The sequence below is a fragment of the Streptomyces sp. LBL genome (genome assembly GCF_029893585.1).
GTDB lineage: Bacteria > Actinomycetota > Actinomycetes > Streptomycetales > Streptomycetaceae > Streptomyces.
Genome location: NZ_JARXYX010000018.1, coordinates 114733 through 168692 on the forward strand (window position 1 = coordinate 114733; position 53960 = coordinate 168692).

Annotated in this window: 61 protein-coding genes, 1 tRNA gene and 2 pseudogenes (1 of these 64 running past the window's edge); 23 read left to right on the forward strand and 41 right to left on the reverse strand. The window is 68.0% G+C overall.

What is annotated here, in order from left to right; translation table 11 throughout:
- On the forward strand, window positions 1–1749 hold the 3' portion of the coding sequence (locus M2271_RS22300; RefSeq protein ID WP_280889050.1) for a DUF1998 domain-containing protein. 153 nt of this gene lie to the left of the window's left edge; 1749 of the gene's 1902 nt are visible here — the last part of the coding sequence; its start codon lies beyond the left edge, outside the window; the stop codon is at window positions 1747–1749.
- The gene (locus tag M2271_RS22305) at window positions 1746–2846 is read left to right on the forward strand and encodes a DNA helicase (RefSeq protein ID WP_280889051.1); all 1101 of its coding nucleotides are present in this window, start codon (window positions 1746–1748) and stop codon (window positions 2844–2846) included. Before M2271_RS22300 ends, M2271_RS22305 begins: the two co-directional genes overlap by 4 nt.
- 65 nt (window positions 2847–2911) lie before the next feature.
- Here the strand turns inward: M2271_RS22305 and M2271_RS22310 are convergent, their stop codons facing one another.
- Window positions 2912–3574, reverse strand: coding sequence for an ATP-binding protein (locus M2271_RS22310; protein ID WP_280889052.1), 663 nt, complete (start codon window positions 3572–3574; stop codon window positions 2912–2914).
- Between the two features lie 219 nt (window positions 3575–3793).
- Here M2271_RS22310 and M2271_RS22315 point away from each other — a divergent pair, with 219 nt between their 5' ends.
- Both M2271_RS22315 and M2271_RS22320 read left to right on the forward strand, forming a co-directional pair.
- Window positions 3794–4642: a helix-turn-helix transcriptional regulator gene (locus M2271_RS22315; protein WP_280889053.1), complete on the forward strand. Its 849-nt coding sequence runs from the start codon at window positions 3794–3796 to the stop codon at window positions 4640–4642.
- A 2-nt stretch (window positions 4643–4644) separates the two neighbouring features.
- Window positions 4645–4851 carry a DUF397 domain-containing protein gene (locus M2271_RS22320; RefSeq protein WP_280889131.1) on the forward strand — a complete coding sequence of 69 codons (207 nt, stop codon included), beginning with the start codon at window positions 4645–4647 and terminating at the stop codon, window positions 4849–4851.
- A gap of 163 nt (window positions 4852–5014) precedes the next feature.
- Here the strand turns inward: M2271_RS22320 and M2271_RS22325 are convergent, their stop codons facing one another.
- Complete coding sequence (locus M2271_RS22325; protein WP_280889054.1) at window positions 5015–5347, reverse strand: hypothetical protein; 333 nt, start codon at window positions 5345–5347, stop codon at window positions 5015–5017.
- Between the two features lie 168 nt (window positions 5348–5515).
- On the opposite strand from M2271_RS22325, the gene M2271_RS22330 reads away from it, so the two are divergent.
- Together M2271_RS22330 and M2271_RS22335 are read left to right on the forward strand one after the other, a co-directional pair.
- On the forward strand, window positions 5516–6793 hold the full coding sequence (locus M2271_RS22330) for a helix-turn-helix transcriptional regulator (protein WP_280889055.1): 1278 nt from the start codon (window positions 5516–5518) through the stop codon (window positions 6791–6793).
- Window positions 6790–7344: a GNAT family N-acetyltransferase gene (locus M2271_RS22335; protein ID WP_348539183.1), complete on the forward strand. Its 555-nt coding sequence runs from the start codon at window positions 6790–6792 to the stop codon at window positions 7342–7344. The genes M2271_RS22330 and M2271_RS22335 overlap by 4 nt, the downstream gene beginning before the upstream one ends.
- A 415-nt stretch (window positions 7345–7759) precedes the next feature.
- Here M2271_RS22335 and M2271_RS22340 read toward each other — a convergent pair whose 3' ends face one another.
- The 6 genes from M2271_RS22340 to M2271_RS22365 all read right to left on the reverse strand — a co-directional run bounded on the left by M2271_RS22340 (window position 7760) and on the right by M2271_RS22365 (window position 12071).
- Window positions 7760–8275, reverse strand: coding sequence for a cupin domain-containing protein (locus M2271_RS22340; protein ID WP_280889057.1), 516 nt, complete (start codon window positions 8273–8275; stop codon window positions 7760–7762).
- A 25-nt stretch (window positions 8276–8300) separates the two neighbouring features.
- A complete protein-coding gene (locus tag M2271_RS22345) occupies window positions 8301–8702 on the reverse strand; it encodes a PPOX class F420-dependent oxidoreductase (RefSeq protein ID WP_280889058.1) in 402 nt (133 codons plus the stop codon).
- 59 nt (window positions 8703–8761) lie between these two features.
- Window positions 8762–9919 carry an epoxide hydrolase gene (locus M2271_RS22350; RefSeq protein ID WP_280889059.1) on the reverse strand — a complete coding sequence of 386 codons (1158 nt, stop codon included), beginning with the start codon at window positions 9917–9919 and terminating at the stop codon, window positions 8762–8764.
- Window positions 9920–9994: 75 nt separating this feature from the next.
- Complete coding sequence (locus M2271_RS22355) at window positions 9995–10570, reverse strand: PadR family transcriptional regulator (RefSeq protein WP_280889060.1); 576 nt, start codon at window positions 10568–10570, stop codon at window positions 9995–9997.
- 298 nt (window positions 10571–10868) lie between these two features.
- Window positions 10869–11354, reverse strand: a complete 486-nt coding sequence (locus M2271_RS22360) for an SMI1/KNR4 family protein (protein WP_280889061.1) — start codon at window positions 11352–11354, stop codon at window positions 10869–10871.
- 60 nt (window positions 11355–11414) lie between these two features.
- Entirely contained in the window at window positions 11415–12071 is a 657-nt protein-coding gene (locus M2271_RS22365; protein ID WP_280889062.1) for a TetR/AcrR family transcriptional regulator, read from the reverse strand.
- Window positions 12072–12147: 76 nt separating this feature from the next.
- On the opposite strand from M2271_RS22365, the gene M2271_RS22370 reads away from it, so the two are divergent.
- Window positions 12148–12840: an NAD(P)H-binding protein gene (locus tag M2271_RS22370; RefSeq protein WP_280889063.1), complete on the forward strand. Its 693-nt coding sequence runs from the start codon at window positions 12148–12150 to the stop codon at window positions 12838–12840.
- A pseudogene (locus M2271_RS22375) lies at window positions 12837–13088 on the forward strand (pyridoxamine 5'-phosphate oxidase family protein); the annotation flags it as partial. The gene M2271_RS22370 and the pseudogene M2271_RS22375, both read left to right, overlap by 4 nt.
- A gap of 138 nt (window positions 13089–13226) precedes the next feature.
- Here the strand turns inward: M2271_RS22375 and M2271_RS22380 are convergent.
- The 4 genes from M2271_RS22380 to M2271_RS22395 all read right to left on the reverse strand — a co-directional run bounded on the left by M2271_RS22380 (window position 13227) and on the right by M2271_RS22395 (window position 16199).
- Window positions 13227–13907 carry an NAD(P)H-dependent oxidoreductase gene (locus M2271_RS22380; RefSeq protein WP_280889064.1) on the reverse strand — a complete coding sequence of 227 codons (681 nt, stop codon included), beginning with the start codon at window positions 13905–13907 and terminating at the stop codon, window positions 13227–13229.
- 34 nt (window positions 13908–13941) lie between these two features.
- Complete coding sequence (locus M2271_RS22385; protein WP_280889065.1) at window positions 13942–14274, reverse strand: metalloregulator ArsR/SmtB family transcription factor; 333 nt, start codon at window positions 14272–14274, stop codon at window positions 13942–13944.
- A 104-nt stretch (window positions 14275–14378) separates the two neighbouring features.
- Window positions 14379–14879: a hypothetical protein gene (locus M2271_RS22390; protein ID WP_280889066.1), complete on the reverse strand. Its 501-nt coding sequence runs from the start codon at window positions 14877–14879 to the stop codon at window positions 14379–14381.
- The gene (locus M2271_RS22395; protein ID WP_280889067.1) at window positions 14880–16199 is read right to left on the reverse strand and encodes a tyrosinase family protein; all 1320 of its coding nucleotides are present in this window, start codon (window positions 16197–16199) and stop codon (window positions 14880–14882) included.
- 283 nt (window positions 16200–16482) lie between these two features.
- Here M2271_RS22395 and M2271_RS22400 point away from each other — a divergent pair, with 283 nt between their 5' ends.
- Complete coding sequence (locus M2271_RS22400) at window positions 16483–16920, forward strand: hypothetical protein (protein WP_280889068.1); 438 nt, start codon at window positions 16483–16485, stop codon at window positions 16918–16920.
- 186 nt (window positions 16921–17106) lie between these two features.
- Window positions 17107–17724 carry a toll/interleukin-1 receptor domain-containing protein gene (locus M2271_RS22405; protein WP_280889069.1) on the forward strand — a complete coding sequence of 206 codons (618 nt, stop codon included), beginning with the start codon at window positions 17107–17109 and terminating at the stop codon, window positions 17722–17724.
- 467 nt (window positions 17725–18191) lie between these two features.
- Here the strand turns inward: M2271_RS22405 and M2271_RS22410 are convergent, their stop codons facing one another.
- The 4 genes from M2271_RS22410 to M2271_RS22425 form a co-directional block, all read right to left on the reverse strand.
- On the reverse strand, window positions 18192–18722 hold the full coding sequence (locus M2271_RS22410) for a hypothetical protein (RefSeq protein WP_280889070.1): 531 nt from the start codon (window positions 18720–18722) through the stop codon (window positions 18192–18194).
- An 82-nt stretch (window positions 18723–18804) separates the two neighbouring features.
- Complete coding sequence (locus M2271_RS22415; RefSeq protein WP_280889071.1) at window positions 18805–19362, reverse strand: hypothetical protein; 558 nt, start codon at window positions 19360–19362, stop codon at window positions 18805–18807.
- 53 nt (window positions 19363–19415) lie between these two features.
- A complete protein-coding gene (locus tag M2271_RS22420; RefSeq protein ID WP_280889072.1) occupies window positions 19416–19778 on the reverse strand; it encodes a DoxX family protein in 363 nt (120 codons plus the stop codon).
- A 104-nt stretch (window positions 19779–19882) separates the two neighbouring features.
- Window positions 19883–20377 (reverse strand): cupin domain-containing protein, encoded by a 495-nt coding sequence (locus M2271_RS22425; RefSeq protein WP_280889073.1) that lies wholly within the window; start codon window positions 20375–20377, stop codon window positions 19883–19885.
- A gap of 95 nt (window positions 20378–20472) precedes the next feature.
- Here M2271_RS22425 and M2271_RS22430 point away from each other — a divergent pair, with 95 nt between their 5' ends.
- The gene (locus tag M2271_RS22430; protein WP_280889132.1) at window positions 20473–21309 is read left to right on the forward strand and encodes a LysR substrate-binding domain-containing protein; all 837 of its coding nucleotides are present in this window, start codon (window positions 20473–20475) and stop codon (window positions 21307–21309) included.
- A gap of 297 nt (window positions 21310–21606) precedes the next feature.
- Here the strand turns inward: M2271_RS22430 and M2271_RS22435 are convergent, their stop codons facing one another.
- On the reverse strand, window positions 21607–22176 hold the full coding sequence (locus M2271_RS22435) for an NAD(P)H-dependent oxidoreductase (protein ID WP_280889074.1): 570 nt from the start codon (window positions 22174–22176) through the stop codon (window positions 21607–21609).
- A gap of 296 nt (window positions 22177–22472) precedes the next feature.
- Here M2271_RS22435 and M2271_RS22440 point away from each other — a divergent pair, with 296 nt between their 5' ends.
- On the forward strand, window positions 22473–23060 hold the full coding sequence (locus tag M2271_RS22440) for a TetR family transcriptional regulator (RefSeq protein ID WP_280889075.1): 588 nt from the start codon (window positions 22473–22475) through the stop codon (window positions 23058–23060).
- Window positions 23061–23114: 54 nt separating this feature from the next.
- On the opposite strand, the gene M2271_RS22445 is transcribed toward M2271_RS22440, so the two are convergent.
- Window positions 23115–24791 carry a glycosyltransferase gene (locus M2271_RS22445; RefSeq protein ID WP_280889076.1) on the reverse strand — a complete coding sequence of 559 codons (1677 nt, stop codon included), beginning with the start codon at window positions 24789–24791 and terminating at the stop codon, window positions 23115–23117.
- A gap of 255 nt (window positions 24792–25046) precedes the next feature.
- Between M2271_RS22445 and M2271_RS22450 the strand changes: the two genes are divergently transcribed.
- Window positions 25047–25349: a hypothetical protein gene (locus tag M2271_RS22450; RefSeq protein ID WP_280889077.1), complete on the forward strand. Its 303-nt coding sequence runs from the start codon at window positions 25047–25049 to the stop codon at window positions 25347–25349.
- Between the two features lie 304 nt (window positions 25350–25653).
- On the opposite strand, the gene M2271_RS22455 is transcribed toward M2271_RS22450, so the two are convergent.
- The gene (locus M2271_RS22455; RefSeq protein ID WP_280889078.1) at window positions 25654–26916 is read right to left on the reverse strand and encodes a DUF445 domain-containing protein; all 1263 of its coding nucleotides are present in this window, start codon (window positions 26914–26916) and stop codon (window positions 25654–25656) included.
- Between the two features lie 458 nt (window positions 26917–27374).
- Here M2271_RS22455 and M2271_RS22460 point away from each other — a divergent pair, with 458 nt between their 5' ends.
- Window positions 27375–28715: an SGNH/GDSL hydrolase family protein gene (locus tag M2271_RS22460; RefSeq protein ID WP_280889079.1), complete on the forward strand. Its 1341-nt coding sequence runs from the start codon at window positions 27375–27377 to the stop codon at window positions 28713–28715.
- A 277-nt stretch (window positions 28716–28992) separates the two neighbouring features.
- On the opposite strand, the gene M2271_RS22465 is transcribed toward M2271_RS22460, so the two are convergent.
- From M2271_RS22465 to M2271_RS22480, 4 genes are all read right to left on the reverse strand, one after another.
- Complete coding sequence (locus M2271_RS22465) at window positions 28993–29871, reverse strand: DUF1707 domain-containing protein (protein ID WP_280889080.1); 879 nt, start codon at window positions 29869–29871, stop codon at window positions 28993–28995.
- A gap of 165 nt (window positions 29872–30036) precedes the next feature.
- The gene (locus M2271_RS22470; RefSeq protein ID WP_280889081.1) at window positions 30037–31038 is read right to left on the reverse strand and encodes an ATP-binding cassette domain-containing protein; all 1002 of its coding nucleotides are present in this window, start codon (window positions 31036–31038) and stop codon (window positions 30037–30039) included.
- A 6-nt stretch (window positions 31039–31044) separates the two neighbouring features.
- Window positions 31045–31866: an ABC transporter permease gene (locus M2271_RS22475; RefSeq protein WP_280889082.1), complete on the reverse strand. Its 822-nt coding sequence runs from the start codon at window positions 31864–31866 to the stop codon at window positions 31045–31047.
- Entirely contained in the window at window positions 31859–32659 is an 801-nt protein-coding gene (locus tag M2271_RS22480) for an ABC-2 family transporter protein (RefSeq protein WP_280889083.1), read from the reverse strand. Before M2271_RS22480 ends, M2271_RS22475 begins: the two co-directional genes overlap by 8 nt.
- 154 nt (window positions 32660–32813) lie before the next feature.
- Between M2271_RS22480 and M2271_RS22485 the strand changes: the two genes are divergently transcribed.
- Window positions 32814–35585, forward strand: coding sequence for a transglycosylase domain-containing protein (locus M2271_RS22485; protein ID WP_280889084.1), 2772 nt, complete (start codon window positions 32814–32816; stop codon window positions 35583–35585).
- Window positions 35586–35774: 189 nt separating this feature from the next.
- On the opposite strand, the gene M2271_RS22490 is transcribed toward M2271_RS22485, so the two are convergent.
- The gene (locus M2271_RS22490; RefSeq protein ID WP_280889085.1) at window positions 35775–36131 is read right to left on the reverse strand and encodes a co-chaperone GroES; all 357 of its coding nucleotides are present in this window, start codon (window positions 36129–36131) and stop codon (window positions 35775–35777) included.
- A 53-nt stretch (window positions 36132–36184) separates the two neighbouring features.
- Window positions 36185–36514, reverse strand: coding sequence for a DUF3618 domain-containing protein (locus tag M2271_RS22495; protein ID WP_280889086.1), 330 nt, complete (start codon window positions 36512–36514; stop codon window positions 36185–36187).
- Between the two features lie 108 nt (window positions 36515–36622).
- Here M2271_RS22495 and bcp point away from each other — a divergent pair, with 108 nt between their 5' ends.
- Window positions 36623–37090, forward strand: coding sequence for a thioredoxin-dependent thiol peroxidase (bcp, locus tag M2271_RS22500; protein WP_280889087.1), 468 nt, complete (start codon window positions 36623–36625; stop codon window positions 37088–37090).
- Here bcp and M2271_RS22505 read toward each other — a convergent pair.
- Window positions 37071–37580 carry a GNAT family N-acetyltransferase gene (locus tag M2271_RS22505; RefSeq protein ID WP_280889088.1) on the reverse strand — a complete coding sequence of 170 codons (510 nt, stop codon included), beginning with the start codon at window positions 37578–37580 and terminating at the stop codon, window positions 37071–37073. The genes bcp and M2271_RS22505 overlap by 20 nt on opposite strands.
- Window positions 37581–37735: 155 nt before the next feature.
- Between M2271_RS22505 and M2271_RS22510 the strand changes: the two genes are divergently transcribed.
- Together M2271_RS22510 and M2271_RS22515 are read left to right on the forward strand one after the other, a co-directional pair.
- Entirely contained in the window at window positions 37736–38080 is a 345-nt protein-coding gene (locus tag M2271_RS22510; RefSeq protein ID WP_280889089.1) for a hypothetical protein, read from the forward strand.
- A 53-nt stretch (window positions 38081–38133) separates the two neighbouring features.
- Window positions 38134–38218, forward strand: a tRNA-Leu gene (locus M2271_RS22515).
- Window positions 38219–38264: 46 nt separating this feature from the next.
- Here M2271_RS22515 and rdgB read toward each other — a convergent pair.
- From rdgB to M2271_RS22535, 4 genes are all read right to left on the reverse strand, one after another.
- The gene (rdgB, locus tag M2271_RS22520; protein WP_280889090.1) at window positions 38265–38867 is read right to left on the reverse strand and encodes an RdgB/HAM1 family non-canonical purine NTP pyrophosphatase; all 603 of its coding nucleotides are present in this window, start codon (window positions 38865–38867) and stop codon (window positions 38265–38267) included.
- A gap of 62 nt (window positions 38868–38929) precedes the next feature.
- Window positions 38930–39334, reverse strand: coding sequence for a hypothetical protein (locus M2271_RS22525; RefSeq protein ID WP_280889091.1), 405 nt, complete (start codon window positions 39332–39334; stop codon window positions 38930–38932).
- A gap of 143 nt (window positions 39335–39477) precedes the next feature.
- A complete protein-coding gene (rph, locus tag M2271_RS22530) occupies window positions 39478–40215 on the reverse strand; it encodes a ribonuclease PH (RefSeq protein ID WP_280889092.1) in 738 nt (245 codons plus the stop codon).
- 178 nt (window positions 40216–40393) lie between these two features.
- Entirely contained in the window at window positions 40394–41146 is a 753-nt protein-coding gene (locus M2271_RS22535) for an MBL fold metallo-hydrolase (RefSeq protein ID WP_280889093.1), read from the reverse strand.
- A 217-nt stretch (window positions 41147–41363) separates the two neighbouring features.
- Here M2271_RS22535 and M2271_RS22540 point away from each other — a divergent pair, with 217 nt between their 5' ends.
- On the forward strand, window positions 41364–41813 hold the full coding sequence (locus tag M2271_RS22540; RefSeq protein WP_280889094.1) for a type II toxin-antitoxin system PemK/MazF family toxin: 450 nt from the start codon (window positions 41364–41366) through the stop codon (window positions 41811–41813).
- A 195-nt stretch (window positions 41814–42008) separates the two neighbouring features.
- Here M2271_RS22540 and M2271_RS22545 read toward each other — a convergent pair whose 3' ends face one another.
- From M2271_RS22545 to clpS, 8 genes and pseudogenes are all read right to left on the reverse strand, one after another.
- The gene (locus M2271_RS22545; protein WP_280889095.1) at window positions 42009–42959 is read right to left on the reverse strand and encodes a cysteine synthase; all 951 of its coding nucleotides are present in this window, start codon (window positions 42957–42959) and stop codon (window positions 42009–42011) included.
- Window positions 42960–42973: 14 nt separating this feature from the next.
- Window positions 42974–43252: a MoaD/ThiS family protein gene (locus tag M2271_RS22550; RefSeq protein WP_280889096.1), complete on the reverse strand. Its 279-nt coding sequence runs from the start codon at window positions 43250–43252 to the stop codon at window positions 42974–42976.
- A gap of 112 nt (window positions 43253–43364) precedes the next feature.
- The gene (locus M2271_RS42560) at window positions 43365–43460 is read right to left on the reverse strand and encodes a putative leader peptide (protein WP_348539184.1); all 96 of its coding nucleotides are present in this window, start codon (window positions 43458–43460) and stop codon (window positions 43365–43367) included.
- A 60-nt stretch (window positions 43461–43520) separates the two neighbouring features.
- A pseudogene (locus tag M2271_RS22555) lies at window positions 43521–43735 on the reverse strand (substrate-binding domain-containing protein); the annotation flags it as partial.
- Between the two features lie 3 nt (window positions 43736–43738).
- The gene (locus tag M2271_RS22560; RefSeq protein ID WP_280889097.1) at window positions 43739–44161 is read right to left on the reverse strand and encodes a M67 family metallopeptidase; all 423 of its coding nucleotides are present in this window, start codon (window positions 44159–44161) and stop codon (window positions 43739–43741) included.
- 201 nt (window positions 44162–44362) lie between these two features.
- Window positions 44363–45793, reverse strand: a complete 1431-nt coding sequence (locus M2271_RS22565; protein WP_280889098.1) for an amino acid permease — start codon at window positions 45791–45793, stop codon at window positions 44363–44365.
- 502 nt (window positions 45794–46295) lie between these two features.
- Window positions 46296–46895, reverse strand: coding sequence for a DUF2017 domain-containing protein (locus tag M2271_RS22570; RefSeq protein WP_280889099.1), 600 nt, complete (start codon window positions 46893–46895; stop codon window positions 46296–46298).
- Window positions 46896–46907: 12 nt separating this feature from the next.
- Window positions 46908–47225, reverse strand: coding sequence for an ATP-dependent Clp protease adapter ClpS (gene clpS / locus M2271_RS22575; RefSeq protein ID WP_280889100.1), 318 nt, complete (start codon window positions 47223–47225; stop codon window positions 46908–46910).
- Between the two features lie 57 nt (window positions 47226–47282).
- Between clpS and M2271_RS22580 the strand changes: the two genes are divergently transcribed.
- The 3 genes from M2271_RS22580 (at window position 47283) to M2271_RS22590 (ending at window position 49947) form a co-directional block, all read left to right on the forward strand.
- On the forward strand, window positions 47283–48629 hold the full coding sequence (locus M2271_RS22580) for a nicotinate phosphoribosyltransferase (protein ID WP_280889101.1): 1347 nt from the start codon (window positions 47283–47285) through the stop codon (window positions 48627–48629).
- Between the two features lie 133 nt (window positions 48630–48762).
- Window positions 48763–49353 (forward strand): isochorismatase family protein, encoded by a 591-nt coding sequence (locus tag M2271_RS22585; protein WP_280889102.1) that lies wholly within the window; start codon window positions 48763–48765, stop codon window positions 49351–49353.
- 183 nt (window positions 49354–49536) lie between these two features.
- Window positions 49537–49947, forward strand: coding sequence for an MmpS family transport accessory protein (locus M2271_RS22590; protein ID WP_280889103.1), 411 nt, complete (start codon window positions 49537–49539; stop codon window positions 49945–49947).
- Between the two features lie 149 nt (window positions 49948–50096).
- Here the strand turns inward: M2271_RS22590 and M2271_RS22595 are convergent, their stop codons facing one another.
- From M2271_RS22595 to M2271_RS22605, 3 genes are all read right to left on the reverse strand, one after another.
- On the reverse strand, window positions 50097–50285 hold the full coding sequence (locus tag M2271_RS22595; protein ID WP_280889104.1) for a hypothetical protein: 189 nt from the start codon (window positions 50283–50285) through the stop codon (window positions 50097–50099).
- Between the two features lie 37 nt (window positions 50286–50322).
- The gene (locus tag M2271_RS22600) at window positions 50323–50664 is read right to left on the reverse strand and encodes a hypothetical protein (RefSeq protein WP_280889105.1); all 342 of its coding nucleotides are present in this window, start codon (window positions 50662–50664) and stop codon (window positions 50323–50325) included.
- A gap of 144 nt (window positions 50665–50808) precedes the next feature.
- Window positions 50809–53142 (reverse strand): immune inhibitor A domain-containing protein, encoded by a 2334-nt coding sequence (locus M2271_RS22605; protein ID WP_280889106.1) that lies wholly within the window; start codon window positions 53140–53142, stop codon window positions 50809–50811.
- Window positions 53143–53554: 412 nt separating this feature from the next.
- On the opposite strand from M2271_RS22605, the gene M2271_RS22610 reads away from it, so the two are divergent.
- Entirely contained in the window at window positions 53555–53896 is a 342-nt protein-coding gene (locus tag M2271_RS22610; RefSeq protein WP_280889107.1) for a hypothetical protein, read from the forward strand.
- Window positions 53897–53960: the final 64 nt, after the last annotated feature.

The window sequence follows — 53960 nt, forward strand, 5'->3', positions numbered from 1 at the left end:
CGGCTTGCGAGGAAACTAAGGGTTACGGGCTTCCGCTCAGCTCCCGTCATTCCCAGCGGAAAAGCCGCGTATACGACCCGCGTCGGACCACTGTATGTACGTTTCCCCAAGTGGCTCTTCTGCCCGCATTGCAGGGAGATGCAGCTCTGGCGCCCTGATCGCGAGCTACGGGACAAGCAACCGGCCTGCCGCCGTTGCGCAGCAAAGCCGCAGCTGGCCCCTATGCGTTTCATCCAAGTGTGCAGGGCAGGTCATATGGCCGACATCGACTGGCGCCGGTGGGCTCACTCCAGGAGTGAAGGGCATGCTCAGCGCCAATGCCAGATTCGTCGGCTTCGATTCGTCACCACGCCCGAATCCTTTGGGCTCGAGGCCCTGCGCGTCGTCTGTGCCGTCTGCCGGGCCGGACGCAATCTGGCAGGAATCAGCCAGAAGAACATTCTCAAGCAGACGGGGCTACCGTGCCCCGGAACCCACCCCTGGCAATCCGAGACCGACGAGGCGGACACCTGCGAGGAGACACCCCAGGCGGTACAGCGCGGTGCCTCCAACGTCTACTTCCCGATCACGCATTCGGCGATCGACATTCCCGCCCCTGCAGGGCTGTCAGAGGATGACGAACTGACCCAGAGAGTCGTCAATCACTTCCTATGGCCGAACTTCAACAGTGCGAATGGCAGCCCAATTTCCGATTCCCTGAAGGAGGTGATCGCCGACCAGTGCGACGTACCGAAGGAATTTGTCGAAAATGTACGTCGCCGCCATGCCGACGGGGCAGCATCGATGCCGTCTGCGGCTGATTCAGACAACGACCTCAGTATCGCCGAGTGGGCAGCCTTCTCCCTTCCTGAATCCGTCATGGATTCGGAGACGTTCTCCGTACGTCGAAGCCACCTCGGGATCGACCCCGACGACCTCGGGTCCATGCAGGAACTCGACGCAAGTATCTCCGCTGTCGTCATCGCGGACCGGGTGCGTGAGGTACGCGCGCTCGAAGGATTCTCGCGGTACGAGCCCAGCTCCGGCGACGACGAAGAGAGCGAGGGCGGACGCGTTGTGTCGGTCAACACGCAGAGCCGGGCCCAGTGGCTGCCCGCGGTGGAGACCTATGGCGAAGGAATCTTCATCGCCGTCGACGAGGAACGTCTGAGCACCTGGGAGAGGCTTCAGTCGGTACGTAACTGGACACGACGGATCGAGCGGGACCTGAACGCCTCTTACAAGGCTGACCGTCTCAGAGAAAAGTCGGGTCCACACCTCCTCCCGCGATTCGTGATGCTGCACACCCTGGCCCATCACTTCATCCGTCAACTCTCGTATGACAGCGGGTACAACGCGGCCTCACTACGTGAACGGGTCTACGCCCAAAGTCACGCCCCGGGCAGTGAGTTTCCGCCTCAGGCCGGCGTGTTCATCTACACAGCCGCCGGAGATGCGGAGGGGACACTGGGCGGGCTCGTCCGACAAGGGCAACCCCCGAATCTCGCCGAGACTTTGATTCGGTTGCTCGAATCGGCTCAGTGGTGTTCGCAGGACCCCCTGTGCGCCGACTCAACCGGCAGGTCCCTGGCCAACCTCAACCGTGCTGCTTGCCATGCGTGCACGCTCCTACCGGAGACATGCTGCGAAATCGACAACTCCCTCTTGGACAGAACACTGTTGATCGGCGACGGCGACGTTCCGGGATTCTTCCGGAGAGTGGTACAGGCCGCACTCCAGGAATCAGCCGGAGCCGTCGATCTGCCATGAAGCCCCCTTCACTCCTCGACCTCACTGTCGAGCAGCAGAACGTCATAGCACTTCCGTTCCACGGGAGCCACCTCATCACCGGGGTACCTGGCGCCGGAAAGACCGTAACGGCCATCTATCGCGCCTGGGCGCTGGCGACCGCCGGTCGCGATGTCGCCCTTGTCACGCACTCAAATCTGCTGCACCAGTACCTCGCACAAATGGCACCGGACCTTACTGAAGCCGTGAACGTCACCACATATCATCGGTGGATCAGAAATTTCTGGCGCCGACAATTCGGGGCCGATCCGCCACAGACCGATGAAGATGGTTGGAACTACGACTGGATCGAGATGCAGCGGGACTGCATTCTGCGGAGGGTAAGATCGAGCGCGCACCTGGTGATCGACGAGGGCCAGAATCTACCCGTCGCCTTCTACCAGTTGTGCCGAATCCTCGGCGTCGGCGTGACTGTTTGCGCCGACGAAAATCAGCGGATCGGTGACGATCAAAGCACCGTGTCCGAGATACGCCGGGCCCTAGTCGTGCGGACCGATCCACTCGTGTTGCGCGAGAATCGGCGGAACAGTCGGGAGATCGCAATGTTGGCGTCCGAGTTCCATGAGGAGACCGAAGGCGAGATTGCCTTACCGACACGCGCCGGCCGCACACCCACCGTACTGAAAGTCCCCTCACTGGAGGATCTCCTCGCTGGTGTTTACCGCTACTTCAACGCGCATCCGCAGCGAAGCATCGGAATCATCTGCAGGTCGACCATTTTACTGCGAGAAATCCAGTCCGAGCTGACACATATCGGGCTCGCAAAGCACACCCAAGCCTATGTGAACGATGATCGATATCGGAACACTGTTGATTTCTCCACTCGACCGATTCGGATCGTGAGCACGGCCAGCATGAAAGGCTTGGAATTCGACAGCGTTTTCGTGCCGGACCTGGACGGGTACACGGAGGATCCGACCAGCGTGGCGGCTCGCCTCGACTTCTTCGTGCTGTGTACTCGCGCCCGCGAGGATCTCTATTTCGCATACCGCGGCCTTCGAGAGCCTGACATCTTGTCGAGCATCCCGGAATCCTTGCTGCACCGCCACCCCGATTGATTCGCAAATATTTATTCGACCCAAAGGATAGGGTCGCGTCATCGACCTCCTGAGGCGGACCGCCATTATCTCTCGATTTGCGAGCCAAGGCCGCCCTCGATGCTACCCAGTTCAGCGTCGTAGCGGGCTTGGGCACGGTCCAACACCTCGTCGACATCACAACCATGGACGCGAAGCCAATGAAGGAAGTCCGTGATGGCCGTGACCACCGACTCCTCGGCCACGGCCCGGCCCAGCCTGCCCGAGTCGGGCCGAAAGGGCGACTTCACGGCAGCGTAGAAGTCCAGCAAGGCCTCAGCCCGCAGCACCTCGGGACGCCCCACGTGGCCGTTCGGCGATGTGAGGCCCGTTGCCAGCTCACACCACGTGACCTTCCGGTCGAAACAGAGCTGGACGCCCCAGCGGACGGCGACCGCGTCGACGAGGGCCATGCCCCGTCCCGACTCGGAGTGGACGTTCGCGTCCAGGAGCGTGGGCAGGGCGCGCTTGTCGGGGTCGTGGACCTCGATGCGAAGATGAACGCCGTTCATCGAGACCGCGAGTGTGGCCGGAGTGCCCACGCCGACATGCGTGATGATGTTGGACACCAGCTCGCTCACGCAGAGCTGGGCCGCGTCCGTAAGGTCGTGGAGCCCCCACACGTCCAGGTGCAACCGCACGGTCCGTCGCAGAGCGGCTACTTCTTCGGGTTCCGCGATGAAGTCAAGGTCCCACGCCTTCCGTGACATACACGCTTCCTGGATCACGAAGGCCTCCTCTCGTCGCATGCCATCTCCGCATGGGCAGCGGAGCGTTACGCGCCCCTCACGGTGAGTGGCGCCGTTCACCAGAATGACGTGCACATATCCCGCTATGCAATGTGCACGGCGGGATTCCCACTTCCGAGTGATTGGCAGCCGCCCTCCTTGGCGCAAGACTGAACGTCCGCTACTCCACGGAGGGTTGAGATGGCCGGTTCACCGACGGCACGCCGCCGCCGTCTCTCGATCGAGCTGAAGAAGCTCCGAGAGAACAGCTCACGGACCTGCGCACAGGTCGGCGAGGCTCTGGACTGGAGCGGTTCCAAGGTGAACCGGATGGAGACGGGGAGTGGCCGGGTCCAGCCGTCAGATATCGAAGCTCTGTGCCGGTTCTACGGCACCACCGAGGAGCTGCGCGAGTTCCTCAAATCCTTGGCCAGGGAGGCCAAGACGCGTGGTTGGTGGCAGGTGCACGGCTCCGGTATCCCCGAGTGGTTCAACATCTACATCGGTCTGGAGCAAGAAGCCTCCACGTTCCGTCAGTACCAGAGCGAGCTGATCCCGGGTCTCATGCAGACCGAGGCGTACAGCAGCGAGCTCCACAAGACGGGAGCCCACATGTCCGCCGCGGACATCGACAAAGCCGTGCGTGTACGCATGGAGCGCCAGGCTCTGCTCATGCGAACCGGCGCCCCCGATGCCTGGTTCGTCGTGAACGAGGGCGCGCTGCGGCACGTCATCGGTGATCAGGCGTTGATGCGCGAACAACTCGAACGCGTGCTGGAGTCCACCGAGTTGCCGACTGTGACCCTGCAGGTCCTCCCATTCGACTCAGGCACCTATCCGGCCACGGGTTCCTTCACCATGCTGGGTTTCCCCGACCAGGAAGACCCCGACCTGGTGTATCGGGACGGGATCACTGATGCCATCTACCTTGAAGGCGAGCATCATGTCCGTGAGTACACGAGGGCATTCGACGGCTTGCGAGCCGCGGCCCTCAGCCCTCAGCGCTCCGCCCAGTTGATCAACACCGTCCTGAAGGATTACACAAGTTGAGCATCGTAGAGTCCGCCGACCAACAGCCGCTGGTGTGGTTCACGTCTTCGTACAGCAACGGCGCCGGAGGCGAGTGCGTCGAGTGCGCGTTGACCGGGGAGGATGCACTGATCCGTGACTCCAAGAGTTCGGGAGGCCTCGTCGTCGCAGTGCGAGGCAGTGCTTGGGGTTCATTCGTGCAGGCTGTGGCTCACGGCAAGTGGGCTTGAGACATCCAAGGGCTGCTTCCGTCGGACGTGCGGCCTCCAGCACTGACGGCGAATGTCCTGGACCGGACCACGCTGGGGCGGAGCCAACACGTGGGCTCAGGCCGCCCGGAGATCCCACGTCATCACCGGCATCCCGCCGACCCGAAAGGTGTGGACTCGGATCTCATCGGCTACGGCTCTCGACGTCGACCAACGCTTCGACACAGCGCGCGAGGTTCACGAGGTGCTGCCACGCCGAGTAGGGGCTTGACTCGCCCTGCGGTGACTCGTCGAGCAGTCGTGTGCCAAGGCGGCGCATCACTCGTACTGCCTCCCTGTCGTCGCCTCGTGACTCTTCGAGGAGAGCGGAGAGCATTCCGGAGACGACCTGCGCGCGCTGCATGGTGTCGGCCAAGGGAGGAACATCCAGCCGCGGCTGAGTGATCACGCGGACCTCGGCAAGACAGTTGGCGCGGTCAAGCCGCTGGGCGTTTGCCTGTTGAGGGGCGATGTTCACGACGGGCTCCCGGGATCGTGTTCGTCCTGTCACAGACAGTGAACGACGAGATCAGTACTGACCGACAGGAAAAACCGTCGATGCTCAGCCCGCGCGCGACCGGAAAAACTGACCCGTTCTTTAGCCGCGCCGCGATGTGGAGGAGGAGCCGACCTTACGGTGGGTCAGGTGACCGCGGCGAACGAGCAGCTCAAAGCGCGCATGCGCGAACTCGGTCTTACGCAGGAAGAGTTAGCGGAGGCGCTGAATACTGCGATCGAGCAGATGACGGGCAGGCGAGGCACCGTGTCCGCCCGCACGATCCACAACCTCACCACCGGAAAGACCCGGTGGCCACAGGCCAAACAGCGTCTGGCGCTGGAGGCAGTATTCAGTTGTACCGCGATCGAGTTGGGGTTCACGCCCCACGCCCGATCTCCGGTCGACCACACGCCGCCCGCAAGCAAGCAAAATCTTGGGGAGGAGCCTGTGCTCCGCCGTACCTTCCTCACTACCGCCTCCGCCACCGCGCTGACGCCCCTCACCCCCGACCCGGAGCCCTGCACGGATGGGTCAGGCCGCGTAGGACAGTCCGACGTGAACCGGCTCGCCGCTCGATTCGCGCTCATCATCGCCAACGACAACACGACCGGTGGGACCTGCCAGGTCGAACAAGCCGCGCTCGGCCTGTCCCAGCAGGCAATACATCTTCAGAAAACTCGGCCCGCCTCTCAGCGCGTACGCGGCCGGCTCTACGGCCTCGCGGCAGCCTTCACCGGGTCCGCGCTGTGGGCCGCCATCGACGGTGGACGTCTTGACCAGGCACAACAGCACCTGAACGATGCCATCGCCCTCGCCGGCCTTTCCGGCGATCCCGCGATCCAGTTCCGCACGTGGGGGCATGCAGGGGCTCTGTACCGGAACCTGGGCCAGTACACCAGTGCCCTCGCGGCCGACGAGGCTGCGAAGCGCACCCGCTCCGCCCGTGATCCCCTCTACGCCTCCCTCGTACACGCGCGCGCAGCGGTCCACCACGCCGATCTTCGCGACCGTCAAACCGCCCTACGGTGCCTCGGTTTCGCCGAGACGGCACTGGAACGTGCAGACACCGATGCGCCGCGCCCGGTGTGGTTGCAGTTCTACGACTCCGCTGAATTCCATCTACTCGCTCTCACCACAACCACGACGCTCGGTCTGTGGGAGCAGGCGGAGGCACATGCCCACCAGACCCTTGCGAAACTCCGGCCGGACCTGAAGCGCAACCGGGCCCTCACCTGCGCGTACCTCGCCCACGCCCAGCTCGGTCAGCACGAGCCCGAGCTCGCGGTAGGCACCGCGTACAAGATCCCGGCCCAGGCTCGACATGGCCGCACCGCACGGCTGTTGAATGCTTTCGGGCACCGGCTCCACACTCTCGCCCCTGATTCCCCCGCCACTCGCGAATGGTTTGGAAAGGAACTGTTGTGAACCACCTTGAGCTGCGGCACTACACCGATGTCGAGCTGGTGCGACAGGCAATCGTGGACATTCATGTAGAGGTTCGTCAGCGGGACCTCGGTCTGACCGGCCCCTTCTACTCCGCCGAACGCTTCAACGAGCGTCTGACAGGGCACAGTTCAGCACCCGGCTGGGAAACGGTCATCGCCTACGACGGGGCCGAGCCGGCCGGTTTTGCGTATGCCACCCCGCTCGGTCCCGGCACTCGCTGGTGGTCGGCCATGACCACCCCACTGCCCGACGGGTACACGGTGGAGACCGGCAAGCGCACGCTCGCGCTGAACGAGATCGTCGTCCGACGCCCGTGGCGCGGCACGGGCGTGGCACACCGCATCCACGAAGAACTCCTGGCCGACAGGGACGAAGAGCGGGTGACACTCCTCGTGAACCCGAAAGCAGGAGACGGAAAGGTCCAGGCCGTCTACGAGCGTTGGGGGTACGAGAAGATCGGCGAGCAGCAGCCTTTCGCCGACTCACCGGTGTTTGCCGCGATGACGCGCGAACCGTTGCACCGGGCTTGACCGCCATGCTTCACAATGCGCGAAGCGCGGCAGCGGACGGAATCTGAGTCGGTGTCCTAAGCCGCTGAAAGGCGCAGGGTTTCGGCTTCCGAGGCCTCTACCCTCACGTACGGCGGACAGGGCCCTCGTACGTGACGCGAAGACCACCGGTGGTCCCGTGATCGCTGTTCACCATCCGGCGTGGCACGCGTTCGCTCGGGGCCTCGATGATCGTCTCTACGACTGGGGCACGACCGTCAGCTCTCTTCAGCGTTGGCGGAGCGGCCCTTTCGGACAGCAACGGTCTCGACATCACCGACCGGATGGACTCGCCCTCCACGACAAGGTCTGTCCTTACGTTGGCATCGACGCCGCAAGGGCCCGGGCTCAGCCTCAGTTTCATTGGTGTGGTGCCCGGCGCGCCATCAGGAAGGCCTTAAATGGACGAGTCGGGCGCGCAGGCAGGGTCGTCCCAGGGGGCCGGGGGCCTGGAGGTACGCAGTTGCCTCCACAGTGGCACGGCGCTGGTTCCCGGTGGGGGCATCGAGACCTGGGGTGCGGGCTGGCCGTCGGTGATGATGTTCTGCTCGAATCCGGCGGGGGTGAGCATGTTGTAGACACGGCCGACTTCGGATTCGACGCGGAAGCCGTGGCGGACCTTGGGCGGCAGGTAGATGTAGCTGCCAGGTCCGGCCGGGATCTCCTCGTCTCCGACGGTGAACACGAAATCACCTTCGAGGATGAAGAACGCCTCTTCCTCCTTGTCATGGACGTGCGGTGGGGCGACGAGCCCTCGCGGACACAGTTCGTCGAACGTGCAGGACCGGCCGTCGGTCTGGCTGCCGTCGGCGAGCACTCTCCAGTATGTCCCGACGTTCCAGTAGGCCGGGGACTGGTCTGGCGCCCAGACATAGGGGTGAGATGGGCCGGCGCTGTGGGGGAAGCTGGTCATAACGACTCCTCGGGTGCGGGCGGGCTCACTGCATGGGGGAATGGATGACGGAATCGACGGTGATGGTCAGAAGGAGCCGGGTCTGGCCCGGGCCGCCGTACGAGGCGTAGGGGCGGCCTGTGTATTTCTGGGAGAGGTGTTCGAGGCCCTCGGCGGCGCCGTCGGTTGTGGCGCCGGTGACGCGTCCCTTTACGGAGAAGTAGCGGGAGGTGTCGTCCGGGTCGGCGATACTGACGGCCACACGGGGGTCTCGTTGAATGTTCTTGGCTTTGCGGTAGCCCTCGACAGTGTTGATGAGGATGTGTTCGCCGTCGGTGTCGACCCAGGTCTGGGTGAGCTGGGGCGAGCCGTCCGGCATGGTGGTGGCGATGAAGCAGGGGCTGGGCCGGTTCAGCAGTTTGAGGAGTTCGCCGGGCAGGGATGTCATGAGGTATCGCCCTTCCTTGGGGGAAGCTGTCGGTGGGAGTGCCGATGCCGACGGTGCGCTCAGCGCAAGGGACGGAAGGTGGTCCGGACTTCGTCAACGAAGAGTGCCGGTTGTTCCAGGGCCGCGAAGTGCCCGCCCACCTCAAGCTCGTTGAAGTGGACGACGTTGCTGTAACGGCGTTCCACCCAGCGCTGGGACTTTCGGACGTGTTCCTCCGGGAACATGCTGAACCCAGTGGGCAGAGCGATCGGTGCGGCGGCGTTCGGCGCGGAGGGCCGTGCCGACCGTGCCATTTCCCAGTAGGTCCGCGCAGAGGACGTCCCGGTGTTGGGAAGCCAATAGAGCATGATGTCGTCGAGCAGTTCGTCCAGGGTGAATGATGCTTCCGCGTCCCCCGGCGTGCCGCAGGTGTCCTGGAACATCGCGTAGATCCAGGCAGCCAGGCCGATGGGGGACTCCGCGAGGGAGTAGCCGATGGTCTGAGGGCGGGTTGCCTGCTCCTTGGCGTAGCCCGAGAGGTGCTCCCAGAAGTAGGCGGCGCTGTCGAGCATTGCCTGCTCATACTCGGTGGCGTCCCGGATCTCGTCGGGCGTCGGCGGGAACATGGCGAAGTTGAGGTGCAGCCCGACGCATCCGTCGGGGGCCTTGCGGCCGATCTCGTCGGTGACCGCGCATCCGAGGTCGCCGCCCTGGGCGCCCCATCGCCGGTAGCCGAGCCGGCCCATCAACGTGATCCAGGCATCGGCGACCCGGGGAAATCCCCAGCCGGGTTCCGTAGGCCGGTCGGAGAACCCGAATCCCGGCAGCGACGGCACCACGAGATGGAAGGCGTCCCGCGGGTCACCGCCGTGGGCCGCGGGATCGGTCAGCGGGCCGATGACCTTGTGGAAATCGAGGACGGAGCTGGGCCATCCGTGGGTCATGACCAGCGGGAGGGCGTCCGGCTCAGGCGAGCGCACATGGAGGAAGTGAATGCCCAGACCATCGATGATGGTGCGGGACTGGCCGAAGCCGTTGAGGGTCTTCTCGCACCGCCGCCAGTCGTAGGTGTTGAGCCAGTAGTCGTGCAGAGCACGGAGCTTCGCCAGCTGGGGTCCCTGGCTGGTGTCCAGGACGGTCTCGGCATCGGGCCACCGGGTGCGGGAGAGCCGCTCACGCAGGTCGGTCAGCTGTTCTTCCGGCACGGACAGTGTGAAGGGTTCGATGAGTTCGGACATGGGACATGCTCCTTACTGGGCAACGGTCGCGCCGACGGCGACGCGGGCGGATTCAGGGGGGCGGGATCCGGTGATTCAGAGGGTGTCGGGCCGGCGGGTCCGTTCATCGGCGACAATCTCGGGCACCGCGTCCAGGACCTCCTGGAGCCAGGCGATTTCGGCGCGCAGCCTGCGCGCACTGTGACTGACCGCCAGTGCCTCGCTCACCGTCAGGTAGCCGCCGTCGATGGCGTTGGCGTTCAGCGCCTCGGTGTCCGAGAGCATGGAGGCGAGTTCATCCAGCCGGGATGCGATCACCGTGTGGAGCTCGTCCAGCTTCTCCGGGTCCAGGCGAGTGAGGGCCAGGTCGAACGGGTCCGGCTTCATCCAGATGTGGCGCAGACTCTCCGACTGGAGTTCCTTGAGACGCAGCCGCCCTTCGCCGGTGATGCCGTACACCTGACGCTCGGGCAGATTGCCCTCCTTCTCGGTCCTGACCTCTTCGAGCAAGCCCTCAGCAAGCAGACGCTTGATCGCCTGATACAAGCTGCCCACGGACACGTCCGTCCACAGGTGTAGATGCTCCCGCTCGGCCTGGAAGCGCACCTTATGCCCGTGCATCTCGCCGTTCCTCGCGAACGTGTCGAGGATGAACAACCTGATTGATGACATGCGAGTACTCTTACATGAGTACTCATGCGTAGGCAACCGGTCGATGTGACGAGCATTGACTCCGAGAGCGGCCACATCGAGGTCGCGAACAGGATTCATCGCCGAGTTCACCGCCGGCTGAACGGCGGTGCGTCCTGCGAGGCCGCCGGAAGTGGCAGCGTCACTCCGTTTCGACATCTCCAGACGACTGGTCCAAATCTCCAGACGACTGGTCCAATCGGATGCTGTAGGGCGGCGTGGCACAGACCGGCCCCGATGAGCAACCGTGACGTTCACCCGCCACCGCAGGCCGCGAAGGTCAGCTTTCGCCCTCGCCGGCGAGGGCCCAGTCTTCCCGCGCACTGACCACCAGTGCGGCGAAGCTGTCGTACGGATGAGGGTCTTCCCCGTCACCGGCCCACCACCAGTACGCGGTCCACTCTCCGTCCGGCCCGGGGTTGCTCGCGTCGAGCAGCCAGTAGTCGCCGTCGGCAGGCCCCGACAGAAGTGTGGACCGCTTGAGCTGCTCCGTGATGTCCTCGTCATGTGACCAGGCGTCCACCATCCCGGGGTCCACGTCAGGGAACCACCCGATCTTCTCGACCTTGAGCAGTTCATACAGAGAGCGGGCGATGGCACTCCAGCCGTCGCTGGCCAGCAGGAACTTCCGGTAGCTCGGCGGCAGCCGGATCCCGAGTCGGTCTTCGGCGGCGAGGACCGCTTCCTCGCTCGCCGGCTCGTAGCCGAGCCTGAAGAGGTCCTGTCTGGGGTGCCGTGGATCAGCTCGTGCCAGGGCCGGCGGCACCCCGAAAACCTCCCTGCACCGCTGCCTACAGGGGCAGCCGCACCGGATGTGCTGAGGTGGTCAAGGCCGGACGGCGCCTCCACCGGAGGCCGGCGAGCCCCCGCGGCCCGCTCTGGTGGTTGCCGCGGTGCGCGGCCTCGGGGCGAGTGCCGCGCGCAGCGCCGGGGTGAGGATGCGGCGGGTCTCGGACGGGGTGAGGGCGGCGGGGGTGGGGAGAGGGTTGAGGTAGCGGGTGTAGATGAGGCCGCCCAGGAGCGTCACCACGGCCGTGGCGCGGGCGGTCGCGTCCCGGCCGCCGAGAAATTCAACAAGCCGGGCCAGCAGCTCGCGTTCCAGGTATTCGCGGATCACCTCGGCAGCCTCGTCGCCCTGCGCGGCGAGCTGGAGGAAGTCGGCGTCCTCCCACAGGTCCGTCACCGTGTCGATCAGGCGCTCGGGGAGGGTGGCCGGGTCGCCGCCGAGGACGTCGTCCGCCGCCAGCGCATTGGCGCACTGGAACTGCATCACATCCGCGAACAGGCCCTTCTTCGAGCCGAAGTGGTACGCGATCAGCGCCGGGTCGACCCCGGCAGCCCCGGCCACCGCGCGCAGGGTGGTACGTCGGTAGCCGCGTTTCAGGAACAGCGCACGCGCCGCCGAGACGATCGACTCGCGGGTCGGCGGGTTGCCGCGGGGGCGCCCTCGGGTGCGGGCGGGGGCAGGGGCGGCGTTATTCATCAGCGTTGAGCCTGCGTTTCGTGATCGGCACAGTCAAGGGCGTTCCGGGAACCACACGAAGGGATGCCCCGACACCATGCGTATCGCAGTCTTCGGCGCCAACGGACCGACCGGCCGCCACCTCACCGACCAGGCCCTCGCCGCCGGCCACGAGGTCGTCGCCGTGACCCGCCGCCCCGGCTCCCTCCCCACGCGGCCCGGCCTCGCCGTGGCCGTCGCCGACGCCACCGACCCGGCGGCCGTCGACGCCGCGATCGGGGGGACGGACGCCGTCCTCTCCGCGTTGGGCGCGCGTTTCAGCAAGGAGACCATCACCACGTACTCGGCGAGCGCCACGGCCATCACCGGGGCCATGGCCCGCCACGGCATCAAGCGGTTGCTCGCCGTCAGCTCCAGCATCGCCGACCCGAACTGGCGTCCCACCGGCGCGCACTTCTTCAACCATGTGCTCGACCCGCTGGTGAACCGACGCCTCGGCCGCACCCTCCACGAGGACATGCGCCGCATGGAGGCCGTGATCCGTCAGACGGACCTCGACTGGACCCTCGTCCGGCCCTCGGGCCTCTTCGAGCACCCCGGCGTCACGGACTACCACACCGCCGAGACCAGCGCCGACGGCGTCTTCACCGCCCGTGCCGACCTCGCCGCGAGCATGCTCCGCGAAGGGGAGGAGGGGCGGTATGTCCGTACGGCCATGGGTGTCATCACCACAGCCGTGAAGCCGAACATCGCCAAGCTGATCTGGAACGAGGGCGTGAAGAAGAAGTGAGCCGGGCGACCATCGAACTCCCGGCCGCCACACGGGCGTTCCTCACTCGCCCCCATACGGCCACCCTCACCACTCTCCGCCCCGACGGCACCCCGCATGTCACCCCTGTCCGCTTCACCTTCGACGCGGCCACCGGCCTGGTCCGGGTGACCACCCGGGCGGGAGCGCGCAAGGCCCGGAACGTGGTGGCGGGCAGCCCGACGGCCCGTGTCGCGCTCTGTCAGGCGGACGGCTTCCGCTGGGCCACCAGCCCGAGCTCGCGGTAGGCACCGCGTGCGATCGCGGCATGGGACGGATCTTTCAGTGGGCAGGCGGCGCGAGCCTCGGGACGCTCGACCAGTACACCGCGTTTTCCGCCCGTTTCCTGGCTTTCGTCGGCGTCGGGGTCAACGCACGGGCGTCGGGAGATCCGCCGCGATGCGCGCAACGGACTCTCTGACCGCATCCAGCGCCGCTGTTCGTTCCTGGTCGGTCATGTGGGCCGGTCCATAGGTGACCACCGGGTCGAGGACCTGGAAGCCGACGAACGTCAGCATCCCGCGCTGGATGTGGAACAGGAAGTCGTCCATTGAGCCGAAGGACCCACCAGGGCGGAACGTCTCACTGGACCCGCCGGTCGTGAACAGCAGCATCGCTCGTTTCCCGGCGAGCGCCGCGTCGCCGAGGATCCCGTAGTCCCCGCCGAAGACCCCTCCCATCACGAAGACCCGGTCCACCCACCCCTTGAGGATGGCGGGCAGCGAGAACCACCACATCGGGAACGACAGCACGAGCAGATCAGCGGCGAGCAGCCGGTCGAGATGGGCCCTGACGGCCGCGTCGAGCGTCCCTTCCTTGACCGCGCGCATCTGTTCGGCCTGCGGCTTGAACGGGCCGTCCACCGGTGCGAACTCATCGCGGGCGAGGACCGGGGCCCATCCGTCGGCGTAGAGGTCGAGGACGTCGACCCGGTATCCGGCCTCGCGCAGGGCCTGAGTCGCGGTGGTCATCTGGGCGGTGCTGAACGAGTGGGGCTCGGGGTGGGCGTGAACGATGAGGGCGGTGGGCGCGGCATCGAAGGTCGACATGAAGAGATCATATCGACGTATCGCGATACGTCAATCAGACGGTGGTGCCGATCGCCTGCGCCACCTGCGCCAGCCGCTCTTCGTCGCGCCGGTAGTGAGTCCACTTGCCCACCCGGGTGGGGCGCACGAGACCCGCCCGTTCGAGCGTGCTCATGTAGCTGGAGACCGTCGACTGGGCGAGTCCCGCCTTCGCCTGGATGTGCGTGACGCACACGCCGACCGACTGACGGTCCGCGATCGGCTCGTACTCGTCGAAGTGCGCTTCGGGATTCTTCAGCCACTGCATGATCTGCAAACGGGCGGGGTTGCCGAGGGCCTTGAACACCTCGATCAGATCACCCGAATCCAGTCCCGCTGTCGCGGCCATGCGCCACCCTTTTCGCCAGACAGTCCGACACACCACGATATCTCGATATCAGATCCGCGGTGCTCCGGCTGACGGGCGCTCCGTCAACAGCGTCATGTTCCTGTTCACTGCTGCTGGTGGACGCCGGTGCTGTCGTGGATGAAGAGTGTTCGACTGTCGGAGGGGCTGTAGCGTTCCTTGATCGTGAACTCCTCGGGGGTGCCTTCCCCGAGGGCGTCCGGAGGTTCGAAATACAGGACATAGGTCTTGGCCGTGTCTGTTTCGCTCTCCAGTTGCAGCCACCCGGTGTAGCCGGCCGCGGGGAAGGTGCCGATGACCTTCACGGTGATCGCACTGGCCGAATGCGTGACGGTGTACTGCCCGGTGCCGAGCTCAAGGCGCTTGCGGGCTCCCTCCGCCCAGCGTCTGAAGAGATCGATCCACTCCTGGGGCCATGGACCGCCGGTCGAGGTCGGCGGCATGTCCTCTTCCAGGCGCTCGATGATGTGGTCGGCGTGGGCGACGACGTCGTCGTAGGCCCACAAGTTGAGCGAGAAGCCCATGTGATCGCGGTCTGTGGCAGAGAACATGGGCTTGATGTGCAGCTCGAAGACCGGGGTACGCATTTAGACGTACACCTCCATCACTACGTCCTTCAGGTCGACTTCGTCGATGGGTCCTACCTGCTGCGGGGGTCCGCCGGTCGGGCTGGGCGCGGGGACGAACTGGAGGGTGAGCAGGTGGTCCTCGGTGGGCGTGGGCGTCGATTCCAGCGCCGCCGTCACATCGAAGTACCGCACGTTGCAGACCGTCGGGTGGTGGGGATCCGGGGCGTGGGGATCCGGGTCGTGGGGATGCGGCGTAGCTTCATGAGCGGAGTGCGTGTCCGTGTGAATGTGGTGGCTCTGCCACATCGCTGCGTATCCCACGCCGAACCGACGGCTGAAATCCTCGTCGTCAGGCCGGAACGCCACGTCGGCGGGATGGACGAAGCCGTACAGCGTGTAGCTCCCGGTGACCGGCACCTTGAGGTCTTTCAGTCGGATGACCAAGCGCCGGCCCTCCTCCGGCGTCGCGGTGAGGGGCAGTTGCACGATTTCCTTGTCGCGCAGTTCCTCGACAATGTCCGCATCGGCCAGCGCCTTCAGCGGCTGGGCAACCAGCAGACTGTTGGGGACCGGGGAGGGCGGCGGGACGTCGAATGCGGCTTTGAGCCGCTCCGTGTACTCATACTCGTAGCCGAGGTCCAGGGTGTCGCTGAATTCGGCGCTCTTGTTCCTGGGTTGCGTGGCGAATCCTCGCAGGACGTGGTCCGGCGTGGTCAATGGCGGTCGTCCGTTGCGGCGCTGCCACTCGGCCCACATCAGGTCGATGAAGCAGTGGAAGCTGAAGTAGATGGGGTCTTCGGCGGCTGTCGAAGGATTATGCATCTTGCCGCCGATGTAAGTGAAGTGCATATAGCCGTGCGGCCCCTGTTCGAGCCGCCCGCCGTCAGCCCCCGGATGCTGCTCGGGAAATCCTCCGAACCAGCCCGGGTCCGTCTCGGTCATGACGATTTCGAGCGTGTCGGACGGCAGGGACGTATCCGTTTCGTTGCGGCCCGGCGAAATCAGTCCCGGCTTTTTGAACGCGGCGGGGAACTTCCCGGGCTCCTGCTCGCTGATCCAGTCCCAGTAGGGAATGGTCACGTTTGCGGTGCGAGGTGGGTCAGTCTCCTGAAGGAGCTTCTCAAAGTAGTACAGATGCGCCCGATGCCATGGCAGGAAGGCGTCGCTGCGATGTTCGCACGGGCCGGCCTGACCGTTGTGCAGATCCGCTTGGAAGTCGTAGCCGGTCGGATCTTCAGAGTTCACCACCGAACGTTCACGCAAGATGTTGAGCGCATGGATGTAATCACCCAACTCCGCTTCGGTCAGCGAGTTGATGTCTTTCCGTACCTTAGCCATGTGCCCTCCGTTTTATGCACGCAGTGAGGGATGGACCACTCACACCCCGATGAGATGCACTACACCAGCGGGACGAAAGTCAAGCGTCAACCACATGTCGAGGATTTCCAAGATTCCACAGCACTGGCGGAGTTCGCGGTCGCGCGGTGGTCTGGCGGCGCGGTCGCGCGGTGGTGTGGTGGTAGTGCGGTCATGCCGCGGTCCTGGAGCTTCCTGGTCGCCGTCTTCCGTCACACCATTTAGGCTTGCCATGGAGAACTTCGCAACCGCAAGGGAGAACGGGGTGGACACCACAGAGCTGACCGGGTCCTACACCTATCGGAGTTTCCTTGACCTGACCGAACCGGTTGATGACTTCAATAAACTCCGCTTCGCGCAATTGGAGCTGACGCTGACGGTGGGACCGGATGGTGCGGTCAGCGGCGCACTGGTCTTTCCCACACCGCCTGAAGCCGGGCTCCTGGCCATGGACATGGTCGGTACGGCGACAGCTGGTCCCGATGTGCGGTTCACCCTTACCGGAAAGGGTCGCCCCAACACGCCTATCGCAGACTTCCACTATGCGTATGACGGCATCGCCCTCCGCCACTGGGAAGCAGGAACCGATCAGCGACTGACCCTGGCGGGGACTGTTCTGCGTGTGGAGAATCACGGAAGTGGCCCCGCCCTGGCCCATGCAGGCCAGACTGCCAGCTTCCTCGCGGTCAACCGAGACCTTTGACTTGAGCAATGACTTGAGCAATGGGGGCTCTGGACGGGTCTCTATCCATCACTGCGGGCCCCGCATGGAACCCGTCGACGCTCTGGCCTTCCGCAGCCTGCTCAACTCCCTGACGGCGGTCGGTGAACTGGTCCGGTGTTCGAAAAGCGCACGCCATGGCGTGCCCCCATGGCGCACCATGAGCTCATGCGTACCCGACTTTCGTACCAGCAGCAGGACGAGCGACCGGCCTCCTCGCTGGCGGCCGCGCTGAGGCGTGTCGGGGCCGCCGAGGTCGTACTCGACGCGTGGAGGACGGGCCCGGACGACTCCCCTGCGTCTCGCAGTATGGCGAACCCCTCCGCCGATACGGACGACGCCGTCGTCCTCCTGTGGTCGGCCGCCGCCGGAACCGCGTGGGGCGAGGCCCTGGCGGAACCCGGCCTGCCGAGCGGGCTCACCGGCACCGGCGAGGCCCGCCTCGTGCCCGTCCGCCTCGACGACACGCCGCTGCCGCCCTCCCTGGGCAGCCTGCGCCACGTACGCCTGGCGGGGGGCACGTACCGTATGACGGACGCGGCGGCGGCCATGATCGTGCACATCGGTTCAACCACCGTGCCCGCGCCCGCCGTTCGGGGCAACCTCTCCGAAAACGTCTTGGTCATCAGCGACTTCGGCCGCCTGGGCCTTTTCGCGACCTGTCCGCAGTGCGGCGTGAGCAGTGACCGGCTGCGCCCGTACACGACCGTCGAGCACATCAGCGACCGGGCCCTGCGCCTGGTCATCTGCGGCGCGTGCGACTGGCAGGACGCCTGCGACATCTGACTCCATGACCCGGAAGACCTCTGACGAACCGAAAGCACACGACACGGGGGCGGCCATATGCCACAGCGAAACCGGCGCCGACGGAGAAGCCGGCGCCCGCTCGAGGGCATCCAGCTCCGCACTCCGAGCCCACTGGCCCACACCGTGGGAACCGGAAACGTGCGATGGCGGGTGCACGTAGGAGGCAGGGTGCACTCGGCGCCGTCCGTCACCGACGGGACCGTCTATGTCACCGGCGAAGGCGTGTGGGCCGTGGACAGGGCCGACGGATCCGTCCGGTGGACCAACGCCGACGCCGGACTCATGGGTTCTCCCACCGCGGCCGGTGACACCGTCTATGCCGCGGGCTATGCCGCGCACTGGGGCACGTTGCTCGCCCTCGACGCCGCCGACGGCCGACCCCGCTGGCACAGGCGGATGGGGCGGTACTCCATCACCCAACCCCTCGTCGCGAACGGGCTGCTCCACTACGTCAACGGCAGCCGGTACCTGCGGACCGTGGACGCGGCGACCGGGCGCCGCCGCTGGAGGGCGAAGTACCAGAGCAGGGACTGGGGGACCGAATCGGCGCCCGCGCTCGCCGACGGCGTCCTGTACGCGGCAGGCAAGGACGGAACCATCTGGGCCTTCGACCCGGCCACGGGCAAGGTCCGCTGGAAACAGCGCATCATCGGCCGTTCCCCTGCCACGCCGCTGCTGCACGACGGCACCCTGTACGTGGGGGACGGGCTGGGCCCGTATGTGCAGGCGCTGGACGCCGCCACCGGCGCGTTCCGCTGGCACACGATGCTCGACTCCCTCGGCAGCATCCGGACCACGCCCGCGATCTCCGGCAACACCCTGTACGTCGGCTGCCAGGACCACCGGCTGTGGGCACTGAACGCCACCACCGGCGCCATCAGGTGGCGCGTCACCACGGACGGCCCCGTCGACTCCTCCCCCGTGGTGGCAGACGGCACGGTGTACTTCGGCAGCGACGACGGCCACCTGTGGGCCATCAGTGCGGAGAACGGCCGTGTGCGGTGGAAGGTGACGACGGGGGGGGCCGGTGAAATCCCCGGTCGTGGCCGACGGCGTGGTCTACGTCGGCAGCAAGGACGGATACCTGTACGCGATAGGAGCGAGCCCGGACCCAGGCAGACCGTTGCCGTAGAGCCATGGATACCGCCTCAAAAAGGAGTGGCAGCCGCGCTCGGTCTGCCGGTCGGGGGCCGGATGGTGGGTGAGGGTGTTCAGGCAGCCGGCGCAGAGTGTGGAGGTGCCGCGCCTGTGCGGTGCCAGGCGCAGGGTGCGGGCCGCGTACTCCTCCGCACCCCGGCGCACCCGGTCCGACACATACACCCCGGCCGGCGGCGGGACAGTCTGCGGCCAGTTCAGGCGACGCAGCGCCATCCACCCCTTGGACGGCAGCACCTCACCCCGCTCATCCACCCCGGCGGCCAGCACGTCCAGACAGTCCTCATCCCACCGGGCGGCCGTCAGCGTGCCGGTCACCTCCCGGCTCAACCGGGCCAGAAAACCCACCCGTTCCAGCAGGACCCGCTGCCCGAGCCGCTCACCCGTGCCCTCCAGAGCGCCACGGAAAGCGGTACACGTCGCCGTCGCCATCGGGACAGGCGCTTCGGAGTGATTGCCCATGGCGCCACTGTCAGGCGGGGTGCACCCGACGATCCGGCGTCTGGTTTGCTCGATCACAGCCAGGTGGTGGCCAGCCAGATGATCACCGTCGCTGTGGCGGTGAGCCCGACGTTGAGTGTGATCTGGCGGTCTTCGCCGGTCAGGTGGACGGCGATCGCACCGAGTTGCAGGAGCACGAACCCGATGGTCGCGGCCAGTGCCAGCCAGGGTGCGATGCCGGTCAGGGGCGGCAGGATCAGCCCGGTCGCGCCGAGTATCTCGACCGTCCCCAGCGTCCTCAGGGCGGGCAGGGGTATGCGATCGACCCAGGCCATCATCGGGCGGAGTTGATCTCGGCTACGGAAAACCTTCATACCGCCTGCGTAGAGGTAGAAGAGGGCGAGCAGTCCGGCGACGATCCAATACGCGATGTTCATGAGTCCCGTCCACGGTCACCGGTTGCGGGTGACCCGTCGATTCCCAGGGCAACTCCTGGAGAAGGCCCGAGCCGCTGTCTGAGCGACCCGGAAGTTGAAAGGCTTCAGGCGAGGTCGGTGGCGGGCTCGGTCGCGTAGCGGCTCATCGTGTGGATGCCGGCCTGTGGCGTCAGCGGCCGGCCGTCGGCGATCACGTTCTGGAGGTCTCGGAAGTACTGCACGTACAGGTCGGGGGTGAATGTGCTGAGCATGACGGCGGGTTGGTCGGTGATGTTGGCGAAGGTGTGCGGGGCACCCGGCGGGACCATCACGAGCGCGCCCGGGGTGACGTCGTAGTCCTTGTCCCCGACGGTGAACCGCACCGTGCCGGCGACGATGTAGAAGCCCTCGTCGTGCTGGGCGTGGCGGTGCTGCGGCGGTCCGGGGGTGTGCGGGGCGAGGATGGACTCGGTGATTCCGAGGCGGTGCCCGGTATGGCTGCCGTCTTCGAGGACGCGCATGCGCGTGGTGCCCAGGACGATGATTTCGCCGTCGTCGGGACCGACCACCGATACGGCGGGGCCGGCCTGCGATGCGCTGCTCTTCGCTTCTTCGGTCATGCTCCGAGTGGACCGCCAGGGGCCCGCGACTGTCCAAGACCCGTTCCGCGACGCCGATACCGCCTGGGTATCGTTGCAGCGTGGAGCTACGTACCTTGCACTACTTCGTGGCGGTCGCCGAGGAACTCCACTTCGGCCGGGCCGCCACTCGCCTGCATATGAGCCAGCCGCCGCTGAGCCGGGCGATCAAGCGGCTGGAGACCGAGTTCGGTGCCCTGCTGTTCGCCCGCTCGCCTGTCGGAGTCACCCTCACCCCGGCGGGCGCGGTGCTGCTCGACGAGGCGCGGGGCCTTCTCGACCAGGCCGAACGCGTCCGCGTACGCGTGAGCGCGGCGGCCGGCGTCGCGACCATCACCGTCGGCGTCCTGGGCGACAGCACCGACCCGGGAGCGACCAGGCTGGCCGCCGCTTACCGTCGAAGCCACCCCGGCATCGACATCCGTATCCGCGACACCGACCTGACCGACCCGACCTGCGGGCTGCGCGCCGGGCTGGTCGATGTCGCCCTGACTCGGGCGCCGTTCGACGAGACCGCCCTGACGGTGCGTGAGCTGCGTACCGATCCGGTGGGCGTGGTCCTGCGCGCCGACGATCCGCTGGCCCGCCGCGGCCGGCTGCAGCTGGCCGACCTGGGCGACCGCCGCTGGTTCCGGTTCCCGCAGGGAACCGACCCGATCTGGCAGTCGTACTGGAGCGGCGGCGAGCCGCGCGAGGGCCCAGTCGTGCGCGTCGTCCAGGAATGCCTGCAGGCCGTGCTGTGGAACGGCACGGTCGGCCTGGCCCCGCTCGGGCACAACCTGCCCGCAGAGCTGGCCGTGGTGCCGCTGATCGACATGGCGCCAAGCCGAGTGGTGGCGGTGTGGAACGAGAGTGACACCAACCCGTTGATCCGATCGTTCATCGAGATCGCGACAGCCGCGTACTGCCACTAGCTCCGCGCAGACGCAAACGCAGGCACAGGCACAGGCACAGGCACAGGCACAGGCACAGGCACAGGCACAGGCACAGGCGCCCCGGCTGCAAGCCGACCACGGTCGTCGAGCTCACTCCCCACAGCCCGAAGATCGTGACCAAGGGCGACACGGTGAACGTGAAGCTCTGCGCGGGCTGATCGGGCCCGTAGTCGGGTAGGGGCCCGTCCTGAGCGTGCGCGCGCGAGCCGCTCAGGACGAGCTACGGATGCCTACCCCACAGCCGCCAAGGCGTGCATGTCCAAGCTGCCGGTGGTATCAGGAGCCGAGAAGCTCGCGGTAGCGCTTGGCGTGCGCAGCGAGGTTCTCGTCGGAGACGGTGCGGGCGCCGTGCAGAACCAGCGGCTCGGCGAGACGCATGCCGATCAGGCGGGCGGTGGCGTCGAGGGGTGCCAGCAGCTGGGTCATCGTGAAACGGGAGGTGGGATCGACAGAAGCGTACGAGTCTTCCGGCCCGCCTGTGGAGGTGACCAACTGGAGGGTCTTGCCGCGCAGTGTGGTGCCGCTGCTGCCGTAGGCGAAGCCGTAGGTGAGGACCTGGTCGATCCACGCCTTGAGCACTGCGGGGACGGAGTACCAGTACCAGGGGAACTGCCACACGATCCGGTCGTGGTCGCGCAGCAGTTGCTGCTCAAGGGCGATGTCGAAGCGGCCGTCGGGGTAGGCAGGACCGATCTCATGGACGGTGACGTGCGCGAGGTCGCTCACGGCCTCGGCCAGACGGGCGGTGATGCGGGAGGAGGCCAGGTCGGGGTGGGCGACGACAACCAGGGTGCGCGAGGAGGGCGGGCCGGCTGAGGTCGCGGAGAGGAGGCCGGGATGGTTCATCGGGGTTGATCCTTGACTGTGGTCGGCTTACGTGACTGTGGTCGGCTTACGGGGGAGGCGGAGCAGATGATCCGTACGCCACCGTGGACGTCAACGTCTGCCGGTGACACAGGTGTTACTCACTCGGCGAGAAGGTGTCCCAAGCCTCGTTTTCCTTGTGACGGATCGTTCCGCCACGGAGTTTGTGACGGAACGATCCGTCTGTCAAGCTGAGACCGTGCCCGGTGCGCGGCCAAGGGGCCCACCGCGCGCCGCGTCGACTCGATGCCACGCATGACAAGCAGAAGGAGCGCGCCATGGCTCGCAAGACAGCGGAGGAGAACCGGCGCCACGTCCTGGCCGTGGCGAGCCGTCTTTACTACCAGCGCGGCATCCGCGCTGTCGGTATGGACCTGGTGGTCAAAGAGAGCGGGGTCGGCAACGCCACCGTCTATCGGCAGTTCCCCACCAAAGACGCTCTTGCCAGCGCCTTCACACAGGACCGCGCCGACGCCTGGTTCGCGCGTATGCGCAAGGCCGCCGACCAGGTCGACGACCCGCGCGAGAAGCTCCTCGCGATCTTCACGGCCGTCATCGAGGAGACCAGGCTGCCCACCTTCCGCGGCTGCCCCATGCTCAACACCCATACCGAGTTCCCCGACCCGCAGCATCCCGCGCACCACGTCGCGGTCACCCACGAACAGCGGGTCCGCCACTGGATGCGTGACCTGGCAGCCGACGCCTGCGCTCCCGACCCCGAGCAGCTCGCCGACGAGCTGACCCTCGTCCTCAACGGTGTCTACGTCACCGCCGGCGTCCTCGGCCCCCAGGGCCCCGCCCAGCGCACCGGTGAGCTCGCCCGTCGCCTCATCTGGACCGCCTGCGACGAACCTGGCCGCCCCTGAATCCGGAACCATGCCTGACCAGCCGGTCACACCCGTTCCGCTGGGAGGGGGGTATCAGCGTGCGCTCCAAGGGTCCGCCTTGCGCGCCAGTTTCTTCGCCCTGCGGCGTACGTCCCGTGGGAGGCGGTGGAGGACGGTGCTGGCCGCTTGGCGGATGTTCGGGGCCGCTGCGGTGCGCAGGAGGATGCGGTGCGGGAGTGTGGCCTGGCTCGGTAGACGCACGGTCAGGCGGAGTTGGCCGGACGTGCCGCCCCAGTTGGGGATCACGAGTCTGGGCGGGGTGCCGACTCCCACCGAGGCGAGAACGGCGCCGCCCTCCGCGTCGGCGCCCCGGGCCACCCGTGCCCTGCGGCCCACGCCGAGGAGTTGGGCGCTGGCCCACACCACTTGCGTGCCGGGTTCCATCGGCCGGCCGCCTGCCAGAGTGAGGGGGTCGATGACCGTTTCGCCGGCGAGCAGGACGCGGTGGCGTCCGCCGCCGAGCGCTTGCGTGCGCGGGGTCAGGTCGGCGTCCGGGAACCACCACAGGTCGTTGGCCGCGTCGTGGACGAGGAGTTCGCCGTGGGCGTGGCCGAGAGGATGCGGGGCCTCGAAGTCCTCGGCGCCCTTGATGCCGGCCAGCAGGTCGGGGTCGAGGAGCATACGGCCGTAGCGTTCGACGAGGGTGAAGGGTTCGCCGTCGGCTCGGCGCATGCCGATCGTGGTCGTGACGTGGAGTTTTCCGTCGCGCCAGCGGATGTCGTCGACGGTGACCTCGGGCTTGATGCCCTGGGTGCGGCGGCCGAGTTCGACGAGGGAGTCCAGGTGGCCCTCCTCCAGCAGGTGCGCCCTGAGCCTGGTGAGGGCGGGGAGACCGTCGCGCACGCCGGGCGGGTAGGCGTCGAGGGCCATGCGGCGTACGACGGTGAAGTGGCGTTCGAGGTTTTTGCCGGTGCGCTTGAGGACGCGGGCTTCGTTCACCGGGCGGAGGAGCTCGACGCGGTAGGAGCGGCGGAGTAAGTGGTCCTGGAGCGGGCCTGGCTCGGTGTCCAGCTTGATGGCTTCGACGACCGCGCGGAGGTGGCCGTAGTAGTCCTCCGGGGCGGTGGCACGGCTGCTGGTGTTGCCGCCGTCGTCCCGGCGCTTCCATACGTAGCAGGGATGGTCGGCGAAGATGGAGACCGTTTTGGCGCGCACGTAGGCGCGGACCATGAACAGCTGGTCCTCCAGGCGCACCGGGCCCTCGGGGAACATGAGGTCGTGGGCGAGGAGGAAGTCGCGGCGGAACATCTTGTGCGGGGTGAGGCTCTCGAAGAGGGGAGCGTCCTCGACCGTGCAGCGCTCGACGGTGCGTTTGAAGACGTTGCTGGGGCCTGCCATGGTGCCGACGACCTTGCCCAGGACGATGTCGGAGCGGTTACGGGTGGCCAGGCGGTGGAGGTGTTCGAGGGCGGCAGGCGTCAACTCGTCGTCCTGGTCGACGAACTGGACGTACTCGCCGCGGGCCTCCCGGATGCCGACGTTGCGGGGTTTGCCAGGCCAGCCGGAGTTCTCCTGGTGGATCACGCTTACGTGCGGGTGCTGGGCTGCCAGCTGGTCGAGGCGTTGTGCGGAGTCGTCGGTCGAGCCGTCGTCGACGTAGATGATCTCGTACGCGTCCTTGCCCAGGGTCTGGTGGAGGAGCGATGGCGCGCAGAGATCGATGTAACGGCCCGCGTTGTACACGGGCACCACGATGCTGACCTTGAGCATGAACGTTTCCCCCAACAGAGATCGCTTCACTTTTCGTTGTAAGGACGTTCATGTTCTGGCAAGGGTTGTGGTCGGCGAACAAATTCAGGCAAGTGTCTCCAGAAATGACCCGATCGCCTCGCACCGGGCGCCTGTGGTGGGAACTTGACAAGCCTCGGCTCAGGTTCGAGGGGTGGGTCCGGTCGGGCGTTAACCTCGGGGCAGCATTCGGCCAGTTCCGTATCGGCTGGTTCCGCAGGTGAGCAGGAGGCAGGCATGGCGAAGGTTCCCAGCGCGGTGGTCGCGGCGAGCGGGATCGTCGGAGGCTACGGCGTGGCCCGGTGGACCAGGAAGCGGCAGCTGGGCGGGGTCGTGCTGGTCGTCGCCGGGGCCGCTGCCGCGCAGCAGTGGCGGCAGCGGGCGGGCGGGAAGGCCGCGGGCGCGCTGACGGCGGCCTACGTCGCCGCCTTCGCCGGGTCCCACCCGCTGGCCAAGAAGGTCGGCGCTTGGCCGGCCGTGTTCGGGACGGCGGGGGCGGTGGCCCTGGCGTCGTGGGCGGTGGCGGACCGGAACAGCTGAGGGAGCCGTAGGCCAACGGGTTCGTAGGCCCGCAGGCCCGCAGGCCCGCAGGCCCGCAGGAGGATCCATACGGTGCCCAGACCCAGGACGATCGTCCAGTGCCAGCGGGACCAGGGGAGGCGGTCCAGGCGGGCGGGGATGTTGGTGGTGATGGTTCGGCCTGTCCGGGCCTGCGCGGTTGTCACGGGCTTCCCCCCTCATTGACCGGAACCTCGATCGGGTGCCTTGACGCTGCCGCTCTACGCCCACTCGCAGGTCGGGGGGCCGGGGCGGGTGCGGCCAGGGAAACGAGAAGCGGACCGGCCTACGCCCCCAGCGCTCGCGACACCGTATAGATCAACAACCCCGCCAACGACCCCACCACCGTGCCGTTGATCCGGATGAACTGCAGGTCGCGGCCGATGTGGGCCTCGATCTTCCTGGTCGTGTGTTCCGCGTCCCAGCCGGCCACCGTGTCCGTGATCAGGGAGGTGATCTCCCGGCGGTAGGTGGTGACGACGTAGACCGCCGCGCCCTCGACCCAGCCGTCGACCTTGCCCTGGATCTTGGGGTCGGCGGCCATGCGGGAGCCCAGCGACAGCAGCGAGGCACGGACGCGCAGCCGCAGCTCGCTGCGCTCGTCCTCGGCGGCCGAGACGATCATGGATCGTACGGCGGTCCAGACGGAGGCGATCAGGTCCTGGACCTCGCCGCGGCCCAGCACCTCGCCCTTGAGCCGTTCGACCCGCGCGCGCGTGTCCGTGTCGGACTGGAGGTCGGCGGCGAAGTCGGTGAGGAAGCGGTCGAGGGCACCGCGGGCCGGGTGGGAGGGCATGTCCCGCATCTCCGCGCAGAAGCGCAGGAGTTCCTTGTAGATCCGCTCGCCGACCCTCTTGTCCACGAACCTGGGGGTCCAGCCGGGCGCCCCGCCCTGTACGGCGTCCATCACGGAGTCGCTGTGCAGCACCAGCCAGTCGTGCGCGCGGGCCACGATCAGGTCGACGGCACGGCGGTGTCCCCCGTCGGCGACGATCCTGTCCAGCAGTTTGCCGATGCCGGGGGCGATCTCCTGGGCGTCGGCCCGGCGGGTGATCGCCTCGGCGACGACGGCCTGGACGTCCGAGTCGCGGAGCACGGTCAGCGCGCCGCGCAGTGCCGCCGACAGCTCCGCCGTCACCCGGTCGGCGTGCTCGGGATCGGCGAGCCAGGCGCCGAGCCGACTGCCTATGCCGACCGTGCGGAGCCGCTGCCGTACGACCTCCTGGGAGAGGAAGTTCTCGCCGACGAACTCGCCCAGCGAGACGCCGAGCTGGTCCTTCTTCGTGGGGATGATCGCGGTGTGCGGGATGCGCAGGCCGAGCGGGTGGCGGAAGAGGGCGGTGACCGCGAACCAGTCGGCGAGCGCGCCGACCATGCCGGCCTCGGCGGCCGCGGCGACGTAGTCCGCCCAGGCGCCGGCGCCCTCGTTCGAGGCCCACTTCGCCAGGATGTAGACCACCGCGACGAAGAGCAGCAGGCCGGTCGCCGTGAGTTTCATGCGGCGCACTCCGCGCTGCTTCTCCTCGTCCGCCTCACTGAACGTGTTCATGGCGCGCGCGACCGGAGCGGGCCTCCCGCCCGCGGAGCCAGCAGGCCCACCCGCCGATGCCGCCGGCCCGCCCGGGGATGCCCCAGGCCCACCCGCGGATGCCGCAGGCCCGCCGCCCGCGGTCGCTTCGGGAGCCCCGCGTGCACCCGAAGCGGGGACGGCGCGGCTGCCGGTCACGGCCGACCGGGCATGCTGCCCCACATCAGATGATCCCATTTCTTCCGATTCCGTACGTTCCATCCACTCCACCCGTTCGTGATCCCCTGCACATATTGTCCCTTCCTGACCGACTCCCGGAACAGGACGAGAGTTCCCTGCGTATATCGGAAGGGGAAGCTCACGGAGAACTCCGGCGGCCCAAAGGGGGGTCCTGTTCAACTACCCCCCGCCCCATGCCACATCATGAGGTGATCACACCGGAGCCTCGGGCTCCCATCTCCAAGGAGACACACCACCGCATGACCAAGCGTCACGGTTATGCCCTGCTCAGCGCGATCGTCGCTCTGATCGTCGTACTGTCCGCCGCCCTGTACATCGGGGTCGCCTCCGATGACGGCGGCGGCGAGAGCAGCGGGAACACCTTTTCCGGGCCCCGCGCCCCGCACAACTCCGCCGCCCCGGCCTCCACCGGAGTCTGGGTCGGCAGCTGGTCCGCCTCACCGGTCGGCGGCGAACCCGGCACCGAGACCGACGGCCTCGCGGGCCGCTCACTGCGCAACGTCGTCCACACGACCGTCGGCGGTACGAGTGCCCGTATCACGCTGTCCAATCTCTACGGCCAGTCGCCGCTGACCATCACCCACGCCTCGATCGCCGTCGCGGCCGGCACCCACACCGCCGAGGCGATCATGGAGACCATGCGGCGCCTCACCTTCGGCGGCAACACGGCCGTCGTCATCCCGGCCGGACGACAGGTGCTCAGCGACACCGTCGCCCTCCGCATCCCCGCGGACCGTGACGTCCTGGTCACCACCTACTCCCCCGCCCCGTCCGGGTCGGTCACCTACCACCCGCGCGCCCGCCAGATCTCGTACGCCGCCCAGGGCGACCGCACCGAGGACGCGACCGGCACCGCGTACACCGAACGGACCGAGTACTGGCGCTATCTGACGGCGCTGGACGTGCTCAGCGACGAGGCCGAGGGCACTGTCGTCGCCTTCGGCGACTCGCTCACCGACGGCCTCCGCTCCACCGAGAACGCCAACCGGCGCTGGCCCGACCTCCTGTCGGACCGGCTGCACACGGCGATCCGCTCCGGTGCGGACGTGCCCCGCTACAGCGTCGTCAACCAGGGCATCGGCGGCAACCAGGTCCTCGCCGACGGCCTCGGGCGGCCGGCCGAGAACCAGGCCGGCGTGAGCCGCTTCGCCCGGGACGTGCTCGGCCGGACCAACGTCAAGGTCGTCGTCGTCGATCTCGGCATCAACGACATCCTGCGCAACCGCCGACTGACCGGCCCCGACCAGGTCCTCGCCGGACTGCGCACACTGGTGGGCCAGGCCCATGCCCGCGGAATCAAGGTCATCGGCGCGACGCTGATGCCGTTCGACGGTCACCGCGGCTACTCCGCGGCCCGCGAGAACATCCGCCGGGGCATCAACGCCGGGATCCGCGCGGGCCGGGTCTACGACGCCGTCGTCGACTTCGACCAGGCCGTCCGCGACCCCTACGACCCGCGCAGGCTCCGCGCCGACTACGACTCGGGCGACCATCTCCACCCCAGCGACAAGGGGTACGAGCGGATGGCGCAGGCGTTCGACCTGGACTTGCTGAAGGGATCGGCGCAGGCGCGGCTGTAGGGCGTACCGGGTCAGGGAGGGCGTACCGGGTCAGGGAAGGCGTACCGGGTCAGGGAGCCCGTGCCCCGGCTGAGAGCCCGTACCCGGCCAGGGGTCCGTACCCGGCCAGGGGTCCGTACCCGGCCTGGGGTCCGTACAGCCCGGCAGACCGTGCCCGGCTGGGGGCCCGTGACCAGCTGGGAACCCAAACACAGCCCTGCAGACCGTCCCGGCGGGGAACCCGTACACAACTGGGGGCCCGCACCCTACCGGCAGGCCAGACCGTTCCCGACGGGGGTCAGTACTCGCGGTTGCGGCGTCCGTCCCGCCCCTCCCGCTCCCCCCGGCCCTCCCGCCGTCTCTCCCGCCCGTCCCGGCGCTCCTCCCGGTCCTCCCGGCGCTCCTGCCTCCGCTCGCGCATCAGGTCGTGGTGTCCGTCGAGCATCTCGCGGTGGGCGCCGTACACCTCGTCGCGGACCGACTCCCCGAGCTGCCGCGTCGACTGCTTGCGCTCCAGCTTCTCCTGGCGCCGTTCTTCCTTCAGACGCTGCCGCTCGGCCCGGGGGAGCTTGCGCTCGACGCCGACGCCGCCCCAGAAGGCGAAGCCCGTCACGATCACCCGCGGGGCGCCCGGGTCGCCCGGCACACCCTCCTCACGGTGGTCGAAGCCGCCCATCACGCCGATACCGCGAACGACGACCTCGACCCCGGGCGGAACGATCACCTGCATGCCGCCCATGATCGCGATGCAGTTGATCTCGACCTCGCCGGCCGCGAAGTTCGCCTCACGCAGATCGATCTCACCGCCGCCCCAGAAGGCGAAGGACGTGAACCGCCTGGGCACCGTCCAGCGGCCCTTGCGCTGGAAGCCCGACATCACGGCGACCGCCCAGGTCGACGACCCCTCGCCGCCGGTGATCCGCCCCGCCCAACTCCCGTTCGGCGCAGGCTCCTTGGCCATCGACACCCGAGGAGCGGAGTCGGTGCGCGCGGCGGCCGGCAGGTCCCGGGTGATCGGCGCGAGTTCGCCGTACGTGCGGGCCTGGTACGTCGCGTCCAGCCGTTCCCCGAACTCCTCCATGTCGAGTCGGCCCTCCGCGACGGCCTCCCGAAGGACCTCTGCGACTCGTTCACGATCGGCATCGGAGGCGCGCAGCTCCGGAGCATCCTCGGTCATACACAGCAGACTACGAGGAGTGGGCGCCGCGCACTACGCGCTCACCCGGGGCACTGACAGGTCGCTGACGGGTCACTGACGGATCGGCGACGGGTCAGCGACCGGTCGACGGATCGGCGACAGATCAGCGACAGGTCGACGGGTCAGCGACGGATCACTGACGGATCACTGGGCGGTCGCCCGCTCCGGCGGAGGTTTGCGGGTCTCCCCCCAGGCATGCAGCATCTTCGCGATCACGGCCTCGATGTCCGGCTCCCGCACCGACAGGTCCACCAAGGGGTACTCCGCCGCGATCCGTGCGACCAGTTCGGCCGCCGACGCCGACGCCGGGAACGCCAGCCACTGCCGGGGCCCGTCCACCTTCACCACCCGCGCAGGCGGCGGCGCCTCGATCGGTGGCAGCTCACGCTCCAGGTCCACCACCAGGGTCCGCTCGCTCTCCCCCGCCTCGTGCAACCCGGTGAGCGGGCCGTCGTACACGAGCCGCCCATGGTCGATGACCATCACCCGCGAACACAACTGCTCGATGTCCTGGAGATCGTGCGTGGTCAACAGCACCGTCGTGCCGCGCTCGGAGTTCAACTCCCGCAGGAACTCCCGCACCCTGCCCTTGGAGACGACGTCCAGCCCGATCGTCGGCTCGTCCAGGTACACCACCTCCGGATCGTGCAGCAGGGCCGCCGCGATGTCGCCCCGCATCCGCTGGCCGAGCGAGAGCTGCCGTACCGGAACGTCCAACAGGGGTTCCAGGTCCAGGAGTTCGACGAGCCGGTCCAGGTTCTCGCGGTAACGGGCGTCGGGGATGCGGTACATGCGGTGCATCAGCCGGTACGAGTCGATCAGCGGAAGGTCCCACCACAACGTCGTACGCTGCCCGAACACCACCCCGATCCGCTGGGCCAGCCGCGTACGCTCCCGGGACGGATCGACCCCCGCGACCCGCAGCCGGCCGGCGCTCGGTGTCAGGATGCCGGTGAGCATCTTGATCGTCGTCGACTTCCCGGCGCCGTTCGGACCGATGTAGCCGACCATCTCACCGCGCGCCACGGAGAAGGAGATCGAGTCGACCGCGCGCACCTGCCGTCGCTCCCGCCTCATGAAGCCGGTCTTCCTCCGCACCTCGAAGACCTTCTCCACCCGGTCGACTTCGATGAACTGCTCACCCACGGTCCCTCAACTCCCCGTACTCCGATACGACCTGAGCCCCGCCCGCCAGGCGAGACCGGCCAGCGCACAGCAGAACACCGCCACCAACGGCGGAGCGAAGGCCGCCCACTCCGGCAGCCCCAGCGGATAGGGCCGCCCCAGCACATACGCCCCCGGCACCCAGTTGACGAAGGCCAGCGGCAGCACGAACGTCACCCCGCGCACCAGCTCCTTGCCGAACACCGTGGGCGGATACTGCAGCAACGTGGTGCCGCCGTACGTGAACGCGCTCTGCACCTCGGCGGAGTCCTGCACCAGGATCTGGAAGGCCCCGCCCGCGACGAACACCGCGCCGAAGATCGCCGCACCGCTGACCAGCATGACCGGCACGAGCAGCACCTTCAGCGGCGTCCAGTCGACGTCGACCGAGGCCAGCGCGTAGGCCAGCACCAGCGCCCCCTGCGTGAGGCGGGCGACCCGGCGCAGCGCGAAGCGGTCCGCGGCGGCCTGCGCGAGCACCGGCGCCGGCCGCACGAGCAGCAGGTCGAGCGTGCCGTCCCGCACCCGCTGGCCCAGCTGGCCCAGCGAGTTGAACATCAGGTCCGTGAGACCGAAGGACGTGACGGACAGGCCGTACAGGAACGCCACCTCGGGCAGGGAATAGCCGCCGAGCGACCCGACCCGCGAGAACATCAGCAGGATCGCGACGAAGTCGAGCCCGGACAGCAGCAGATTGCCGAGCACGGTCAGGGCGAAGGAGGTGCGGTAGGCCAGGCTGGAGCGGATCCACATCCCGGCGATCAGCCCGTAGGCGCGCAACCCGTCCACCGGACGGTTCGTCTCATCCACCCTGGACCACCACCCGCCGCGTCGCCGCCGACTGCAGCAGCCGCCCGGCCGCCAGGAGCGCCACAGCCCAGGCCGCCGCGAAGGCGTACGCATCCAGCGGGTCGGCCTTCCCCATCAGGACGTCCGCGGGCAGTTGCAGCAGCGCCGACCACGGCAGGGCCCGCACGACCTCGCCGAGCACCCCCGGAAAGACGTTCAACGGCAGCGTCATCCCCGAACAGAACACCCCCGTGATCATCAGGAGCTGCAGCATGCCCTTGCCGTCCAGCAACCAGAACGCGCTCAGGGCCACCAGGTAGCGGATCCCGAAGCTGACCACCGCGCCGAGCATGACCGCGACCAGGAACGCCAGCCAGGTCAGTGGATCGTCCGGCAGGGCCACCGGGAAGAACAGCGCCCCCAGGACGAACGGGATCACCCCCCGGCCCAGCAACTGGAACAGCGACCGCCCCAGATCGCTTGCCAGCCACCACAGTTGAAGATCCGCGGGCCGGTAGAGGTCGATCGCGATCTCACCCGTACGGATGCGCTCCATGAGCTCGTTCTCGAAGCCGCCGCCCTGGATGGCCAGCGCCACGAGCAACGCCTGCCCCAGCCACACGAACGTGACCGCCTGCGCCTGGTCGTACCCCCCGAGATGCGGCCGCTCGTCCCACAGCGCCAGATACGTGTAGACGAGGATCACCCCGAACACGGTGTTCGTGAACACCCCCGCGGCCGTCGCCGCCCGATACGTCGCGTACCGTCGGAATCCCCCCGCGGCGACCGCACCGTACAACCGCGCCGAACCCACCGCAGTCGCCCTCCTCGCCGCAAGACACCGAAGCGCAGGAGCCTAGTGCGCCGGTGACGCGGTGTGCCAGGCATTTTCCCAGCACAAACGCGCGCCGATTGCCGGGAACGGAACGCCCGGTGCGAGAGTCTTCAACAGGGGGCGCAGAAGGCGTATGAGGCGTACGGGAACGTACGACGCGAAACAGGAGTCCGTGCACGAGATGAGCGACGAGCCGCAGCGGCAGCCGCAGCCGCAGGAGCCGAACCAGGGCTGGGCACCGAAAAAGCCGGAAGCGGCCGGAGAAACCGAGCCCGGAGAAGCCGAGCCCGGAGAAGCCGAGCCCGGAGAGGTCGAGCCTGGAGAGGTCGAGCCTGCAGAAACCGCGCACGGAGAAACCGCGCACGGGAAGCCGGCGGGGGAGAATCCGAAACAGCCCGAGCGGACCGAACGAACCGAACTTATCGAGCAGCCCGAAAGGGCCGAACGGACCGAGCAGCCCGAGCAGCCCGAACGGACCGAACGGACCGAGCAGCCTGAACGGACCGAACGGACCGGGCGGGCCAAGCGGACAGGCTGGCGGCGGATCATCCCGACCTGGCGCCTGGTGCTCGGCACGTTCGTCGTGGGCCTCCTGCTGCTGGCCGGCCTGTTCTTCCTCGGCTACTCGATGGTCAACATCCCGCCGGCCAACGCGCTCGCCATGAAGCAGAACAACGTCTACCTGTACGCCGACGGCAGCCAACTCGCCCGGGACGGCCAGGTCAACCGGGAGATCGTCTCCCTCCCCCGGATCTCCAAGGACGCCCAGCACTCCGTCCTGGCCGCCGAGGACCGCGACTTCTACACCGAGTCCGCCGTCGACCCCAAGGCCATGGTCCGCGCCGCCTGGAACACCGCCACCGGCAAGGGCAAGCAGTCCGGCTCCACGATCACCCAGCAGTACGTGAAGAACTACTACCTGGCCCAGGACCAGACCGTCACCCGCAAGGTGAAGGAGTTCTTCATCTCGATCAAGCTGGACCGCACCGAATCCAAGGACCAGATCCTCGAGGGCTACCTCAACACCAGCTACTTCGGCCGCAACGCCTACGGCATCCAGTCCGCCGCCCAGGCCTACTACGGCGTCGACGCCACCGACCTGGACCCCGCCAAGGGCGCCTACCTCGCCGCGCTGCTGAACGCGCCCAGCGAGTACGACGTCGTCGCCCACCCGGAGAACAAGGCCGCCGCCCAGGCCCGCTGGAACTACGTCCTGAACGGCATGGTCACCAAGGGCTGGCTGAGCGCGTCCGAGCGGGCCGGCATAAAGTTCCCGATGCCGAAGGAGGCCACGGTCTCCACCGGCATGTCCGGGCAGCGCGGCTACATCGTCAACGCGATCAAGGACTACCTCACCGAGAACAAGATCCTCGACAAGGACCAGCTCGCCGTCGGCGGCTACCGCATCACCACCACCCTCCAGAAGAGCAAGCAGGACGCCTTCGTCGGAGCGGTCAACGACCAGCTGATGGACAAGCTCGACAAGAAGAACCGCAAGGTCGACAGGTACGTCCGCGCGGGCGGCGCCGCCGTCGACCCGAAGACCGGCAAGGTGCTCGCCATGTACGGCGGCGTCGACTACGTGAAGCAGTACACCAACAACGCCACCCGCGGTGACTTCCAGGTCGGCTCCACCTTCAAGCCCTTCGTGTTCACCTCGGCCGTCCAGAACGGCTCCGAGACGCAGGACGGCCGCGTCATCACCCCCAACACCCTCTACGACGGCACCAACGAGCGCCCCGTCGTCGGCTGGGACGGGGGCACCTACGCCCCCGAGAACGAGGACCAGCGCTCCTACGGCGACATCACCGCGCGCGAGGCCACCGACAAGTCCGTCAACGCGGTGTACGCGCAGATGGCCGTGGACGTCGGCTCCGACAAGGTCAAGCAGACCGCGATCGACCTGGGCATCCCCGCCGACACTCCCGACCTGACCGCGTCCCCCTCCATCGCGCTCGGCCCGTCCACCGCCAGCGTCCTCGACATGGCCGAGGCGTACGCCACCCTCGCCAACCACGGCCGGCACGGCACGTACACGATGATCGAGAAGATCACCAAGGACGGCACGAAGGACATCGAACTGCCCGGGAAGAAGACCAGCCAGGCCGTCGACCGCGAGGCCGCCGACACCACGACGTCCATCCTGCAGAGCGTCGTCGACAACGGCACCGCCACCGCCGCGCAGGCCGCCGGCCGCCCCGCCGCGGGCAAGACCGGCACCGCCGAGAAGGACACCGCCGCCTGGTTCGCCGGCTACACCCCCGACCTCGCCACCGTCGTCTCCGTCATGGGCCAGGACCCGGTGACCGCCGAGCACAAACCGCTGTACGGCGCACTGGGCCTCCAGCGCATCAACGGCGGCGGGGCACCCACCGAGATCTGGGCGCAGTTCACCAAGGAAGCCCTGAAGGGCAAGCCGGTCGCCGACTTCGACCTCCAGCTCCAGCCCGGCTCCGACGAGTCCCAGGCCCCCGACACCGACGCCCCCGTCGACCCGACCACGGGCGACCAGGGCGACGGCGGCACCACGACCACCGGCGGCCCGGACACCGAAGGCCAGTCCCAGGGCCAGACCGGGGGCCAGACCGGGGGGCAGACCGGGGGGCAGACGGGCGGGACCGGCACCACCACCACCGGCGGCACCACCGGCGGCACCACCGGCGGAACGACCGGCACCACCACGACGGGCGGAACCCCCGGCACCACGAACGGCGGCACGACCGGCACCACTACCGGCGGCAGCCCGGCCACCAACGGCGGCACGACCGGCGAAACCACCGGCGACACCACCAGCGGCGACACCGGAGGAACACCGGGCGGCAACACGGACGGCTCCACCACCAGCGGCGACACCGGGGGAACACCGGGCGGCAACACGGAGGGCACCACGGTCGGCCCGGGCTGACCAGCGCGCGCCGCCGACGACGGCAAAGGGAGGACAAGACAAGAAGGGCTGGTGACGACAGTCACCAGCCCTTTGTCGAACCCCTGCCTGCGGATTCGCTGACTCACAGGTCGCACAGGTCGCACAGGTTCACATGTCCCACAGGTTCACATGTCCCACAGCCCGCGCAGACTCACAGGTCGCACGGACTCACAGATACAGCCCTGTGGAGTCCTCGGTCCCCTCGAACCGGTCCGCGGCCACGGCGTGCAGATCGCGCTCACGCATGAGCACATACGCGATGCCCCGCACCTCCACCTCGGCCCGGTCCTCCGGATCGAACAGCACCCGGTCACCCGTCTCCACGGTCCGTACGTTCTGACCCACGGCCACGACCTCCGCCCACGCCAGCCGACGCCCGACGGCCGCGGTGGCCGGAATCAGGATCCCGCCACCGGAACGCCGCTCACCCTCACTGGTGTCCTGCCGCACGAGTACACGGTCGTGCAGCATCCGGATGGGCAGCTTGTCGTGCGGGGTGCTCTGCTCGTTTCTGTTGGCGTTCACACCACTGAACCTACCTGCCTTCGCCGCGACCGTACGCGGAAGGGTCGGCCCGTTCAGCGCCTGCGCCGCCGGGTCCCCAGGGCCAGCAGCCCGACGACCCCGACCACGACGACCACGACGGGCACGACCCGCTCCAACCGGGGCGCGCCCTCCTCGTCGACGAACTGCGCCTTGACGTCGCTCACCACGCGATTGACCTCGACGTAGGCCCGGCCCAGCGTGTGATCGACATGGGAGACGACCTTGGCCTTGGCATCGCCGACGATCGTCTTCGGATGTACCCGTACCCCGATCTCGTCGAGCGTCTCGGCCAGCACGTCGCGGCGGCGCTGGATGTCCGCCTCGATCTGCGCCGGGGTTCTCGGTTCCGACGTGTCCGCCACCGTGGGGCCTCCGAAGTCAGCTGATACGTGTTGCTGCGGCTTGTTCTGGACAGTCTGTCAGCTCCGCGGCTCGTCGCACGGTCAGGACCCCCCGGTTACGCTTGCCCGATGAGCGAGCGACTCCAGCCCGGGGACGTAGCCCCCGCCTTCACCCTCCCCGACGCCGACGGAAAAGACGTCTCCCTGTCGGACTACCAGGGCCGCAAGGTCATCGTCTACTTCTACCCGGCCGCCCTGACCCCCGGCTGCACGAAGCAGGCCTGCGACTTCACGGACAACCTCGACGTCCTGGCCGCCGCCGGCTACGACGTCATCGGCATCTCCCCGGACAAGCCCGACAAGCTGGCGAAGTTCCGCGAGAAGGAGAACCTCAAGGTCACCCTCCTCGCGGACCCCGAAAAGACGGCCACCGAGGCCTACGCCGCCTACGGCGAGAAGAAGAACTACGGCAAGACCTACATGGGCGTCATCCGGTCCACGGTGATCGTGGACGAGGAGGGCAAGGTGGAACGCGCGCTGTACAACGTGCGCGCGACGGGCCACGTGGCGAAGATCATCAAGGACTTGGGTATCTGAACGAGATCCACACGTCGGGAGTCAGGTCGGGCCGCTCCGGCACCGGCCTGGCCTCCTCGGTCCACGCATCCCCGACGAGCTCGGTCGCGACCCGCCGCCAGAAGCGGACGGCAACGGTGTTGTCGTCCTGAAAGGCAATCTCCCAGTCCCCCGGATGCCGGGCGACCACCTCCCGTATGGCCCGGAGCCCCACCCCGCTCCTGCGCACCGCGCGCACCACGAAGAAACTGTTGAGCACCCGGGCAGGCCCACCGAGCGCCCGCACGAACGCGAACCCGACCGGATTCTCGCCGACACTGAAGAGATACGGCGCCCAGTCCGGGTCCCCGGAGAAGGCAGCCTCCAACCGCTCACTACGGAACGTCCCGTCCGGATGGGGCAGTTGCCCTCCGAACTCGGACAGATCATGCCGGAAGAGAAGCCAGAGGCGTTCGACGGTGGGGCGATCGGCGGGGGTGGCTGGGCGGATGTCCCACTCTGCTGAGGTCATGAAAAAAGCCTCCCGAGCGGACAAACAACGGTCCGCGCCTGGAAGGCATCGCTGGTAAGCGTATCAGCTGCCTTTACGTTTCGCGCGTGACCGTCCGATAAACGGTTCGTCACTCCGTACGAGATCACGAACGTGGGGTCCAGATCGGAGGGGACATGGACGTGCAGGACACAGCGGGACCGGAGATGAGCGCCACCCCCGGTCGCGGTGCACTGCGACCGGACACGTACGGCAAGAAACAGCTCGCGCCTGTCGTCGCCGAGGCCCGCAACTGGACTGATCTGATGCGGCGGCTCGGGCGGATCGGAATGCCGTATGCATGCGAGACCTGCGGCAACACGGGCGAGTGGTGGGGCCAATCGATCACACTGCAGATCGACCACGTCAACGGAGACTGGCGCGACAACCGCCGGGAGAATCTGCGGCACCTGTGCCCCAACTGTCATGCGCTGACGGAGACGTGGTGTCGCCAGAAGGGGAGAGCCCCTCTCGCGGGATGAGCTGTTGTCCCCGTAGACTGAATGCCGCCGGTCGAGCGTGATGACCGTTTTGAGCGGCCGTGTCGTAATTTGGCAGCCGAGCTGCGTTTAGATCGCAGTGGGCGAAAGCCCGTGTGGGTTCGAGTCCCACCGGCCGCACGCAAAAGAGGGGTCGCCCGGAGCCGGGCGGCCCCTCTCCCGTGCCTCATCCCAACAACTCCCGCACTACCGGCACCAGCCCCCGAAACGCCTCCCCCCGATGGCTGATCGCGTTCTTCTCCTCCGCGCTCAGCTCGGCGCACGTCCGCGTCTCGCCCTCCGGCTGGAGGATCGGGTCGTAGCCGAAGCCGTTCGTGCCGACGGGGGCGTGTCGCAGTACTCCCCGCAGCCGGCCCTCGACCACCCGCTCCGTGCCGTCCGGCAGGGCGAGCGCCGCCGCGCAGGCGAAGTGGGCGCTTCGGTGTTCGTCGGCGATGTCGGACAGCTGGGCCAGCAGCAGGTCCAGGTTGGCGCGGTCGTCTCCGTGGCGTCCCGACCAGCGGGCCGAGAAAATGCCGGGGGCGCCGTTCAGGACGTCAACGCAGAGGCCGGAGTCGTCGGCGACGGCGGGCAGGCCGGTTGCCTGGGCGAGGGCGTGGGCTTTGAGGAGGGCGTTCTCGGCGAACGTGACGCCTGTTTCCTTGACGTCGGGGATGTCGGGGTAGGCGTCCGCGCCGACGAGGTCGTGCGGGAGGCCGGCGTCGGCGAGGATCGCCCGGAGTTCGGTGATCTTTCCGGTGTTGCGGGTGGCGAGGATCAGGCGGGTCATGCCCACCAGTATCCCGGCCGCGCCGGTGGGGTTACGGCGTGGCTAGGCGTGGCCAGGCGTGGCTAGGGCGTGCAGACCTTGGTCAGTTCGCCCGCCGCGTCGGTGATCGGGCTGAGGTCGGGGGTCTCGTCGCCGTTCTTGACGGCCGTACGGACGTTGCCGACGGCGTCGCCCAGGTCGTCGACCGCCTTGTTGACGTCGGCGTTGTCGGTCTTGTCGCCGATGTCGTCGAGGTTCTCGTCGATGGAGTCGAGGGACTGCTCCAGCTGCGTCGGGTCGTTCGACGCGTTCTCCACGGCCTGCTGGAGATCGGTGACGCTGTCGGCTATGGCGTCGGCGGTCTGGACGCAGTCCAGGGCCTTGCTGACGGCTTCGCAGCCGGTGGTGAGGCCGACCGTCAGTCCGACGGCCGCGACAGCGGCGGCGATGACGGTACGGCGACTTCGGCGGCGTCGGCTCGCGGCCATGGAACGGTTCCTCCCGTTGGTCAGGCCCCCAGCGGGCCGACGTGTGGCCGGGCGCACGGTGGTGTGCCGTGCGCCCGTACCCGTAGTGACGCGAGGGCGGTCGGCGCGGTTGCCCGCGTCGGCCGTCCTTCTTGGGTCGCCCTTTACTTTTCGAGGGCGGTATCAAGTGCCTTGCGCTGCAAGGCCGCGAGATCGGTGCAGCCGGCAACTGCCAGGTCGAGGAGGGAGTTGAGTTCGTCGCGGGCGAAGGGTTCAGCCTCGGCGGTGCCCTGGATCTCGACGAAGCGGCCGTCGCCGGTGCAGACGACGTTCATGTCGGTCTCGGCGCGGACGTCCTCCTCGTAGCGGAGGTCGAGGAGGGGGATGCCGTCGACGATGCCGACCGAGACCGCCGAGACGGTCCCGGTGAGGGGCTGGCGGCCGGCCTTGATCAGCTTCTTTCCCTTGGCCCAGGAGACGGCGTCGGCGAGTGCCACGTACGCGCCCGTGATGGCCGCCGTGCGGGTGCCGCCGTCGGCCTGCAGGACGTCACAGTCGAGGACGATGGTGTTCTCGCCGAGCGCCTTGTAGTCGATGACCGCGCGCAGGGAGCGGCCGATGAGCCGGCTGATCTCGTGGGTGCGGCCGCCGATCTTGCCGCGGACGGATTCGCGGTCGCCGCGGGTGTTGGTGGCGCGGGGCAGCATGGAGTATTCGGCGGTGACCCAGCCCTCGCCGCTGCCCTTGCGCCAGCGCGGGACGCCTTCGGTGACGGAGGCGGTGCAGAAGACCTTCGTGTCGCCGAAGGAGACGAGGACGGAGCCTTCGGCGTGCTTGCTCCAGCCGCGTTCGATGGTGACCGGGCGGAGTTGTTCGGCGGTGCGGCCGTCGATTCGAGACATGGCATTGAGCCTAGCCGTACCTGCGGAAGGGTCCCCTCCCACGGGGGGCGAGCTCCCGGGGCCTTTGTCATGTCGTAGCAGCTGGACGTCGTAGTAACCAGAGGTGGTGGCCAGAGGTGGTGGCCAGAGGTGGTGGCCAGAGGTGGTGGCCAGAGGTGGTGGCCAGACGTCGTGGCAGCTAGATCTCGTACGACACCCTCGGCGTCGCCAGTTCCACCGGGCCGTCGAACACCGCGCGCGCGTCGGTGAGGTTGGCTCGCGGGTCGGTCCACGGGGGGATGTGGGTGAGGACCAGGCGGCGGACGCCTGCCCGGGCCGCCGTCTCGCCCGCCTCGCGGCCGTTGAGGTGCAGGTCGGGGATGTCTTCCTTGCCGTGCGTGAACGCGGCCTCGCACAGGAACAGGTCGGCGTCCCGGGCGAGTTCGTCCAGCGCCGGGGTGACGCCCGTGTCTCCGGAGTACGTCAGGGCCTTGCCGCCGTGCTCCACGCGGATGCCGTACGCCTCGACCGGGTGGGACACGCGTTCCGTGTGGACCGTGAACGGGCCGATGTCGAAGGTGGAGGGCTTGACCGTGTGGAAGTCGAAGACCTCGCTCATGGAGGAGGCGGTGGGGGTGTCCGCGTAGGCCGTGGTGAGGCGGTGCTCCGTGCCCTCGGGTCCGTAGACGGGGATCGGGGCGCAGCGGCCACCGTCGTGGCGGTAGTAGCGCGCGACGAAGTACGCGCACATGTCGATGCAGTGGTCGGCGTGCAGGTGGCTGAGGAAGATCGCGTCGAGGTCGTAGAGACCACAGTGGCGCTGCAGCTCGCCCAGGGCACCGTTGCCCATGTCGAGAAGCAGCCGGAAGCCGTCGGCCTCGACGAGGTAGCTCGAGCAGGCCGAATCCGCGGACGGGAACGACCCCGAGCAGCCGACGACGGTGAGCTTCATAAAGGCAGAAACCTCCGCTGGCGGGAAACGAAGAGAGTGGTGGCGTCGGTGGTCGTGCGGTGGGTCGAGCGTAAAACGCGAAACCCCCGGTCGCGCCTCCGCCAAGGGCTGTTGTGGGCGAACTCACCTGTGCTGTCACCGGTTCGGCTGGACCGAGAGCGCATGAGAGTTGCGAGAGGGCGCGCGGGCGCGATCGCGCGCCGGTAACGTCACCGGTATGGACAGGTCCTGGTGGCTCGCGATCGCGGCGGTGGTATTGCTGGCGCTGGTCGCCGTGCTCGTGGACGGCTGGGGGCGGGGGCATCGGCCCGCCACTCGTCGCGCCCGGCCGCCCGGGCGTCCGGAGGCGGGCGAGGTCCGTCCACGGCCGGCGGAGATCTGGTGGGCGAACGTTCCGTACGAGGACGGGCCGGGCGGCAAGGACCGGCCCTGTCTGGTGCTGGTGGTGCACGGGGACCGGGCGATGGTCGCGAAGATCACCAGCAGGTATCACGGCGAGCGGGCCGGCGTGATCCCGTTGCCGCCCGGCTCGGTGGGCGACGCGAACGGGCGGGCGAGCTTCCTGGAGACGGACGAGCTGCGCGAGGTGCCGGTGGAGGACTTCCGCCGGCGGGCCGGGGTGGTGGACCCGGCCCTGTGGGACCGGGTCCGTCACCTGGCTCCGTGACGGGTGGCTACGTTGCGAGTGGCCACGTTGCGAGCGGCTACGTAACGAGTCGCCGCGTAACGGCGCCCGTGCAACGAGTCACCGTGTAACGAGTCACCGTGTAACGAGTGCCCGCGTAAGGTGTGGCCGCCGGCGTCGGGCCGACGGTGTCGAACGGGTGGCTGGTGGAAGCGGGGCTGTCATGAAGCGAGCAGCTCAGGCCCAGAGCTGACCCTGCAGCACCTCGATGGCCTCCTCCGTCGTGGCCGCCGTGTAGACGCCCGTCGAGAGGTACTTCCAGCCGCCGTCGGCGACGACGAACGCGATGTCCGCGCTCTCGCCCGCCTGCAGCGCCTTCTTGCCGACGCCGATCGCCGCGTGCAGTGCGGCGCCGGTGGAGACGCCCGCGAAGATGCCCTCCTGCTGGAGGAGTTCGCGGGTGCGGGTGACCGCGTCGGCGGAGCCGACCGAGAAGCGGGTGGTGAGGACGGAGGCGTCGTACAGCTCCGGTACGAAGCCCTCGTCGAGGTTGCGCAGGCCGTACACCAGGTCGTCGTAGCGTGGTTCGGCGGCGACGATCTTCACGTCCGGCTTGTGCTCGCGCAGGAAGCGGCCGACGCCCATCAGGGTGCCGGTGGTGCCGAGACCCGCGACGAAGTGGGTGATCGACGGGAGGTCGGCGAGGATCTCCGGGCCGGTCGTCGCGTAGTGGGCGCCCGCGTTGTCCGGGTTGCCGTACTGGTAGAGCATCACCCAGTCGGGGTGCTCGGCGGAGAGCTCCTTGGCGACCCGTACGGCCGTGTTGCTGCCGCCCGCGGCGGGGCTGGGGATGATCTCGGCGCCCCACATGCCGAGCAGGTCCCGGCGCTCCTGCGAGGTGTTCTCGGGCATCACGCACACGATGCGGTAGCCCTTGAGCTTGGCGGCCATCGCGAGGGAGATGCCGGTGTTGCCGGAGGTGGGCTCCAGGATGGTGCAGCCGGGGGTCAGCCGGCCGTCCTTCTCCGCCTGCTCGATCATGTGCAGGGCGGGGCGGTCCTTGACCGAGCCGGTGGGGTTGCGGTCCTCCAGCTTCGCCCAGAGGCGGACGTCGGCGGACGGCGACAGCCGCGGCAGGCGCACCAGAGGTGTGTTGCCCACCGCGGCCAGCGGGGAGTCGTAACGCATGGGGTCAGCGGGCCTTAGACCATGCCGCCGGCCACGGCCGGCAGGATCGTCACGTTGTCGCCGTCGGCGAGCTTGGTGTTGATGCCGTCGAGGAAGCGGACGTCTTCGTCGTTGAGGTAGACGTTGACGAAGCGGCGCAGCTGGTCGCCGTCGACGATGCGGGCCTGGATGCCCGTGTGCCGGGTCTCGAGGTCGGCGAAGAGCTCGGCGACGGTGTCTCCCTGGCCGTCCACCGCCTTCTGGCCGTCGGTGTACGTGCGGAGGATGGTCGGGATGCGGACCTCGATGGCCATGGTTGCGGGCTCCTGTCGAAAGTGGTCAGGTCGGTGGGCGCGCGGCAGCGTGTTGCAGCGGGGTGGTGCGGGTGGGCGCCGCGGCTCACGGCCGTGCGGCGGCAGGGCAGCGTCAACAGATGGCGCTGGCGAGCCTGCACAGGTCGACGTGCAGCCGCGCCACGAGCAGCATGCCCGGCGTCTTCTCGCTCACGTCGTCAAGAACCATGGGCTCATCGTATCGATTCCCGGCCCGGGTCCCGGAATACGGTCCCACATTCCGGACGCTTTACGGCCGGGGAGTGAGACCGCACAGTTCAGGAGAGGTTCTGGGGGGTCCTGGGTGGCATCCGGCGGACTTTCTGAGCACCAGGCGGGTGGGGTCGACCGTGGAGGACAGGCCGGGGCGTCGGGGTGTTCCGTGCGGTCGAACAGCAGCCGGACCGGCAGCCGGGCCATCAGACGGCCCATCTCCTCGACGTCCTGGTGGACCATGGTGAGCGGCGTTCAAAATGCCTCCACGACGTTCACCTCCTCCTCCGTCACCTCGCCGTCGACGATCCGGAAGGAGCGGAACTGGAACGGGCCGGCGTCGTCGGTGTCCGCGGTGGAGACGAGGACGTAGTGGGCGCCGGGCTCGTTGGCGTAGGAGATGTCGGTGCGGGAGGGGTATGCCTCGGTCGCCGTGTGGGAGTGGTAGACGACCACGGGCTCCTCGTCGCGGTCGTCCATCTCGCGGTAGAGCTTGAGCAGGTCGCCGGAGTCGAACTCGTAGAAGGTGGGCGACATGGCGGCGTTCAGCATGGGGATGAACCGCTCGGGGCGGTCCGAGCCCGCCGGGCCCGCGATGACGCCGCACGCCTCGTCGGGATGGTCCTTGCGCGCGTGCGCGACGATCTGGTCGACGAGGGCCTGGGTGATGGTCAGCATGTTCGTCAGGATAAGCAGAAGGGCCGCCCCGTACCGATGGGTGGTACGGGACGGCCCGCATGCCGGACGGCCCAGGACGTGCGGCTCGTAGGCCGGACGGCCCAGGACGTGCGGCTCGTAGGCCGGACGGCCCAGGACGTGCGGCTCGTAGGCCGGACGTCCGGGGACTCTGGCGGACGGCCTTCTCGATCTCCGGGGACGCTAGCGGACGGCCTTCTCGATCTCCGGTTCGCGGCGCTCGGCGATCTGCGGGTTTCGGCGCTTGAGGATCAGCCAGCCGATGCCCAGGGCGGCGGCCCAGCCGGCCATCACGTAGAGGCAGACGCGGGCGTCGGCGTCGTACGCGATCAGGCAGGTGACGAAGAGCAGGAAGACGATGGCGACGTACGAGCACTTCGCGCCGCCCGGCGCGGGGAAGGACGAGGCGGGCAGGCGGCCCGCGTCGACCGCGCGGCGGTAGAGGACGTGGCTGACCAGGATCATCAGCCACGTCCAGATGCCGGCCGCGGTGGCCACCGAGGTGACGTAGCCGAACGCCTTCTCCGGGACGACGTAGTTGAGGACCACGCCGATGCCCATGAAGGCGACGGAGACGGTGATGGCGGAGGCCGGGGTCTTGGAGGCCGACAACTTGGTGAAGCCGCGCGGGGCCTCGCCGTTGTCCGCGAGGTTGCGCAGCATGCGGCCTGTGGAGTACATGCCCGAGTTGCAGGAGGACAGGGCCGCGGTGAGGACGACGAAGTTGACGATGCCGGCGCCCGCCGGGATGCCGATCTTCGCGAACGCCTCGACGAAGGGGCTCACGCCCGGCGCGAACTCGGTCCACTTCACCACGCACAGGATGATGGTGAGGGCACCGACGTAGAACAGCGCGATGCGCCAGGGCAGGGTGTTGATCGCCTTGGGGAGGGTCTTCTCCGGGTTCTCGGACTCGCCGGCCGTGACGCCGACCAGCTCGACGGCGAGGTAGGCGAACATGACGCCCTGCAAGGTCATCAGGGACGAGCCGATGCCCTTGGGGAAGAAGCCGTCGAACTGCCAGAGGTTGGAGACGGCGGCGGTGTCACCGGCGGAGCTGAAGCCGAAGGTGAGCACGCCCAGGCCGATGACGATCATGCCGATGAGGGCGGTGACCTTGATCATCGAGGCCCAGAACTCGATCTCGCCGAACACCTTCACCGAGATCAGGTTGGCGGCGAAGAGCACGATCAGGAAGATCAGCGCCGACACCCACTGCGGGATCGACGGGAACCAGTAGTTGATGTAGATCGCGGCGGCGGTCAGTTCCGCCATGCCGGTGACCACCCACATCAGCCAGTAGGTCCAGGCGGTGAAGTAGCCGAAGAACGGGCCGAGGAATTCGCGGGAGTACTCCGCGAAGGAGCCCGAGACCGGACGGTAGAGAAGCAGTTCGCCGAGGGCCCGCATGATGAAGAAGATGATCACGCCCGCGAGGGCGTACATCAGGATGAGGCTCGGTCCCGCCTTGGCGATGTTCGCCCCGGCGTTGAGGAAGAGACCGACGCCGATGGCGCCGCCGATCGCGATCATCTGGACCTGGCGGCTGCCCAGCCCGCGTTCGTACCCCTCTCCCTCGGGGGTCTTCTCCGTGTCGGCCTGCGCTGAGGTCATGTGTGGTGCGCCTTTCTCCATGCCGGCCCGGGCCCTTCGTCGGCCTCGGACCGGGTCTCGAATCCCCCCGGACTGATGGAGTGTGAGCGGACCCGGGGACCTGCTCGATCTTCCCCGGGTTCACTCATGCCTGGCCGACGGTCAGTCGGCTCGGTGGCGCACCCGGCCGAATCCATGGGTGGTGTTCGCCGGGCGGTCGTGAAGATTTATCACGGTCACCACACTGATCACCTGGGGGACATGTGGCCCAGCGCACAGATAAAGGCGGACAAAAGCCACCCGCGAGGGGCATAGGTGTCCGCCGGGTTGACGCTATCGTTATCCGGATTTGAGCGTCCGCTGAGCGGACACATTTCCTTCACACGCCACGGCGGAGCGGGCCGACGGCCACGGCGTGAGCATGTCGAGAGTCAGGTCATGATCGTGCCGAGAGTCAGGACATGAACACGCCGACAGTCACGGCATGGGCATGCCGAGACTCAGGGCACAAGCGTGCTGACAGTCACGGCATCAGCGTGCTGACGAGCGTCTCCTGAAGGCCGCCCAGCCAGAGGTACGCCATCACCATCGGCTTGCGCGGGTCCTCGTCCGGGAGGTGGTAGAGGAGGTCACTGTCGTCCTCGTCAGTGATCTCCAGCCGGGAGCCGATCGCCAGCCGCAGGTCATTGAGGGCGCGCAGCCACTGCTGGGACTCGCCGGGCGACAGTTTGAGCACGGCCCCGCCCTCGCCGGGAGAGGCGAGCGCATCCAGGGAGCGGATCACCGCGAGAGCGTTGTCCCGCTTGCCGGCCCTCAGGTCGTTCTCGGTGTAGCGGCGGAACTCGGCGGAGTACGCCCGTTCCTCCTCGGCCCGTTTCGGCCCGGGGGCGCCCTCCGGGTCGCTGTAGGCGTCGGGGAACAGGCGCCTGAGGACGGGGTCGGACGGGGGTTCACTGGGGCCCTCGGCGAACAGCTCGGCGAGCGGGTCGTCGGTGTCCTCGGCGGGGCCCGGTCCGATGAGTTCCAGCAACTGGACGGCCAGCGACCGGATGATGGAGATCTCGACGTCGTCGAGGGCGACGGCCGCGCCGCCGCCGGGGAGCGGTTCGAAGGTTCCTGGCATGAAGGGAGTTCGCTACTTCCGGTCCTGCTGGAGGGTGGCCCACAGACCGTAGCCGTGCATGGCCTGCACGTCGCGTTCCATCTCCTCGCGACTGCCGCTGGAGACGACCGCCCGGCCCTTGTGGTGGACATCGAGCATGAGCTTGGTGGCCTTGTCCTTCGAGTAGCCGAAGTACGACTGGAAGACGTACGTCACATAGCTCATGAGGTTGACCGGGTCGTTGTGGACGATCGTGACCCAGGGAACGTCCGGTTCCGGGACGGCGAAGACCTCTTCCGCCGGCTCGGTGCGTTCGGTCTCAAGGGGAGCGGGTGACGTCACAACGCCCATGCTGCCACGCCCCCCGTAAATCGTCACACTGACGAAATGGGGGTAGCATGCGTTGCCATGAACACAGCGGACCTTGGGCTGCCGGTGGACGTACCTTCGACAGCGCTCTTCACGGACCAGTACGAGCTCACGATGCTTCAGGCCGCGCTGAACGCGGGGACCGCCGAACGGCGCAGCGTGTTCGAGGTCTTCACCCGGCGGCTGCCCGACGGGCGCCGTTACGGTGTGGTGGCCGGCACCGGACGCGTCCTCGACGCCATCGAGAACTTCCGGTTCGACGCGGACGTTCTCGGCTTCCTGCGTGAGCGCTCCATCGTCGACGAGACGACTCTGGACTGGCTCGCCTCCTACCGCTTCTCGGGCGACGTGTGGGGCTATCCCGAGGGCGAGGCGTACTTCCCGGGCTCACCGATCATGCGGGTCGAGGGGTCCTTCGCCGAGTGCGTGCTCCTGGAGACCGTGATCCTGTCCATCCTCAACCACGACTCGGCGATCGCCGCGGCGGCCTCCCGGATGTCGTCCGCGGCCGGCGGACGGCCGCTGATCGAGATGGGTGCCCGCCGCACCCACGAGCTGGGCGCGGTCGCCGCCGCGCGCGCCGCGTACGTCGGCGGCTTCACCACCACCTCCGACCTGGCGGCCGGCTTCCGCTACGGCATCCCCACCGTGGGCACCTCCGCCCACGCCTTCACCCTGCTGCACGACCAGGAACGGGACGCATTCCAGGCCCAGGTGGACTCGCTGGGCCGGGGCACGACCCTGCTCGTGGACACGTACGACGTCACCGAGGCCGTCCGGACGGCGGTGGAGGTCGCCGGGCCCGAGCTGGGCGCGGTGCGGATCGACTCCGGGGACCTGCTGCTGGTGGCGTACCGCGTCCGGCAGCAGCTGGACGAGCTGGGTGCCACGAACACGAAGATCATCGTGACGTCGGACCTGGACGAGTACGCCATCGCCTCGCTCGCGGCGGCCCCGGTGGACGCGTACGGCGTCGGCACCCAGCTGGTGACCGGCTCCGGGCACCCGACGGCCTCGATGGTCTACAAGCTGGTCGCCCGCGCCGAGACCGCGGACCCGAAGGCCCCGCTGGTCCCGGTGGCGAAGAACTCCACGGGCGGCAAGACGTCCGTCGGCGGCCGCAAGTGGGCCGCGCGGCGCCTCGACGAGCACGGGACCGCGGAGGCCGAGGTCGTCGGCACCGGGCCCGTACCGGGCGAGCTGGTCGACCGGCAGCTGCTGGTCGAGCTGGTCAAGGGCGGCGAGGTCGTCGCCCGGGAGCCCCTGGACGTCGTCCGCGACCGGCACGCGGCCGTCCGGGGCAGTCTGCCCCTGTCGGCGACCCAGCTGTCGCGCGGAGAACCGGTCCTTCCCACGGAGTACGTGCACGGGCGCTCGGGTAGCTGAAAAGCGGGTACGCCGTCATACGCCCGTAACGCCCTCTCCCGCGCGGCCCTTGGAGTCCATAGGCTCGGAGGTTCACCTGCCGGGCCCGCACCGCTCCACAGAACCACTCGTCCATAACCGAAGGGCACCGACCATGCGCCGCGCCTTGATCGTCGTTGACGTACAGAACGACTTCTGCGAGGGGGGCAGCCTCGCAGTGGCCGGGGGCGCCGATGTGGCCGCCTCCGTCACCGAGCTGATCGGTCAGGCGGCCGGCTCCGGGTACCAGCACGTCGTGGCCACCCGCGACCACCACATCGCCCCCGGCGGCCACTTCGCCGCCAACCCCGACTACGTCCACTCCTGGCCGGCGCACTGCGTCGCCGGCACCGAGGGCGTGGGCTTCCACCCGAACTTCGCCCCCGCGGTCGCCTCCGGCGCGATCGACGCGGTCTTCGAGAAGGGGGCGTACGCGGCGGCGTACAGCGGCTTCGAGGGCGCCGACGAGAACGGGGTGACGCTGGCCGACTGGCTGCGCGCCCGCGAGGTCGACGAGGTGGACGTGGTCGGTATCGCGACCGACCACTGTGTCCGCGCCACCGCCCTGGACGCGGCCCGGGAGGGCTTCCGTACCCAGGTGCTGCTGGATCTGACGGCCGGGGTGGCCGAGGCGACGACCGAGCGGGCGCTGGCGGAGATGCGGGAGTCGGGCGTGGAACTGACCGGCAAGCCCGTGGTGGCGTAGTGGTCGGTTGCGCCACCTGGGGTGGGCGTCACTGTCAGAACGGACGACCCCTGCCACGCCCCGGCGGGCATCGAAGCTGCACTGGTCCACTGACCTGCGCTTCCTGAGGCTCGCAACCGATTGACTTTACTTTCCCTTTGCGGTTTGCTGCGGATTCGACCTTCACGATCCGGGGGGATCCCTATGAATCGCACCGTCCGCACCGCCGCCTGCTCCGTCGCCGTCGCCGGTCTCGCGCTCGGCCTCAGCGCCTGCTCCGAAACGGTCAACCAGGTCGACAAGGCGGTGAACGAGACGTACGAAGTCACCTACGAGGTGACGGGGAAGAACGTCGAGTCGATCGACTTCCACGGCGGGGAGGGCACGGCCATGGAGCCGAAGATCGAGTCGGTGTCGAAGCCTCGGCTGCCCTGGACGAAGACGGTCACCCTGCGCGGCATCATGCCCGCGGCGGTCATACCGGTCGCCACGGACCCCGAAGGCGCCCAGGTCACATGCAAGATCATCCACAAGGGCAAGGTGCTCGAGGAGCAGAGCGCCAAGGGCCTGGTGAGCGCGGGCGGCTGCATCGCGGAGTCCCCGGTCACGGGGTGACCCTGGGGCGATCCCGGGCCGCCTGAAAGCAGCGTGGCGCGGGCTCCGGGGTTCTCACCTCCTGGCCCGTCGACGCGGGGTGCACCTCGCCCTGCGAGGCGCTACGCCCCGGCGGTCGCCCAGCGCCGACAGCCCGCGGTCGCTGGGCACTACCGCACGGCCGGGCCGGTCACCGTCAGTCCCGTCCCGGTCGGGCCGGTCACCGTCAGTCCCGTCCCGGTCGGGCCGGTCACCGTCAGTCCCGTCCCGGTCGAGGTCGGTCCGGTCAGTCCCGTCCCGGTCGAGGTCGGGACGGGCACCATCGACTCCGTCACGGTCGGGGTCGGGACAGTCACCATCGACGCCGTCCCGGTCGGTCCATCACGGCCGGCCCCGTCACGCCGGTGTCGCCGGGCGCCTCAGTAGCGCCCGGATGGGCTGCCAGAGCTCCTGGACCAGTTCCGGGCCGCCGACAGCGTTGTCAGGCGCTGTACGCCATATCAGGCCGTCCGGGTGATGCAGGACCGCGGTGACCTCGTCCGGGGTCGGCGGGGCGGCGTTGCCCCGCAGGTAGACCGCACGCATGCCCAGGTTGCGCAGCCTGGTCAGGGCGCGCGCCCGGTTCTGGGCGTGGACGAGCACGCGGACCGCGCCCGCATCGTGAGCGGCGGGGCTGGGCAGGTTCAGCGCCACCACCACACTGCCGGTGGGCAGCTTGCAGAAACCTCCTGCGGCCATGCGGTCACACCCCCGTGCGAGTCGTCGTCGAAGCCAGTATCCATACCGGTGTCAATAAGGGAGCCACAGGACGCACCTAAACACGATCGGCGGCAACCCGCCAGGGGTTGCCGCCGATACGCTTCTGACCTGCGAAGATACTGTCTACTTCGCGGACGGTCCTACCTGGACCGAGATCGTCGAGCCGTCCGCCGGCTCCTTGGTGATCTTGATCCGGGTGTTGGTGTCAGTGACCTTGACGCCCGCTGACGGGTTCGAGGTGTCGTAGTACGTCGAGGTTCCGTCGTCGAAGACCGGCACCCCGACCCGCGACTTGATCTTGGTCGGGACGTCCGCGCTGTGCAGCGTGATCGCGTCCGTCTGCTGCCGGGTGAAGGTCGAGTCGAAGGCCTGGACACGGCCTCGCATCAGCGTGCCGTTGGACCACTTCAGCGGCGTCGGGTGGGAGTCGATCGGCAGGATCAGGCCCTGACCGGGGTGCTGGCTGGTGTTGTCGTCGGCCTGGGAGGTGTCCCACTTCCAGATCAACAGGCCGTTCTGGTAGGCGTAGTGCTCCACCCAGTCCGGACGGGTCGTCGAGAAGCCGAAGTTGTACGGGCCGCTCTTCAGCGTCTTGTCGTACGACACGTACTGACGGTTCTCGGCGATGTAGTACTGCGGGTAGTCGTCCGTGAAGGACGCGCCGATGCGGGAGAAGCCGTTCGCCGTCCAAGCCGCGTCCAGGGACTCGGCGTTGTCGGAGAACAGGGCGGCGCCGTCGGCCGTCACGGTGATCTGGTCGGCCGCGAAGCCCTTCTGGGCCACACCGCCGTCGGTCTGGTAGCGGAAGCGCAGGCCGATCTTCTGGCCCGCGTAGGCGTCAAGCGGGAACGTCAGCTTCTGGTACGCGTCCACCGTGCCGGTGAGGGCGGGCTTGTCGCTGCCGTCACGCGGGATGGCGCTGCCGTCGGCCAGCTTGCCGTCGACCGGCGTCCAGTTGGTGCCGCCGTCCGTGGAGACCTCGGTGTAGAGGTAGTCGAAGTCCGCCTCGATGTCCCACCAGCCGTCCAGGGTGAGGCTCGCCGAGGACTTGCCGGTCAGATCGACCGTGCGGGCAAGGGAGTTGCGCAGGTCGTCGCCGCTGCCGCTCCACCACTGCCTGCTGCCCTGCGCCGGGGCGACCACCTCGGTGGTGACCGTCTTGTCGGGCAGTTGGACCACGAGGGCCTGCGGGTTCTTGGTGTTGTACTCCGCGACGCCGAGGGTGTGCTTCGACTTCACGCCCGCCTGGGCGATGTCGTAGTCGAGCCAGCCGAGTTGCAGCTTGTCCCAGGCGCCCATGTCGCCGGGCAGGTCACCGATGGCGTCCTTGCCGGTGCCGAGCCAGGAACCGGACGACATCAACGTCCAGAAGCCGGTGGAGTTCTCGCCGCCCGCGGTGTCGTACTCGTCGGGCAGGCCGAGGTCGTGGCCGTACTCGTGGGCGAAGACGCCCAGGCCGCCGTTCTCCGGCTGGATGGTGTAGTCGCCGACCCAGATTCCGGTGTCGCCGATCTGCGTGCCGCCGAGCTTGTTGGTGTCCGGGCCGGTGGTGCCGGCGTCGGTGCCGAAGGCGTACCAGCGGTGGGCCCAGATGGCGTCCTCGCCCTGGGCGCCGCCGCCCGCGGACTCGTCCTCGCCGGCGTGCACGATCTGGAAGTGGTCGATGTAGCCGTCGGGCTCGTTGAAGTCGCCGTCGCCGTCGAAGTCGTTGCGGTCCCACTGGTCGAACTCGGCCAGCTCCGCCTTGATCTCGGCGGCGGTGTCACCGGCGGCCTCGCGCTCGGCGACCCAGGCGTCGACACCGTCCCGCACCGCGTACCAGGCGCCGGTGGACGCCTTGTTGGAGCCGTAACGGGCCTCGTTGTAGGGGACCTTGACCCAGTCGGTGACCTCGCCGTCGACCGAGTAGCGGCCCGAGGACTGCTTCTCGTAGTACTTCTTCAGCGACTCGGTCTTCTTGCCGGAGCCGAAGTAGAGGTCCTGGAAGTGCTTTTGGTTGTAGTCCGCCTGCCAGTCCGTGCTGTTGTTCTGCGCCCGGTCGGGCTGGGCTATCCCGTTGTGGAGCGGGCCGGGGGTGCCGCCGTAGCGGCTGTCGACCTGGTCGCCGAACTCGACCAGGATCGTGAAGATCTTGTCGGTCTTCTCGCGGCCGAGTTCGACGTACTTGTCGTCGCCCTTGAGCTTGACGACCTTGGAGCCGTCGCGGTCCTTGACCTTGGCGGCGCCGGATATGACCTGGTTGAGCGCCTCTTCGCGCTGGGCCTCCCGGGTCTTGGACAGCGGACCGTCCAGGTTGTGTTCCTTCATCTTGGCCGGTTGCGGGTCATGCCCGTCCACGGCCGCGGGTACGGCGGCCGTATCGGCCTGGGCCACCGTGAAGCTCGAAAAGGTGGCCGTGGCCGCGGCGAGTGCGACGACTGTCGCCGCCGATCTGAACTGCCAGGATCTGCTGGTCACTTGAGTTCCTCCCCCGCGTCCGGGCGCGCGGAAGGAGGGAGTCCTGGGCCTGGTGGGTCCCCGCGCGCGCGTGTTCAACGCGTGTAGTCAAGTGACGACATTTGACTAGAGGTTGGCAAGAAAAGACAGACCTTGACTCGGACAGGTCAATTGCACTATGTGCAGATGACGTCCGCTTGACGAACGCCGGAGCGCGACACAAACGCTTTCGAACGGGCGCGCGGTTCTGTCCACAGGCTGGACACTGTGAACCCGTGCGCCCCCTATGCTCCGGCACTGTTGGTCAGGTCAGGCTTACCGTTCCTTCCACTCGGGCATGCAGGCGATGAGAGTCGATTGGCGGAACGCCCCAAAACGGTGGAAAGCCAGGCCGACGCCCCCGTGGATCCCCACTTCCGAGGACACGATTGCCATGCCTCGTCCGACTGTCACGCCTCGCCCGACGGCCGCACAGCTCGTCTACGGTTCGTGCACCGTGATCTGCTCGACGCTCGCCATGCTGCTGCTGTCACAGACGAGTTCCGGCGTGGGGATCGCGATCATCGCCCTCGCGGCGCTCGCACTCGGGCTGCTGGTCGCCATGACCGTCCCGATGCCGAAGTCCCGCGTGGTCGCGGTGAACCGGCCCGCCGCGCAGGCCGGAGAGACGGTGACGGCAACGGTGACGGCGCCGTCGCAGGCACCCGTCCCGGCGGCCTCCTCGATCGCCGCGGCGGCGTCCGAACGGCCGGTGCACGAGCGCGCTGCCTCCTGACTCCCGGCTGAGGGGCGGTCAGTCGGTGCTCGCCCGGGTGAGGTTCGTCAGTTGGCGCTCTCCC

Coding starts and splice junctions, on each gene's coding strand:
- rdgB (WP_280889090.1), bottom strand. CDS start 38,867: ATGACCCGCCTGATCCTCGCCACCCGCAACACCGGAAAGATCACCGAA.
- M2271_RS42560 (WP_348539184.1), bottom strand. CDS start 43,460: ATGGTTCTTGACGACGTGAGCGAGAAGACGCCGGGCATGCTGCTCGTG.
- M2271_RS22340 (WP_280889057.1), bottom strand. CDS start 8,275: ATGACCAGCTTCCCCCACAGCGCCGGCCCATCTCACCCCTATGTCTGG.
- clpS (WP_280889100.1), bottom strand. CDS start 47,225: ATGGGCGTTGTGACGTCACCCGCTCCCCTTGAGACCGAACGCACCGAG.
- M2271_RS22535 (WP_280889093.1), bottom strand. CDS start 41,146: ATGAAGCTCACCGTCGTCGGCTGCTCGGGGTCGTTCCCGTCCGCGGAT.
- M2271_RS22365 (WP_280889062.1), bottom strand. CDS start 12,071: ATGAATAACGCCGCCCCTGCCCCCGCCCGCACCCGAGGGCGCCCCCGC.
- rph (WP_280889092.1), bottom strand. CDS start 40,215: ATGTCTCGAATCGACGGCCGCACCGCCGAACAACTCCGCCCGGTCACC.
- M2271_RS22460 (WP_280889079.1), top strand. CDS start 27,375: ATGACCAAGCGTCACGGTTATGCCCTGCTCAGCGCGATCGTCGCTCTG.
- M2271_RS22560 (WP_280889097.1), bottom strand. CDS start 44,161: ATGCTGACCATCACCCAGGCCCTCGTCGACCAGATCGTCGCGCACGCG.
- M2271_RS22390 (WP_280889066.1), bottom strand. CDS start 14,879: ATGCGTACCCCGGTCTTCGAGCTGCACATCAAGCCCATGTTCTCTGCC.
- M2271_RS22405 (WP_280889069.1), top strand. CDS start 17,107: ATGCGTACCCGACTTTCGTACCAGCAGCAGGACGAGCGACCGGCCTCC.
- M2271_RS22425 (WP_280889073.1), bottom strand. CDS start 20,377: ATGACCGAAGAAGCGAAGAGCAGCGCATCGCAGGCCGGCCCCGCCGTA.
- M2271_RS22525 (WP_280889091.1), bottom strand. CDS start 39,334: ATGGCCGCGAGCCGACGCCGCCGAAGTCGCCGTACCGTCATCGCCGCC.
- M2271_RS22370 (WP_280889063.1), top strand. CDS start 12,148: ATGCGTATCGCAGTCTTCGGCGCCAACGGACCGACCGGCCGCCACCTC.
- M2271_RS22445 (WP_280889076.1), bottom strand. CDS start 24,791: ATGCTCAAGGTCAGCATCGTGGTGCCCGTGTACAACGCGGGCCGTTAC.
- M2271_RS22380 (WP_280889064.1), bottom strand. CDS start 13,907: ATGTCGACCTTCGATGCCGCGCCCACCGCCCTCATCGTTCACGCCCAC.
- M2271_RS22550 (WP_280889096.1), bottom strand. CDS start 43,252: ATGGCCATCGAGGTCCGCATCCCGACCATCCTCCGCACGTACACCGAC.
- M2271_RS22420 (WP_280889072.1), bottom strand. CDS start 19,778: ATGAACATCGCGTATTGGATCGTCGCCGGACTGCTCGCCCTCTTCTAC.
- M2271_RS22585 (WP_280889102.1), top strand. CDS start 48,763: ATGCGCCGCGCCTTGATCGTCGTTGACGTACAGAACGACTTCTGCGAG.
- M2271_RS22435 (WP_280889074.1), bottom strand. CDS start 22,176: ATGAACCATCCCGGCCTCCTCTCCGCGACCTCAGCCGGCCCGCCCTCC.
- M2271_RS22580 (WP_280889101.1), top strand. CDS start 47,283: ATGAACACAGCGGACCTTGGGCTGCCGGTGGACGTACCTTCGACAGCG.
- M2271_RS22410 (WP_280889070.1), bottom strand. CDS start 18,722: ATGGCCCACAGGTGGCCGTCGTCGCTGCCGAAGTACACCGTGCCGTCT.
- M2271_RS22465 (WP_280889080.1), bottom strand. CDS start 29,871: ATGACCGAGGATGCTCCGGAGCTGCGCGCCTCCGATGCCGATCGTGAA.
- bcp (WP_280889087.1), top strand. CDS start 36,623: ATGAGCGAGCGACTCCAGCCCGGGGACGTAGCCCCCGCCTTCACCCTC.
- M2271_RS22505 (WP_280889088.1), bottom strand. CDS start 37,580: ATGACCTCAGCAGAGTGGGACATCCGCCCAGCCACCCCCGCCGATCGC.
- M2271_RS22415 (WP_280889071.1), bottom strand. CDS start 19,362: ATGGGCAATCACTCCGAAGCGCCTGTCCCGATGGCGACGGCGACGTGT.
- M2271_RS22610 (WP_280889107.1), top strand. CDS start 53,555: ATGCCTCGTCCGACTGTCACGCCTCGCCCGACGGCCGCACAGCTCGTC.
- M2271_RS22450 (WP_280889077.1), top strand. CDS start 25,047: ATGGCGAAGGTTCCCAGCGCGGTGGTCGCGGCGAGCGGGATCGTCGGA.
- M2271_RS22315 (WP_280889053.1), top strand. CDS start 3,794: ATGGCCGGTTCACCGACGGCACGCCGCCGCCGTCTCTCGATCGAGCTG.
- M2271_RS22570 (WP_280889099.1), bottom strand. CDS start 46,895: ATGCCAGGAACCTTCGAACCGCTCCCCGGCGGCGGCGCGGCCGTCGCC.
- M2271_RS22595 (WP_280889104.1), bottom strand. CDS start 50,285: ATGGTGACTGTCCCGACCCCGACCGTGACGGAGTCGATGGTGCCCGTC.
- M2271_RS22590 (WP_280889103.1), top strand. CDS start 49,537: ATGAATCGCACCGTCCGCACCGCCGCCTGCTCCGTCGCCGTCGCCGGT.
- M2271_RS22305 (WP_280889051.1), top strand. CDS start 1,746: ATGAAGCCCCCTTCACTCCTCGACCTCACTGTCGAGCAGCAGAACGTC.
- M2271_RS22510 (WP_280889089.1), top strand. CDS start 37,736: ATGGACGTGCAGGACACAGCGGGACCGGAGATGAGCGCCACCCCCGGT.
- M2271_RS22395 (WP_280889067.1), bottom strand. CDS start 16,199: ATGGCTAAGGTACGGAAAGACATCAACTCGCTGACCGAAGCGGAGTTG.
- M2271_RS22350 (WP_280889059.1), bottom strand. CDS start 9,919: ATGTCCGAACTCATCGAACCCTTCACACTGTCCGTGCCGGAAGAACAG.
- M2271_RS22455 (WP_280889078.1), bottom strand. CDS start 26,916: ATGAACACGTTCAGTGAGGCGGACGAGGAGAAGCAGCGCGGAGTGCGC.
- M2271_RS22545 (WP_280889095.1), bottom strand. CDS start 42,959: ATGCGTTACGACTCCCCGCTGGCCGCGGTGGGCAACACACCTCTGGTG.
- M2271_RS22485 (WP_280889084.1), top strand. CDS start 32,814: ATGAGGCGTACGGGAACGTACGACGCGAAACAGGAGTCCGTGCACGAG.
- M2271_RS22600 (WP_280889105.1), bottom strand. CDS start 50,664: ATGGCCGCAGGAGGTTTCTGCAAGCTGCCCACCGGCAGTGTGGTGGTG.
- M2271_RS22385 (WP_280889065.1), bottom strand. CDS start 14,274: ATGGCCGCGACAGCGGGACTGGATTCGGGTGATCTGATCGAGGTGTTC.
- M2271_RS22310 (WP_280889052.1), bottom strand. CDS start 3,574: ATGTCACGGAAGGCGTGGGACCTTGACTTCATCGCGGAACCCGAAGAA.
- M2271_RS22345 (WP_280889058.1), bottom strand. CDS start 8,702: ATGACATCCCTGCCCGGCGAACTCCTCAAACTGCTGAACCGGCCCAGC.
- M2271_RS22540 (WP_280889094.1), top strand. CDS start 41,364: ATGGACAGGTCCTGGTGGCTCGCGATCGCGGCGGTGGTATTGCTGGCG.
- M2271_RS22440 (WP_280889075.1), top strand. CDS start 22,473: ATGGCTCGCAAGACAGCGGAGGAGAACCGGCGCCACGTCCTGGCCGTG.
- M2271_RS22565 (WP_280889098.1), bottom strand. CDS start 45,793: ATGACCTCAGCGCAGGCCGACACGGAGAAGACCCCCGAGGGAGAGGGG.
- M2271_RS22355 (WP_280889060.1), bottom strand. CDS start 10,570: ATGTCATCAATCAGGTTGTTCATCCTCGACACGTTCGCGAGGAACGGC.